Origin of the sequence: Pseudomonas sp. R28(2017), from assembly GCF_002112505.1 — a bacterium.
Lineage (GTDB): Bacteria > Pseudomonadota > Gammaproteobacteria > Pseudomonadales > Pseudomonadaceae > Aquipseudomonas.
Genome location: NZ_NEHW01000006.1, coordinates 1 through 55623, shown reverse-complemented (window position 1 = coordinate 55623; position 55623 = coordinate 1). Strand labels below are relative to the sequence as shown.

The following is a 55623-nucleotide window of genomic DNA, read 5'->3' as shown; positions in this document are numbered from 1 at the left end:
GCGGGCAGGCCGGGCAGCAGCTCGAAGCCGGCGGTACCGGGCACGCAGTGGCTGACCCAGGTCAGGTCGGCGTTGGCCAGGGTCAGCGGTTGCAGCATCTGACCGGGTTCGGCCACTACCCAGGCCGCGTTGGCCGGGTGGGCGTCCTTGCTGCCCAGGCGCAGGTCGGCGCGCAGGGCCATGGCGTTGAGGTCCGGGGCAATCTCGTTGCCTTCCGGCACCGGCAGCTCCTGAGGGCTATTGGCGGTGAAGCCGTTCTGCGCGTCGACATCGAAACTGGCGATCTTCATGGCGGGTCTCCTCGCTGGAATGGCTATATAATTCACCTGGTGTAATAAGTGTGTCAAGTGACAATTTATACGTGGTTGTGGGTTGCCATACTTAGAAGCCCTGGTGGATTATTGGCCCGATGAACAAGGAGCCCCCGGTGAGTACAGTCGAAGTCCTGGCCAGTGTCGATATCGTCGCCCTGCGCCTGGCCCCTGATGGCCAGCATCTGCAAGTGTTGTTGCACCGTCGTGAGCGCGAGCCCCATGCCGGCCAGTGGGCCTTGCCTGGTGTGATCGTCAATGGCCGCACCCCGGATACCAGCCTGGAAGGCGCCGCTGAACGCGCCCTGCGCGAGAAAGCCCTGGTGTTGCCGCGCCACCTCGAACAGGTGGGTACCGAAGGCAACGCCTTCCGCGATCCGCGGGGTTGGTCGTTGAGCACCTATTACCTGGCACTGCTTGATCCGCAGCAGGAGGTTGAGGGTGACCAACTGGCGTTTTTTGACCTGGACAGCGTGATTGACCGCAAGGTGCTGCTGCCGTTCGACCACAACTTGCTGGTCGAGCGTGCGCGCGAGCGGTTGGCTTCGAAGACGGTGTACAGCAGCTTGCCGCTGTACCTGCTGGCGCAGAAGTTCACCGTGTTCGACGCGCTGGGGGCGGTGCAGGCGTGCCTGGGGCAGGCGGTGAACAACACTTCGCTGCGCAAGCGCCTGGAGCGCCTGCGCGAGTTGGGCTGGGTGCGCGATACCGGGGAGAAGAACCAGCCCAGGCTGGGCCGGCCGCAGCAGTTGTATCAGTACACGCCGCAGGAGGAGCGGGTGTTCATGTTTGACCGTAGCCTGTTGCCTGAGGGCGCCTGAGCGACGTCGTATTTGTAGATCCCGTCTTCATCTTCACCTCGCCAGCGCGATTTAGGGAGCAAACGGTACGCCGCACTTCACCCCCCATACACCAGATGCAAGTACTTTCGCATTGCGGCCCATCGCGACACAAGATCGGTCAGGTGTCCGTATTGTTTGAATTCAATGCATGCCGCAGGTGAGTGAGCTGGTAAAAGTGCTAGTTGCCAAATGCGCAGGGTACGATTACTTTGAGCGGGAAAGGTGATGAGGCTGTTATAAATGAATAGGTCTGCTGATAATGCGCCTTCCACGCGTCTGTTTTACGCGGGAGGAAAAATGGTTTGCCGGCTTGGCGGAGGGAATACCCGGCTGATATATGCCGGCAGTTACCTCATCGCCCAATCACAAATAACGACTATGTTGTTGCAAGTGGAGACGGCAAATACAGTGATTGCAGGCAGGGCTGATGAGTATGCAGAGTCCCAGTCCTACTCACCCTATGGGTTTTCGCCTATCCGGGATCAGGCACCGATTGTTCAGTTCAATGGCGAGTGGCGTGATCCTAAAACGGGAAATTACCCACTGGGGCAGGGGTATCGTTTACTCAGCCCAATAGTCGGGCGTTTTTTTAGCCCTGATCAGTGGAGTCCATTTGGCAGAGGGGGACTGAATGCATATGCCTATTGCGCTGGAGATCCTGTCAATTTCCATGATCCGAGCGGGCACACAAAGAAGGGTTTTAATACCTGGCGCGATATTCCTCCGAAAAGAATTTCGTTGGCCAGTGCCGTTAAGTCGGCAGACCTCCCACCTACCCTGGAACCGTTAATTCAACATATGATCGAGCGTGATCCCGATGGTGGGCATGTATTTTGGCGACCTGCTGAGCGTGGGAGAGGGAGACAATACAGGATTGGGCGTTATAGTTCTGCGAGTCATCACGAGGAAGGTAGTGAGACTTATTTTAACTTTGATCAGAAAGTATATCAGATTGAGAGGCATGGAACTCCTTATGGGTCGAAGCCTTCATTTGATCCTCTGTTTAAGTTAGGAGATTTGTATGCGGCATGGAGTAAGGAGGTTGGGGCGAAGAGTTACCTTGATGCTGGTTTTCAATGGCTCGGTCCCGTCAGCAAACCACTCGAAATATTGCTAGATTCTCCGCGCTCGCGTGTGAACGCTCCGAACGTGAGAAATAGGCTCAGCCGACCTGAGCAACATAATGTTTCTGATATACGTAATCCTAGCGAGGGTAAACTTAAATATGAGTGAGTAGAGTATTCGTCGAATAGCGCTGGGGCGGTGCAGGCGTGCCTGGGACAGGCGGTGAACAACACCTCGCTGCGCAAGCGGCTGGAGTGCTTGCGCGAGCTGGGGTGGGTGCGTGATACCGGGGAGAAGAACCAGCCCAGCCTGGGCTGGCCGCAGCAATTGTATCAGTGCACACCGCAGGGTGAGCGGGTGCTCATGTTCCATCGTAGCCTGTTGCCCGAAGGCACATGAGCGCCTGACACGTGACTCACTGACTTAGCAGGGACCTGTGGGAGCGGGCTTGCCCGCGAACACCGGCGAAGCCGGTGCCATCCACCGCGTCGACTGCTTCGCGGGCTTGCCCGCTCCCACAGGTGTCGCCTTGCTCAGCCGGTGCCTTGCGCGCCGCCGCCAGAATGGTCGCCAGTACGACCAGCGCAGCACCAGCGGCCATGCGCAGCGTCGGCTGATCACCAAACAGCCACCACGCCCCGAGGATCGCGTACACCGGCTCCAGCGCGATGATCATGCCGGCAGTGCGCGCCTCCAGCCCTTCCAGGCTCTTGACGAACAGGTACTGCGACAGCCCGGTGCAGAACACCCCCAGCAGTGCCAGGTTGATCCAGTCGCTGCCGCCCAGGCTGGTGTTGCCCAGGTGGGTGAAGGCGAACGGCGCGACCAGCGCAGCCACCACCACGTTCTGCCAGAACGCCACCTGCATGGCATTCATGCTCGACCCGTTGCGGCGGTTGGCCACGGTCAGCAGGGCGAATGCCAGGCCCGAACCCAGGCCCCAGAGCAGGCCGACGGTGCCTTTGTCGAGCAAATCGAAGGTCGGCACCACCAGCACCAGACCCGCTGTCACCATCAGCAACAGCAAGCCCTGCGCGGCGCCGATGCGCTGGCCGAACACGCCGCGTTCGATCATCGCGATGAAGGCCGGAAAGCTGGCAAAGCCCAGGGTCGCAACCGCCACACCGCCAACCTTGACCGCGACGAAGAAGGTCACCCAGTGGGTCGTCAGCAGGGCGCCGGTCAGGCCCAGCACCGGCAGGTTGCGCAGGGTCAGCGCGTCGAGCAGGCGGGTGCCCTTGAGCCCGGCGACGAAGCCCAGGGCGATGAAGGCGAAGGTGGCGCGGCCGAAGGTGATGATGCTGGCGTCGGCCTCGATCAGGTGGCCGAGGATACCGGTCAGGCCGAACAGCACAGCGGCGATGTGGGCAATGCACAGGGCATTACGGTGGCCGGTGGCAGCACCGGCTACGGGGATTGAAGTCGCGATCATGGCAGTCAAGTCTTCACAATGTGGCGCGCGCAAACACTCCCGATCAGCGCGACGCGGGTCTTTGATTCTGGGAGTTTTATCGTTATGAGCCCGGACGAATTGCCCGGTGCAAAAAGGCGCCACAGCGTTGGAATTGTGAAGCGAGGCTGTTTTACTCGCGAATACCACACCAATCAGCCCACGGCGCGGGGCTGGTCGATGTGTGTATTATTTTTGTATACAGGGTTTTCAAGGCGATTGCGGGCGACGTGTGCTTGTCTGATCGCGACATCGGTTGTTGCCTTGCTGCGCCGCCTTACTCGTCGCCGTAGTTCATGATCGACAACAGGCGAATTGGCACCTGCACCAGCTGCTCGGGGCCGTGCGGGGTTTCGCCATCGAAGGTCAGGCTGTCGCCGGCCTGCATGCGATAGAGCTGGTTGCCGTGGCGATAGACCAGTTCACCTTCCAGCAGATGAAGGAATTCGGTGCCGGGGTGGGCGAAGGTCGGGAATTCTTCGCTGGCGTCGTCCATGGTCACCATGTACGCCTCGAAGTTTTTCTTCGGCCCCCTGGCGTGATTGAGCAAATGGTAGGTATGGCCCTTCTCGGTGCCGCGGCGCACCACCTCCAGCCCTTCACCGGCCTTGACCAGCAAGGCATTGCCATCGGGCTGGTCGTATTGGCTGAACAGCTTGGCCATCGGCATGCCCAGCACATCGCACAGGCGGCTCAGGGTATCGAGGCTGGTGGACACCTGGGCGTTCTCGATCTTGCTCAGCATGCCCTGGCTGATGCCGGCGATGCGCGCCACATCGGCGAGCTTGAGTGACTGGGCCTGGCGCTGGCGCTTGATCTGCAGGCCCAGGTACTGCTCCAGGCGAAGGCGCGGTTCGGTTTCGGTTGGCATCGAATGTCCTGCACGGTTTCAGTTCAAGAATAAAGTTTTCGCACTGGGAAAGTGCGAGGCGCGGCTGCATTGGCTGCTTCTTTCCTCAGGTGAAAACAAGTTTCACACAAACACAGCAAAGAAATCTGCCTCGATTGTGCGTGGCCTGTGCTGGCCTCTTCGCGGGCAAGCCCGCTCCCACAAAGCCCTGTGGGAGCGGGCTTGCCCGCGAAGAGGCCGGATCAACCCATGCAGGACCATCACCCTGGACAAAGTTGGCAAGCACATTGCATTCCTGAGAGGAAAGTAAGTTTCCCATGCGGAATTAGTGCCCCTCACCCAGGAGTGATCAACCCATGTTGCCAGCAGAAACCCAGCGCACCCTCGACCAGTACGGCATCAAGTATGTGTTGGCGCAGTTCGTCGATATCCACGGTTCGGCGAAGACCAAGTCGGTGCCGGTATCGGGCCTCAAGATGGTGGCTGAAGAGGGCGCCGGCTTTGCCGGGTTCGCCATCTGCGGCATGGGCATGGAGCCCCACGGCCCCGACTTCATGGCCCGTGGCGACCTGTCCACGCTGATCCCGGTGCCGTGGCAGCCGGGCTATGGCCGGGTGGTGTGCGTGGGCCATGTCAACGGCCAGCCCTGGCCCTACGACAGCCGCTACGTATTGCAGCAGCAGGTGCAGCGCCTGGCCGACAAGGGCTGGACCCTGAACACCGGCCTTGAGCCCGAGTTCAGCCTGTTCCGCCGCGACGAAGGCGGCAAGCTGCAGCTGGTGGACGCCTCCGACAACCTCGACAAACCCTGCTACGACTACAAGGGCCTGTCGCGCTCGCGGCTGTTCCTCGAACGCCTCACCGAGGCCCTGCAGCCGGTCGGCTTCGACATCTACCAGATCGACCACGAAGACGCCAACGGCCAGTTCGAGATCAACTACACCTACAGCGACGCCATGGAGTCGGCCGACCGTTTCACCTTCTTCCGCATGGCCGCCGGCGAGATCGCCAACGACCTGGGGATGATCTGCTCGTTCATGCCCAAGCCCGACCCCAAGCGCGCCGGCAATGGCATGCACTTCCACCTGTCGCTGGCCAGCAGCAGCAACAAGAACCTGTTCCACGACCCCGCCGACAGCAGCGGCATGGGCCTGTCGAAACTGGCCTACCACTTCGCCGCCGGCCTGTTGGCCCACGGCCCGGCGCTGTGTGCCTTCGCTGCCCCCACGGTCAACTCGTACAAGCGCCTGGTGGTCGGCCGCTCGCTGTCTGGCGCCACCTGGGCGCCGGCCTTCGTCGCCTATGGCGCCAACAACCGTTCGGCGATGGTGCGCATCCCCTATGGCCGCCTGGAGTTCCGCCTGCCGGACGCCGGCTGCAACCCGTACCTGGTCACCGCCGCCATCATCGCCGCCGGCCTCGACGGTATCGATCGCCAGCTGGAGCCGGGCGAGATGTGCAACGAGAACCTCTACAACCTGAGCCTGGAAGAGATCGCCGCACGCGGCATCAAGACCTTGCCGCAATCGCTCAAGGAAGCCGCCGACGCGCTGGAGGCCGACCCGCTGTTCCGCGAGGTGCTCGGCGCCGAGATCGTCGACGAGTTCATCAAGCTCAAGCGCATGGAATGGGTGGAGTACTGCCGCCACGTCTCCGACTGGGAAATCCAGCGTTACACCGAATTCTTCTGACCGCCAACCCTATCCCTGGGTAGCGGCAAACGCAGCGGCTACCCACTGCCTAGAAGGAGTATCACCATGTGTGGAATCGTAGGTCTGTACCTGAAAAAGCCAGAGCTGGAAGCCCAGCTTGGCAAGCTCTTCGAGCCCATGCTCGAAGCCATGACCGACCGTGGCCCGGACAGCGCCGGCTTCGCCATCTACGGTGACGAAGTGGCCGATGGCTGGGTCAAGCTGACCTTGCAGGCCACCGAGCTCGACTACCCCTGGACTGCCCTGATGGGGCAACTGGAAGGGCGCCTGGGCTGCTCGCTGGACTGGTTCCAGAATGCCAGCGCCGCCGTGCTCAAAGTGCACACAAGCGAAGCCGCCGCCCGTGAAGCGCTGGCCGAGCTGGCGCCGAGCGTGCGCATCATGAGCGCGGGGCAGAGCATCGAGATCCTCAAGGGCATGGGCCTGCCGGCGCAAATCTCCAGCCGCTTCGGCCTGGCCGGCATGAAGGGCAGCCACATCATCGGCCATACCCGCATGGCCACCGAAAGCGCGGTGACCCTGGAAGGCAGCCACCCGTTTTCTACCGGCGCCGACCTGTGCCTGGTGCATAACGGCTCGCTGTCGAACCACTTCCGCCTGCGCCAGGAACTCAAGCGCGAAGGCATCAGCTTCGAGACCGACAACGACACCGAGGTGGCCGCCGGCTACCTGACCTGGCGCCTGCAGCAGGGCGACACCCTGGCCCAGGCCCTGGATGGCGCGCTGGAAGACCTGGACGGCTTCTTCACTTTCGCCATCGGCACCCGCAACGGCTTTGCCGTGATCCGCGACCCGATCGCCTGCAAACCGGCGGTGCTGGCCGAGACCGAGGACTACGTGGCCATGGCCTCCGAGTACCAGGCCCTGGCCAGCCTGCCGGGTATCGACAAGGCCAAGGTCTGGGAACCGGCGCCGGCCACCCTCTACGTCTGGGAACGCGAAAGCGCCTGACCCCCACCGAATCACTGGAGACATTCATGAAGACGATCGACCTTTCCAGCGCCTCGGTGCGCGCACTCAACCAGTCCCTGCATGGCGACGTGCTAGACCGCGAATGGCGGGTGACCCACCCGGACGGCAAGCACAACCTGGCCGTGGGCATCAACGCCGCCGTGTCGGTGGATATCGAAGGCCACGCCGGCTACTACTGCGCCGGCATGAACCAGCAGGCGAGCGTCACCGTGCACGGCAACGTCGGCGTGGGCGTGGCCGAGAACATGATGTCCGGCTCGGTACGGGTCAAGGGCAGCGCCTCCCAGGCCGCCGGCGCCACCGCCCATGGTGGGTTGCTGGTGATCGAGGGCGATGCCGGCGCGCGTTGCGGCATTTCAATGAAGGGCGTGGACATCGTGGTCGGCGGCAGCATCGGCCACATGAGCTGCTTCATGGGCCAGGCCGGGCGCCTGGTGGTGTGTGGCGATGCCGGCGATGCACTGGGCGATTCGCTCTACGAGGTGCGCATCTACGTCAAGGGTTCGGTGCAGTCGCTAGGCTCGGATTGCATCGAGAAAGAGATGCGCGCCGAGCACCTGCAAGAGCTGCAGGAACTGCTGAACAAGGCCGGCCTTGCGCACAAGGCCGCCGATTTCAAACGCTACGGCTCGGCTCGCCAGCTGTACAACTTCAAAGTCGACAACGCCAGCGCGTACTGATCCAGGAGCATTCCCATGAGCGAGCAATTCCCCCCGGTACTGCGTGAGTCGGCCACCTTCGATCGCCTGACCATCCAGGAAATCCAGCGTGCCGCCGAGACCGGCATCTACGACATCCGCGGTGGCGGCACCAAGCGCCGTGTGCCGCACTTCGATGACCTGCTGCTGCTGGGCGCCAGCGTGTCGCGCTACCCGCTGGAAGGCTACCGTGAAAAGTGCGGCACCGACGTGGTGCTGGGCAACCGTTTCGCCAAGAAGCCGATCCACCTGAAGATCCCGGTGACCATCGCCGGCATGAGCTTCGGCGCGCTGTCGGCCAACGCCAAGGAAGCACTGGGCCGTGGCGCGACCATTGCCGGCACCAGCACCACCACCGGCGACGGCGGCATGACCCCGGAAGAACGCGGCCAGTCGCAGCACCTGGTGTACCAGTACCTGCCGTCGCGCTATGGCATGAACCCCGACGACCTGCGCAAGGCCGACGCCATCGAGATCGTCCTCGGCCAGGGCGCCAAGCCGGGCGGTGGCGGCATGCTGCTGGGCATGAAGGTCACCGAGCGGGTAGCCGGCATGCGTACCTTGCCGATCGGTGTCGACCAGCGCAGCGCCTGCCGCCACCCGGACTGGACCGGCCCGGACGACCTGGCGATCAAGATTGCCGAGATCCGCGAAATCACCGATTGGGAGAAACCGATCTACGTGAAGATCGGCGCCAGCCGCCCGTATTACGACGTCAAGCTGGCGGTGAAGGCCGGCGCCGATGTGATCGTGCTCGACGGCATGCAGGGCGGCACCGCGGCCACCCAGGAAGTGTTCATCGAACACGTCGGTATCCCGATCCTGCCAGCCATTCCACAGGCGGTTCAGGCGCTGCAAGAAATGGGCATGCACCGTAAGGTGCAGCTGATCGTCTCTGGTGGCATCCGCAACGGTGCCGACGTGGCCAAGGCCATGGCCCTGGGCGCCGACGCGGTGGCCATCGGCACGGCGGCGCTGATCGCCCTGGGCGACAATCACCCGCGGCTGGACAGCGAGCTGAAGAAGATCGGTTCGGCCGCCGGCTTCTACGACGACTGGCAGAACGGCCGCGACCCGGCCGGCATCACCACCCAGGACCCGGAACTGGCCAAGCGCCTGAACCCGGAAGAGGCCGGCCGGCGCCTGGCCAACTACCTGCGGGTGCTGGTGCTGGAAGCGCAGACCATGGCCCGTGCCTGCGGCAAGTCGCACCTGCATAACCTCGACCCCGAGGACCTGGTGGCGCTGACCGTCGAGGCCGCCGCCATGGCCCGCGTGCCGCTGGCCGGCACCGCCTGGGTGCCGGGCCAGGCGCAGTACTGATTCATCGGCTATTGGGGCCGCGTTGCGGCCCTTCGCGGGCAAGCCCGCTCCCACAGGAAGCTCACAGGCCTTGAGAACTGTGGCGGCCCTGTGGGAGCGGGCTTGCCCGTGAATGGGCTGCAAGGCAGCCCAAGGGCATCTCTTCATTCACACAGGAGTGACTCCATGAAGCACCTCACCCTCGCTGTAATGTTGTTAGCCTTGGCCACCCAGGCCCATGCCGCCGAGCCCACCCTGGACACCGGCAACACCGCCTGGATGATCTGCGCGGCGATGTTCGTGCTGATGATGTGCATCCCGGGCTTGGCGCTGTTCTATGGCGGCATGGTGCGGGCCAAGAACTTTCTCTCGGTGTTCACCCAGCTGTTCGCCGTGGCCGGGGTGATCGGCATCCTCTGGGTGCTGTTCGGCTACAGCCTGGTGGTCGATACCCGCGGCATGGTCGAAGGGCAGTTGACCTTGAACAGTTTCATCGGCGGCCTGGACAAGGCGCTGATGCTGAACATCGGCCACGACAGCCTGGTGGGCACCATCCCGGAAGGGGTGTTCGCGGTGTTTCAGCTGACCTTCGCCATCATCACCCCGGCACTGATCGCCGGCGGTTTTGCCGAGCGCATGAAGTTCAGTGCCTCGCTGCTGTTCATGGCGGCCTGGTTCGTCCTGGTGTACGCGCCGATCGCCCATATGGTGTGGGGCGGGCCGGGGGCGCTGATGGTCAACTGGGGGGTGCTGGACTTTGCCGGCGGCACCGCGGTGCATATCAACTCCGGTGTGGCTGCACTGGCGGCGGCGCTGATGCTGGGCAAGCGCAAAGGCTACCCGCAAGTGGCGATGCCGCCGCACAACCTCGGTTTCACCCTGGTGGGCGCGGGGCTGCTGTGGGTCGGCTGGTTCGGCTTCAACGTCGGTTCCGGGCTTGCGGCCAACGAAGGAGCAGGGGTGGTGATGCTGGCGACCATGGTGGCGGCGTGCGCCGGGATTGTCGGCTGGTTGCTGACCGAAAAAGTCATGCATGGCCGGCCTACTGCACTGGGGGCGGCTTCGGGGGCTTTGGCCGGGCTGGTAGGCATCACGCCGGCCTGTGCGTTTGTCGGGCCGTTGGGGGCGGTGGTCATCGGGTTGTTGACCGGGGCGATCTGCTTCTTCGCCGTGACCCGGATGAAGCAGGCGCTGGGGTATGACGACAGCCTCGATGTGTTCGGGCTGCATGGGGTTGGCGGGATGGTCGGGGCGGTGCTGACCGGGGTGTTTGCCGCGCCGTCGCTGGGGGGCTATGTGGAGGGCGCTTCGCCGATCGGGCAGGCCTTGGTGCAGCTCAAGGGCGTGGCGTTCACTTTTGTCTATTGCTTCGTGGTGAGCTGGGCGATTCTCGGGGCCATCAAGCTGACTGTGGGGCTGCGCGCCAGCCGGGAAGAGGAAGAGCAGGGCTTGGACCTGGCCGAGCACAATGAGCGGGCTTATAACCTCTGATTCATGTCCCGGCCTCTTCGCGGGCAAGCCCGCTCCCACAAGTACCGCACAAATACAAGCATCTGTGCGATTGCTGTGGGAGCGGGCTTGCCCGCGAAGAGGCCGGGACAGGTTGAATCAGTGCCCCATGGCCAACTTGGCACTGGTCTGCCGACGGCGGTAGGCGCTGTCACGCGAAGCCAGCCACCAGTACAGCGGCGAGGTCACTGCCAGGCCCACCAGCCAAGACAGGTCAGCGCCATTGATGTGCTCGGAGATCGGCCCGACATACAGCGGCGTGTTCATGAACGGAATCTGCACCACGATGCCCACCGCATAGGCGATCAGCGCCTGCGGGTTGTACCGCCCGTAGATGCCGCCATCGACCTTGAAGATCGACTGGATGTCGTAGTCGCCCTTGTGGATGGCATAGAAGTCGATCAGGTTGATCGCCGTCCACGGCACCAGCACCACCAGCAGCACCAGCACCATGTCGACGAAGTGGCCGATGAAGTCGGCCGAGGCGAACACCGCCACCACGCAGCAGGCCGCCAGCACGATCAGCGACAGCACCGCACGGCTCTTGGCGGTGGGGATCCAGCGGTAGGCGAAGGTCTGCACCAGGGTGATGATCGACAGCACCGCACCGTACAGGTTGAGGGCGTTGTGGCTGATCACGCTGAGCAGGAACAGCACCAGCATCACCGGGCCCAGGGTGCCGGTGGCGAGCTTGACCGCGTCCATGGTGTCCATGCCGGCCGGGATCGCCAGCACCGCCACGGCGCCGAAGATGAACGACAGGCTCGAACCCAGGGCCGACCCCAGGTAGGTGGTCCAGAAGGTCGAGCTGACCTTCACGTCGGCCGGCAGGTAGCGCGAGTAGTCCGACACGTACGGGGCAAAGGCGATCTGCCACAGCGCCGCCAGCGATACGGTGGCCAGCCAGCCGGCCAGGTTGAAGCCGCCGCGGGTGAGGAAGTCGTCACTTTGCACATGGCTGAAGATGTAGCCGAAGCCGACCACGATGCCGATGCCCAGCACCCAGGTGCCGATGCGGTTGAGCACGTGGATGAAGCGGTAGCCGATGATGCCGATGATGCCCGAACCCAGCGCACCGATGACGATGCCCACCGGCACTGGCACCGCTTCGACCACGCCATGCAGCGACTTGCCGGCCAGGACGATGTTGGAGGCGAAGAAGCCGATGTACATCACCCCGGCGATCACCACCACCAGCAAGGCGCCGAGGGTGCCGAACTGGGCGCGGCTCTGGATCATCTGCGGGATGCCCATCTGCGGGCCCTGGGCCGAGTGCAGCGCCATCAGCACGCCACCGACCAGGTGGCCGACCAGGATGGCGACGATGCCCCACACCAGGTTCAGGTGAAACAGCTGCACGCCCAGCGCGCCGGTGACGATGGGCAGCGGCGCGATATTGCCGCCGAACCACAGTGTGAACAGATCCCTTACCTTTCCATGGCGGTCTTCCGGCGGTACGTAGCCGATCGTGTGTTTTTCTATGAGGGGTGCCGAATTGGCTGCACTGGTCATGACTGACTCCAAGGCAAGGTGGGGCATCGGGTGCTGCCCGGATGCGTGCCGGCGAAGGGCGACGCGTTCTTGTTGGAGCGATGATGCGGGGCGCGGGGATAACGAGAAATTAGTAAATATGTGCCCATAAACCTTAAAAAACCTAAGGCTGACAAAAGGTTAAGCGGTGGACCGTAGCAAGGAGGATGCCAGCTGGCTGGAGGGCTTGAGGTAGAAGGGGTAGGCCTTCTGTGAGCGGCAGAGGTTGGGCTTTGGTGGTGCGTCGTGCGCGTTTGCGGGGCAGATGAAAAAGTTGCCTGCACTGGCCCTTTCGCGGGCAAGCCCGCTCCCACAGGTACAGCGCAGTTTTCAAAATCTGCGTTGAACCTGTGGGAGCGGGCTTGCCCGCGAAAGCGCCGGTACAGGCAATACAGCTACATCGGCAACAGCCGGTCCTGAATCACTTCCTTCATCACCAACGTCGAGCTCAAGCGCTTCACATTGGGAATGCTGGTCAACTGCTCGTCATACAGCTTCTGGAACGCCGGCAAGTCCCTGGCCACCACATGCAGCAGGTAATCCGGGTCGCCGAACAGCCGCTGGGCCTCGACGATCTGCGCAATCTCCGCCAGCGCCGCTTCGAAATCCGCCACCGGCTGGCGGGTCACCTCGCGCAGTGTCACGAACACCAGCGCGGCAAAGTTCAGCCCCAATGCACTGGGCGCCAGGCGCGCGTGGTAGCCCAGGATGGCGCCGGCCTCCTCCAGCGCCTTGAGCCGGCGGTGGCAGGGCGACAGGCTTAGCCCTACACGGTCGGCCAACTCGGTCACCGAGAGGCGACCATCTTTTTGCAGCTCGGCAAGGATCTTTCGGTCTGTTCTGTCCACTGAGGAGAATCTTCCAACAAGATTGGCAACAGGGGAAATATACGAAAGAAAATTCCCGGGCGGAATCCGTAGGCTTTCTTCACATCCAAACTGTGTGAAAGGAAGACTCAAGTGGCAATCAGTGTGCTGACGGCGTTCTGGGCCGTGTCGTTGCTGTTCGTGATCACCCCCGGGGCCGACTGGGCCTATGCCATTTCGGCGGGCATGCGCGGGCGCTGGGTGATGCCTGCGGTGGCGGGCATGTTGTCGGGGCATTTTCTGGCCACCCTGGTGGTGGCGGCAGGGGTGGGCAGCCTGCTGGCCGGCCACCCGCTGGCGATGACCCTGCTGACCCTGGCCGGTTGCGCCTACCTGTTGTGGTTGGGCGGCAACCTGCTGCTCAGCCCGGCGGCGCCGCAGGCGGGGCAGGCCAGCGTGGGCGAGTCGGGGTCGCGCTGGGCATTCAAGGGCTTTTGCGTGAGCGGGCTCAACCCGAAGGTGTTCCTGCTGTTCCTGGCGCTGCTGCCGCAGTTCACCGACCCGCAGTCGAGCTGGCCGGTGCCGCTGCAGATCCTGCTGCTGGGGCTGGTGCACCTGTGCAGTTCGCTGGTCATCTATTCGCTGGTCGGTTACGGCGCCAAGGCCGTGTTGAGTAGCCGGCCCGGTGCCGCCAGGTGGGTTGGACGGGTTTCTGGGGTGGCGATGGTGGCGGTGGCGTTGGGGCTGATCGTCGGCCAGTTGCGCTGAAGGGCCCACCGCTGATCGCTCGGCAAAATAAAGCGGAACGAACGGCTGCTCGCAGATCTCCTATCCAGAGATGGATGGCAATGTGCCCGGGACTTCCCAGACATGAGATCGCTTCAGCAACACCGCAAGGACACCCTGAAACCGCCGCCGAGCTTCCTGCTCAACGGTGGCAATGTTGGCAACCTGCTGCAGTCAATGGACTGGAGCAGCGCCCCGCTGGGCCCGCCAAACACCTGGTCGCCGCACCTGCAGGCAGTGATGGCCACGCTGTTGCCGGCCCAGGCGCAGTTCGTGCTGTTCTGGGGCGATGCCTATGTGGCGCTGTACAACGATGCCTACGTCCCGACCATCGGCACCAAGCACCCGCAGGCCCTGGGGCGGCCAGCGCAGGAGCACTGGAGCGAATTGTGGGATGACCTCGAACCCCTGCTGCGTGGCGTGCGCGAGACCGGCCAAACCTTCTGGGCCAAGGATCGCCCCTTCTATATGGAGCGCCGGGGGCTGGGCGAAACCGTCTACTTCGATGTGTCCTATTCCGCGGTCCGCGAGGCCGATGGCAGCGTCGGCGGTGTGTTGTGCCTGGTTGCCGATACCACCGAGCGGGTGCGCTTCCAGCAGCGCCAGGCGTTCTTGCTGGAGCTGGGTCGGACCTTGCCGGGGCTGGGCGGGGCCGAGCGCATCGAGGCCTATGCGGTGCAGCGCCTGGCCCAAGAGCTGGGGGCTGCACGGGTCTGCTTCGGTGAGGACCGAGGCGATGGCAGCGGCTTCCGGGTGGCCCACGACTGGGTCGACGGCGTGCCCTCCATGGTCGGGGAGCATGACTACGCAAGCTTCGGCACGTCGCTGCGTGAACAACTGGCGGCGGGCCAGGTGGTACAGCAGGCCTATGAAACACAGGCCAATGGCCTGTGCGCCACGCTGCATGCCCCGGTCCTGCGCGCCGGGCGCCTCGAGGCGATGCTGGGTGTGCATTTCCATAGCCCGCGCCAGTGTTTCGAAGACGAATGCCAGTTGATCGAGGAAACTGCCAAGCAAACCTGGGCTGCCATCACCCATGCCCGCGCCGAACGGGCATTGCACCTGCTCAACGAAAGCCTCGAGGACCGCGTCGCGACCGCGCTGGCCGAGCGCGAGGCGGCAATGCTGCAACTGCACGAGGCGCACAAGCTGGAGATGATCGGGCAGTTGACCGGCGGCATCGCCCACGACCTCAACAACATGTTGACGCCGATCATCGCCTCGTTCGAGCTGTTGCGCCGGCACCCGCAATCGGAGCGTGGCCCGCGATTGATCGAGGGGGGGCTGCAGGCGGCCGAGCGGGCGCGCAATCTGGTGGGGCGCCTGCTCAGTTTCGCCCGGCGCCAGACCCTCAAGCCGCAGCCAGTGTCGCTGGCGGCCCTGGTCGTGGACATGCGCGAGCTGATTGCCCGCTCGCTGGGGCCGACCATCGCCGTGCAGGTGCAGATAGACCCGGCCTTGCCTGCGGTGGTCGCTGACCCTCACCAACTGGAGCTGGCCTTGCTCAACCTGGTGGTCAATGCCCGTGATGCCATGCCCGATGGCGGCATGCTGGACATCACGGCCGGGCTCGACAGCGACGGCCCGCCCCGGCCGGACGGCGTGGCCGCGGCACGTCTGCTCTGGCTGCAGGTGCGTGACGGCGGCTGCGGCATGACCGACGAGCAACTGCGCCGCTGCATCGAGCCGTTCTACTCGACCAAGGGCGTGGGCAAGGGCACTGGCCTGGGCCTGCCGATGGTCCAGGGCCTGGCGCTGCAGTCGGGCGGTGGCTTCGCCATCGACTCGCAGCCGGGGCAGGGCACCACGGCCACCCTGTGGTTACCAGTCAGTGATGTGGCGGCACCCAGCCGGGACACTGACTGGCCCGAGGCGCCGCAGGCCGATCGGCCCTGCCGGGTGCTGCTGGTGGATGATGAGGAGATCGTGCGCCATGCCACGGCCGCGCAGTTGCGCGACCTGGGTTATGAGGTGACGGAGGCGGGCAATGCGGCGGCGGCATTGCATTTGCTGGACCAGGGCTGGCTGCCGGATGTGCTGGTCACCGACCATGTCATGGCCGAGATGACCGGGGTGCGTTTTGCCCAGCGGATGCGTGAGCGCCAGGCGGATCTGCCGGTGCTGATCATTACCGGCTATGCCAACCTCACGCCGCGCGAGCTCAAGGGCTTCGAGGTGCTGCGCAAGCCTTACCGGCAGGCGGAGCTGGCGCAAAGCGTGGCGCGTTTGCTGGCTAACCCACGCTGATCAGTTGCCCAGTACCTTGCCAAGCATCTGGCACACCTGCTCGGCAGAATATGGCTTGGCCAGGAAGGCGAAACCCTGATGGCCGCCTTCGGCGATCGCCTCACTGTAGCCCGAGGTCAGGATCACCGGTAGCCGAGGCCGCTGCTGGCGCAATAGCCTGGCCAGGGCCAGGCCACCCATACCCGGCATGACCACGTCGGAGAACACGGCGTCGAAATCGCCATTCGGCCCTTCCAGCAGGGTCAATGCCTCCTCGGCCGAGCTGGCCCAGCTGATGCGGTAGCCATGGTCCTGGAGAATCTGCGCGGTAAAGTTACCGACATCGGGGTTGTCTTCGACCACCAGCACGTGCCGCTGCTCGCCAATGGGCTGGGCCTTTGCGTGGTCATCGGCAGGGCCGGCCAGTTCCGCGGCCTGCGCAGGCACCTGCGGCAGGTACAGGGTAAAGCGGGTGCCCTGGCCCTGAATGCTGCTGACCTTGACGTCGCCACCCGACTGCTTGGCGAAACCGAACACCTGGGACAGGCCCAGGCCGGTCCCCTCGCCAGGTGCCTTGGTGGTGAAGAACGGGTCGAAGATGCGCTCGAGCAACTCGGGGGCGATGCCGACGCCGCTGTCGGTCACCGAGATCGCGGCAAATGCCCCGGTCTGCCCGGGCATGTGCTGGTCGGCCAGCAAGTGCAGGCGCAGGGTGCCTTGGCCGGCCATGGCATCGCGGCCATTGAGCATCAGGTTGATCACCGCCGTTTCCAGCTGGCTGAGGTCGGCGCGGATATGGCAGGGCGCTTGAGGCAGTTGCAACTCCACCTTGATTCGCGCACCGGTGGCGGTATCGAGCATGTCGGCCATGGCCTCCAGCCGTGGCCCGGCTTCGAACACCTGCGGGCTGAGGGCCTGGCGCCGGGCGAAGGCGAGCAACTGGCCGGTCAGCTTGGCGCCCCGGTCGACCGAGTCGGTCATGGTCTTGAAGTAGCGTTCGCGTCGCGTGCCATCGAGGTCGGGGCGCTGCAAAAAATGCAGCGAGGAACGGATGATGGTCAGCAGGTTGTTGAAGTCGTGGGCCACGCCGCCAGTCAGCTGGCCGATGGCTTCGAGCTTCTGGGTCTGGCGCAGCACGGCTTCGGTATGCAGCAGCTGGGTGGTGCGTTCTTCGACGCGCTGCTCCAGGGTGGCGTTGAGCGCTTCCAGTGCGGCCATGGTCTCACGCACTTCGGCATGGGACTGGACCCGCTGGATATGCGCCCAGCAACGGTCGGTCACTTCGCTGAGCAAGGCCTTTTCATAGCCGCTCCACACGCGTGCCACGTTGTCGTGGATCGCCATCAGCGCGGTGAGGCGCCCGTCCTTGATCAGCGGCATGCAGATGGTCGCGGTGATACCGATGGCCTGGAACGTGGCGGCCTCCTCGGGAGCCAGTTCGGCCAGGTTGTCGTTGATCACCAGGGGTTGGCCGCTGCGCAGGCGGCTGACCGCCAGGCGCCCGAAGTCGGCCAGGCGGTACTGGCCCACCAGCCGTGGCGAGCCGGGGGCCACCGAATCGCCGCAGATGGTGAAGCCGTCCTCGTCCGCTTCCATCACGGCGTAGGCGCAACTGGTCAGCTTGAGGTGCTCGACCAGCAAACCCGTGGTGATGGCCATGATCTCGTCAGGGGCGGTTGCATTGGTTACCGCGCGGCTGAGGTTGTCGAGAAAGTGCAGGCGCTGGTTGGTGACCACGCTGGTGGTGGTTTCGGTCACCGTGTCGAGCATGCCCAATATAGTGCCGTCATGGTCGCGGATCGGGCTGTAGCAGAAGGTGAAATACGCCCGCTCGGGTGCGCCGTTGCGGTCGATGACCAGCGGGAAATCCTGGATAAACACGGCCTCGCCGGCCAACGCCCGGTTGGCCATGGCGCTGATTTCGGGCCAGGCCTCTTGCCAGACCTCGCTGAACGGCCTGCCCAGCGCCTGGGGTTTTTGCCCCAGGATCTGGGCGAAGGCATCGTTGTGCAGGGTGATCAGCTCCTGGCCCCAGAGCACGGCCTGCGGGAAGCGCGAGGCCAGGCACAGGGCCACGGTGGTCTTGAGTGCATCTGGCCAGGCTTCCAGTGGGCCCAAGCGGGTGCTTGTCCAGTCATGCTTGCGGATGCGCTCGCCCATCAGGCCGCCGCCGTCTAGCCATTTCGCCATTTGCGCTGCCGGTCCTCTTGTACAAGGCCTTTAGGGTGCACCCAGAATAGACGCTTGGCGAGGGGATTGTGAGGCCAATGCATGTTCAGCGAATGAAGTGCACCTTGCCGGTGTCGTCGTTACCCATGTAGATGCCATAGACCCCCGCCTGGCGTTCGAGGATGTAGCGCTCCAGAATCTGCCGGATCGCCGGGTAGTAGATCTCATCCCAGGGTATTTCGTCGGGTTCGAAGAACTTGTACGCCAGTGTCTCCGGCCCATACTGCCCAGTTTCCTCGGTGGCGATGGCGCGGAAGATGATGTACACCTCGCTGATTTTCGGCACGCTGAAGATCGAATAGGGCGAGACGATGTCGGCGCGCACGCCGCTTTCTTCCCACACCTCGCGCAGGGCCGCCTGCTCGGTGGTCTCGCCGGCCTCCATGAAGCCGGCCGGCAAGGTCCAGGTACCGGGGCGCGGCGGGATGGCGCGCTGGCACAGCAGGTACTTGCCGTCGCGCTCGATGATGCAACCGGCGATGATCTTCGGGTTGATGTAATGGATGTAGCCGCAGCCGGGGCAGTGCAGGCGTTCGTGGGTGTCGCCTGTGGGAACGCCCCGGGCCAGTTCCGTGGTGCAGTGCGGGCAGTAGCGCGGGGCGTTGGGCATGTCAGCGGCCTATGCGGGGTTCGATACGTGGCTCCTTCAGCGCCAGAGGCTCGACCATGTCGCGCACCTTGGTGTTGTCGTCCTGCTTCTGGCGCAGGTAATCCAGGGCTACCTTGGCGGCCGCGCGCACGTGGTCGACCGAGGCCTGGTGGGCCACCAGCGGGTCGCCGCCCTTGATCGCCTCGACGATCTTCTCCATCTCGCGGTTGCTGGCGCCGCGGCGGTTTTCCTGCGACACCGAGGTGGCGCGCAGGTAGCTGATGCGTGCCTGCAGCTGGCGCAGCTGCTGGGCCGCGACCTGGTTGCCGGAGCCTTCCAGGAGCACGTCGTAGAAGCCTTGCACCGAGTCCAGCACCTGTTGCAGCTCGCCTTCTTCGAGGGCTTCGCGGTTGACCTCCAGCGCGCGTTCCAGGGCACGGATGTCCTTGGCCTTGGCGTTGAGGGTAAACAATTGCACGATCAGGCCTTCGAGCACGCAGCGCAACTCGTAGATGTCGCGGGCGTCTTCCAGCGTGATGATGGCCACGCGCGGGCCCTTGGCATCGGCGAACTCCACCAGGCCTTCGGATTCCAGGTGGCGCAGGGCCTCACGCACCGAGGTGCGGCTGACGCCGAGGCGGTCGCAGAGGTCGCGCTCGACCAGGCGGTCACCCGGCAGCAGGTGGAAGTTCATGATCGCGCCGCGCAGCTTGTCGAGCACGATTTCGCGCAGGGTAACGGGGTTGCGGTTGACCTTGAAGCTGTCGTCGAGGGGCTGGCGTTTCATCAAGTGCGCTCTGAATGAGGCTGCCCGGCCGCAACCGCAATAGCACCACGAACCTCGGGTGCTCCTTGCGTGGGTTCGAACAGCCCGCTGTTAACGGGTTGACTCCGCATCGGCTTCAGCGAACGCTTCGCGGGCCAGGCGGAAGCTGTCCACCGCCGCGGGCACGCCGCAATAAATGCCGACCTGGAGCAGGATCTCGCGAATCTGTTCACGGCTCAGGCCATTACGCAATGCGCCGCGAATGTGCAGCTTGAGCTCGTGGGGCCGGTTGAGCGCGGAAATCATGGCCAAGTTTATCATGCTGCGCTCTTTCAGCGAGAGGCCTTCGCGGCCCCAGACGTGGCCCCAGCAATACTCGGTGACCAGCTCCTGCAGCGGCTGGGTGAACGCGTCGGCGTTCTGGATCGAGCGGTTGACGTATTCCTCGCCCAGCACCTGGGTGCGGATCTGCAGGCCTTTCTCGTACTTTTCGTTGCTCATGCGCAGTACTCCGGAATAAAACAGGGACCGCAACCGAGGGTGAGACGATTAGCGCGGCCCCTGAAAACAGGGTCATCGGTGTTGCCCGCGAAGCAGTCAACACCGATTCATTGGGTGTATCAGCCCAGGGGCGGCAGGGCGCCCAGCTTGCCCTTGTGGTAGACCATCGGCGTCACCGGCTCGGCCGGCAGCACCAGGTTCTTCACCGCGCCGACGATGATCGCGTGGTCACCGCCGTCGTATTCGCGCCACAGTTCGCACTCGATGATCGCCGTGGCCTTGGCCAGCAGCGGGTTGCCCAGCTCGCTCAGGTGCCACTCCACACCCTTGGCCTTGTCCTTGCCCTTGCCGGCGAAGGCATAGGCCTCGGCGGTCTGGTCGGCGGACAGCAGGTGAATGGCGAACTGCTTGCTGTCCCGCAGGATCGGGTAGGTGTCCGACGCGTAGTTGGGGCAGAACAGCACCAGCGCCGGGTCGATCGACAGCGCGCTGAAGGCGCTGGCGGTGATGCCGACGATGCCGCCGTCGGCGTCCAGGGTGGTGACCACGGTGACGCCGGACGGGAACGAGCCCATCACGTCTTTGTAGATGCCAGGTTCGATCATCTCGTGCTACCTCTTAGCGCATCACAAACGGGTCGGGCATCGGCGCGGTGGACAGGTTGATCCACACGGTCTTCAGCTCGGTATAGGCCAGCACCGAATCGATGCCGCTCTCGCGGCCGTAGCCGCTGTTCTTGAAGCCGCCGATCGGCGCCATGGCCGACACGGCGCGGTAGGTGTTGACCCAGATGATCCCCGAGCGCACGTCGCGGGCCAGGCGGTGGGCGCGGCCCAGGTCGCGGGTCCAGATGCCGGCGGCGAGGCCGAACTGCGAGTCGTTGGCGATCGCCAGGGCCTCTTCCTCGGTCTTGAAGCGGATCACCGCAGCGACCGGGCCGAATACCTCTTCCTGCATGATGGTCATCGAGTTGCTGTCGCACTCGAACAGGGTCGGCTCGTAGAACCAGCCTTCACCGTCGACCTCGGCACGCTTGCCGCCCATGTGCAGCTTGGCGCCTTCGGCCTTGGCCGCCGCGACCAGGCCTTCGACCACGGCCAGTTGCTGGGCGGTGGCCATCGGGCCCATTTCGCTGGCATCGTCCTGCGGGTTGCCGATGCGGATGCGCTTGGCGCGGGCGATCAGGCGCTCGACGAATTCGTCGAAGATCTCGTCCTGTACCAGCAGGCGCGAGCCCGCCACGCAGCTTTGCCCGGAGGCGGCATAGATGCCGGCCACGGCGCCGTTGATGGCGCTGTCCAGGTCGGCGTCGGCGAAGATGATGTTCGGCGACTTGCCGCCCAGTTCCAGCGACAGCTTGGCGAAGTTCTCGGCACTGCTGCGCACCACGTGGCGGGCCGTGGCGGCGCCGCCGGTGAAGGCGATCTTGCGCACCAGCGGGTGGCGGGTCAGCGCCGCGCCGGTGCTGGGGCCGTAGCCGGTGACCACGTTGACCACGCCTGGCGGGAAGCCGGCTTCCAGGGCCAGGCGGGCCAGCTCGAGGATGGTCGCCGAGGCGTGCTCGGACGGCTTGAGCACGATGGTGTTGCCAGCGGCCAGGGCCGGGGCCAGCTTGATCGCGGTCAGGTACAGCGGGCTGTTCCACGGGATGATCCCGGCCACCACGCCGATCGGCTCGTGCACGGTGTAGGCGAACAGGTCCGGCTTGTCCAGCGGCAGGGTGCCGCCTTCGAGCTTGTCGGCCAGGCCTGCGGTGTAGTGGAAGAACTCTGGCAGGTAACCGACCTGGCCGCGGGTTTCGCGGATCAGCTTGCCGTTGTCACGGCTTTCCAGCTGGGCCAGGTGTTCCTTGTTTTCGGCGATCAGGTCACCCAGGCGACGCAGCAGCTTGCCACGTGCGGTGGCGGTGATGCTGCGCCAGGCCTTGCTGTCGAAGGCACGCTGGGCGGCCTGTACGGCCAGCTCGACATCGGCTTCGTCGGCGTCGGGCAGTTGCGCCCAGGCCTGGGCAGTGGCCGGGTTGAGGCTGTCGAAGGTCTTGCCGCTCTGGGCATCGAGCCATTGGCCGTCGATGCACATCTGGAAACGAACGAGGGTCATGCAACAATCCCCTTGGCGGATTCGGTGAGGGTGCGGGCTTGGGCGAGGAAGTCCAGAAGCATCTTGTTGACTTCACGCGGGGCTTCCACAGGCATCATATGCCGTTGTTCGGCCAGGACCACGCTTTGCGCGCCAGGAATGCTGGCGGCGAGCTGGCGGGTCATGGCCGGGGTGGAGCCTGCGTCGAGTTCGCCGGTGGCGATCAGCGTCGGCACCTGGATGCTGCCCAGGTCGCCTGCGCGGTACATGTCCTGGGTGGCGAACAGCGAATAAGTGGTGTGGTAACCCTGCGGGTCGTTGTTCGCCAGCACCTGGCGAATGGCGGCGACCTGCGCCGGGTTGGCAGCCTTGTATTCACGGCTGAACCAGCGGTCGAGCGCGGCGTCGACGTTGGCGTCGGGGCCCAGCTGCGCAGCCTGGGCGGCGCGGGCGATGACGCCGGCACTCTGCTCGGGGGTGCGGTTGAACACGCTGTTGAGCACGACCAGTGCAGCCAGGCGCTGCGGGTAATTGAGGGCAAAAGCCCGGGCGACCAGGCCACCCATGGAGAAGCCGATCACGGTGGCTTGTGGAATCTGCAGGTGGTCGAGCAGTTCGGCGAGCTGGGCGGCATAGCCTTCCAGCGGTGTGTCTGCAGCCGGTACGCGGCTCTGGCCGTGGCCGAGCATGTCGTAGGTGATGACGCGGTAGTCGTTGGCCAGGCCAACGATCTGACCGCCCCACATTTCCTTGTTCAGGCCCACGCCGTGGATCAGTACCACGGGTTGGCCCTGGCCGACGGACAGGTAGCTGGTGCCGGCAGGTGTGCGTTCAGCGACAGGCTGAATCATGGAGGGCGCTCCTTGAAGGTCGGGCGCGGCGGGTAAGCACGCCACGCCCCGGCCCGTCTTGGTTGTTGTTATTGAGCGTTGGCTTTTTCGGCAGCCAGTTCTTCCAGGTCGATGTAGCGGTTGCCGATGCGCGGGTGCAGGCGGCCGCCGTCGGCTGCGCCCAGGACCACGACGATTTCATCGGCGCGCGGGGCGTCTTCGATCTGCATTTCCAGGGTGATGTAGTGCGAACGCAGGCCTTCGTCGTCCTTCTGCATCATCGGGATCTGGATCGAGGTGCCTGGGCCGCCGCGCTTGTTGGTGAAGCTCAGGTAGCTCTTGGCCTGTACCGCTTCGCGGTAGTGGTTGCCGAAGCGCAGGGTGTGGATCACCGCCGAGGCGTGCTCGATCTCGCCGTCGGCGCCGACCACGGCGGCCTTGCCGTAGGCTTCGATCTTGTCGGCACCGCCGATGGCAGCGGTCAGGCGCTCGACCATCAGGGCACCCAGCTCCGAGCAGTTGGCGCGGATTTCCGGCTTCAGATCTTCAACAAAACCGCGACCGGCCCATGGGTTCTTGATCACGACGGCCAGGCCGACCATGGTCACCGGCTTGTCGGTGGCCTTGCCGCCTTCGATGCGGGTCTCTTCGGAGTAGGTGACGATCTTGCGGATTTCGAAACTCATGGGTGGCTCCTGGTGAGGGTTATCAGCTCTTGTTGTCTGATGGTATACCATAATATTTGTTGTGCAAGAGGTGGCTGGAAATTTCTCTTGCGAGGGGACGAAAGGTGGCCTGATGCCTTGATTTATGGGGTGTCTGTACTGGCCTCTTCGCGGGCAAGCCCGCTCCCACAAGTAATGCGAAGCCTTCAGGGCCCGCGCTGTCCCTGTGGGAGCGGGCTCGCCCGCGAAGAGGCCGGCCCAGGCTTAAAAAAAAGCCCGCTCACGCGGGCCACTGGGGCCCACGTGAGCGGGCGCGTCCCGCAATGTCTCAGGCAATGGGAATTCAGGCGAACGCCGGCACCACTTCCTTGATGAACAGCTCGAGCGACTTCTTCTTCTCGGCGTGGGGCAGGCTGTTGTCACACCAGAAGCTGAACTCGTCGACACCGAGCTCCTGGTAGTACTTGATACGGGCGATGATCTCTTGCGGCGTGCCGATCATGGTGTTCTTGCGGATGTTCTCCAGCTGGAATGCCGGCACTTCGGCGAACTTGGACTCCGGGCTCGGCTCGAGGAAGCCGTTGACCGGGGTGCTCTTGTTGCCGAACCAGGCATCGAAGGTGCGGTAGAAGCGCGAGATGGCCTGGGCGCCGATCTTCCAGCCATCAGGCTCCGACGGGCTGTGCACGTGGGTGTGGCGCAGCACCATCAGTTGCGGGCGCGGCACGTCCGGGTTGTTGTCGAGGGCGGCCTGGAACTTGTTCTTCAGGTCCAGCACTTCTTCGTCGCCCTTCATCAGCGGGGTGACCATGACGTTGCAGCCGTTGGCCACGGCGAAGTTGTGCGAATCCGGGTCGCGGGCGGCGATCCACATCGGCGGGGTGGCGTTGAACGGCTTCGGCACGCTGGTGGACGTCGGGAACTTGTAGACTTCGCCGTCATGGGCGTAGTCGCCTTCCCACAGCTTGCGCACCACCGGGACCATTTCGCGCAGGGCCTTGCCGCCGTCGGTGGCCGGCATGCCACCTGCCATGCGGTCGAACTCGAACTGGTAGGCACCACGGGCCAGGCCCACTTCCATGCGGCCGTTGCTGATCACGTCGAGCAGGGCGCATTCACCGGCGACGCGGATCGGGTTCCAGAACGGCGCGATGATGGTGCCGGCACCCAGGCGGATCTTCTCGGTGCGCGCGGCCAGGTAGGCCAGCAGCGGCATCGGGCTTGGCGAGATGGTGTATTCCATGGCGTGGTGTTCGCCGATCCACACGGTGCTGAAACCGCCGTGCTCGGCCATCAGGGTCAGTTCGGTCAGGTCTTCGAACAGCTGGCGGTGGCTGACCTGTTCATCCCAACGTTCCATGTGCACGAACAACGAAAATTTCATGGGGCTTTCCTCAACGCTTGAAAGTGTCTGTCGCCAGGCTGCGCAGGCGCCAGGTGTCTCGATTCAGAATAGGCTTCAGGCAAAGGCCGGCAGGCTGGCCATCTTGCCGCGGCAGTAGACCATCGGTCGTGGGGCTTCTTCAGGGACGATCAGGTTGTGTACCTTGCCGACCATGATGGCGTGGTCGCCCCCTTCATACTCGCGCCACAGTTCGCACTCGATGACGGCGGTGGCGCCGGCCAGGATCGGGTTGCCCAGTTCGCTCAGGCTCCACTCGATGCCGCTGGCCTTGTCCTTGCCTTTCTTGGCGAATGCGTAGGCTTCGGCCTGCTGTTCACCGGAGAGCAGATGAATGGCGAAGCGCTTCTGCTTGATCAGCACAGGGTAGGAGTCGGAGGTGTAGTTGGGGCAGAACAGCACCAGCGGCGGATCCATCGACAGGGAGGAGAAGGCGCTGGCGGTCAGGCCGACGACCGAGCCGTCGTCGTCCAGGGTGGTGATGACGGTAACGCCGGACGGGAAGGAGCCCATGACGTTCTTGTAGAGGGTTGCGTCGATCATCTGGTGTACCTCTGAAGGGCTGCGGTGGTCCGCGGTTTTTATCGTTGATGTGTCTGATGGTATACCGTAATACCTATTTTGCAAGCGGAATTTTCAACCCGGGTTTTTCACGATGAACGGCTCCAGGCCACATAAACCGTGGGCTTGAGCGGTGAGGCGGTTTGTCGCAGGGGTTGCGCGAGCAGATCAGCGGGCGTTTTTTACTGCGGATCAGTGTTGTCAAAAGTTTGGAATACCATAATATGGTCCGCAGCTGAGAGGCCGCCTAGATGCGGTTTCCTTACAAAGATAAAAACGACCTTTCGAGCTGAATCCTATGTCCCAACCGTCATCGCAACACCAGTTTGTCGAGAATCACACGGTCGATTACGTTCCACCTGCCGAGCGCCATGGGAAGGCGCGCGACCTGTTCACCCTCTGGTTCAGTACCAACATCGCGCCACTGCCTATCGTCACCGGCGCCATGGTGGTCCAGGTGTTCCACCTGAACCTGCTGTGGGGGCTGATCGCCATCGTGCTGGGCCATCTCATCGGGGGCGTGTTCATCGCCCTGGCCTCTGCGCAGGGACCGCAGCTGGGCATTCCGCAGATGGTTCAGAGCCGGGGCCAGTTCGGCCGCTATGGCGCCTTGCTGATCGTGTTCTTCACCGCGCTGATCTATGTCGGCTTCTTCATTTCCAACATCGTCCTGGCGGGCAAGACCATCCACGGCATCGCCCCGAGCGTGCCGATGCCAGGCGCGATCGTGATCGGTGCCCTGAGTGCGACGGCCATCGGCGTGATCGGCTACCGCTTCATCCACATCCTCAACCGCATCGGTACCTGGGTGATGGGCTCGGCGCTGCTGGCCGGTTTCATCATGATGTTCGTCCAGGAGCTGCCCGCCGACTTCCTGAGCCGCGGCGCATTCAACCTGTCCGGTTTCATTGCCACCGTGTCGCTGGGCGTCATCTGGCAGATCAGCTTCTCGCCGTACACCTCCGACTACTCGCGCTACCTGCCGCGTGAAGTGGGCATCGCCAAGCCATTCTGGGCCACCTACTTCGGCGCTACCCTGGGCACTATCCTGTGCTTCAGCTTTGGTACGATCGCGGTGCTGTGCGTGCCGGAAGGCACCGACGCGATGGATGCGGTCAAGCAGGCCACCGGCTGGCTGGGCCCGATCCTGATGGTGCTGTTCCTGCTCAACATCATCAGCCACAACGCCCTCAACCTGTATGGCGCGGTGCTGTCGATCGTCACCGCGATCCAGACCTTCATCGCCGAGTGGACGCCGAGCATCAAGGTGCGGGTGATCCTGGCGTCGGTGATCCTGGTGGGCTGCGCGATGGTGGCGTTGAACGCCTCGGCGGGCTTCATCGGCCAGTTCATCGGCCTGATCCTGGCGCTGCTGCTGGTGCTGGTGCCGTGGGCGTCGATCAACCTGATCGACTTCTACCTGATCAAGAAGGGCCAGTACGACATCGCTTCGATCTTCCGGGCCGACGGCGGCATCTATGGCCGCTTCAACCACCACGCGATCATTGCCTATGCCTGCGGGATCCTGGTGCAGTTGCCGTTTGCCAACACGTCGCTGTATGTGGGGCCGTACTCGAACATCGTCGAAGGGGCTGACCTGTCGTGGTTGTTCGGTTTGATCGTGACCGTGCCGCTCTATTACTGCCTGGCGACGCGCGGCCAGGCTGCCGAGAAGGCAGGGCGGGTGGTGAGCGTCAACGACTGACAGATTGTTGTTGCTGTAACAGGGGCTGCTTTGCAGCCCTTCGCGGGCAAGCCCGCTCCCACAGGTGATGAGTTGTCCACGAGGGCTGCGCAATTCCTGTGGGAGCGGGCTTGCCCGCGAAGGGCCGCAATGCGGCCCCGGTTGTTTTGAATCAGACCTTGAACTGCGCGACCATGCCGTTCAAGTCTACCGCCAGGCGTGAAAGGTCCTGCGCCGCCGCACTGGTCTGATTCGCCCCCGCCGATGTCTGCATCGCCAGATCACGAATGTTCACCAGATTGCGATCCACCTCCCGCGCCACCTGCGCCTGTTCTTCGGAGGCGCTGGCGATCACCAGGTTGCGCTGGTTGATCGAAGCGATGGCCTCGGCAATCACCTCCAGCGCCTCACCGGCACCTTGCGCCACTTCCAGCGTGCCGTTGGCCCGGCCCCGGCTGCTGTGCATCGCCGACACTGCCCGCTCGGTACCGTTCTGGATCCCGGCGATCATCTGCTCGATCTCGGCCGTCGATTGCTGGGTACGGTGGGCGAGGGCGCGCACCTCATCGGCCACCACGGCAAAGCCGCGGCCTGCTTCACCCGCGCGGGCGGCTTCGATTGCCGCGTTGAGCGCCAGCAGGTTGGTCTGCCCGGCAATCGCGCCGATCACATCCAGCACGCGGCTGATCTCGTTGGCGTTGCTGGCCAGCTGCTCGATCTCGGTGGAGGTGCCCGTCACGTCATTGACCAGATGCTGGAGCGAGGCCAACGCCTGGTTGACCTGGTCACGGCCATCGCGGGTGGTCTGGTCGGCACCTTTGGAGGCGTCGGCCGTGCTCACGGCGTTGTTCGCCACTTCTTCCACGGCGGCGGTCATCTGGTTGACGGCAGTGGCGGCCTGGTCGATTTCCGCACTCTGCTGGTGCAGGCCGCGGCTGGTGTCTTCGGTGACGGTGTGCAGCTCTTCCGAGGCCGAGGCCAGCTGGTCGGAAGAGGCGGCGATCTGGCGGATGGTGTCGCGCAGGCTGGTCTGCATGCGGCTCAGGGCGCGCAGCAGCAGGGCCGGTTCGTCGCGGCCGACAACATCGATTTCCCGTGTCAGGTCGCCGGTGGCCACGCGCTCGGCCACGGCGACCGCATCGGCCAGTGGCACCACGATGCTGCGGGTGAGCACGACGGCGATGGCGGCCAGGGCGAGCATGATGATCACCAGCGACGCGATGATCGCGGTAAAGGCCTCGTCGGCCACATCGCTGCTGCGCTGCGAGGCGTCCTCGGCGCCTTTGCCGTTGTAGGCCACCAGCGCGGTCATGGCTTTCATCATGGTGTCGGCGTACTGGGTGAGGGGGCCGCTGATCTGCTGCTTGGCCTCGTCCATGCGGCCGGCGGCGATGGCCTGCAGCACGCGGGTCTGCAGGTCGAGGTATTGCTGGTGGGCTGAGTTGAAGGTGTTGAACAAGGCGCGGTCATCGGCGGCGATGATGGTGTCCTCGTAATCCTTGAGGCTGCCTTTGAGCTGCTGGTTGATGCCGTTCGCCAGTTCGATGTTGCGGGCACGTTCGGCAGGGTTTTCATCCAGCGCGGCGCGCAGGGTGATGGCGCGGGCGCGACCGAGGTCGGTGCTGATGTCGCCGAGGGCGATCACGGCGGGCATCCAGGTGACGCGGATTTCGTCGGTGGCAGTGTCCATCTGCCGGGTTTCATAGAGTGCGATAAAGCCCATGGCCAGGACCAGTGCGCCCAACAGGGCGAACACGCTGCTAGCGCGGGTGCCGATCTTCATATTCCGTAACTGCATGGAATGCTCCTTGACGTTGGCGTGCAGGCGTCAAGAGCATGGACGTATGGCCGGGTCACCGGGGATGGCGCCAGGCTCTCGATGCGCTGCGGATTTAAGTGTGTGCCTCACCCTCTTGAATCTGTTTTTTATTCGAATGATGCCATATGGCCATTATTATTGACCAGTCATTCAATGTAACGACAAGTTCCGACAAATCCGTCATTTGCTGACGGATCTGTCAGGATTTTGCGCTTAAACGATGGCGATCATCGGGTCGGCAGCGGCGAGCGCCTGGGCGCGGTCGGCCGCGGGCGGGTAGATCCACACCGAGTTGATCTGGCGCTTGAGGGCCTTGCCTTCCTCGCCCTGCAGCTTCAGTTCGCGCTCCCAGCCTTCGCTGTACGCTGCACCCCATTCGCCCAGGTCCAGGCAGGTGACGTACTTGGGCTGGCGATAGACCACCGGCGCCACGCCAAGCAGGTCGGCCATGGCATTGTTGCCCGAGTGGCGGCCCATCGGGATCGCGTGCTGGCAGGTCATCAGGGCGTGGTTGCCCACTTCGTCGACGGCAGCCCAGGCGGTGTCGCCGGTGGCGTAGATGTGGTCCTGGCCGATTACCTTGAGGTGGTCGTCAACCTTGAGCCGGCCGAAGTTGTCGCGTTCGCCGGCCACCTGGGCCGTCAGCGGGCTGGCCTTGACCCCGGCGGTCCAGATCACGGTCTTGCTGGCGATGTACTCGCCGTTGTCCAGGGTCACGCCACCGGCATCCACTGCCACCACCGAGGTGCCGGTCAGCCACTCGGCGCCGGCCTGTTCGCTGGCTGCAACGATCGATGGGGTGATACCCGCGCCCAGTGCCGCGCCGACGTGGGTGCCACGATCGATCACCAGCACCCGTACCGCAGCGTCGCTGCCGAGGATGGCACGCAGGCGGACCGGGATTTCAGTGGCGGTTTCGATACCGGTGAAGCCACCCCCACAGACCACCACGGTATTGCGTGCCGGCGAGGCTGGCTGGGCAGCCAGGCCGACCAGGTGCTGCTCGAGCTGCACGGCCGACTCCATCTGGTCGACATCGAAGGCGTGTTCAGCCAGCCCCGGGATTGCCGGGCGCGCCACCTGGCTGCCGGCGGCGAGGATCAGCCGGTCGTAGCCGATCTGCCGGGTTTCACCGTTGGCATCGGCGTAGCTGACGCTGCGGCGCTCGGCATCGATGGCTTCGGCATTACCGGCAATGAAGCGCACGCCGACCGCTTCGAACAGTTCACCCACCGGTGCCTTCAGGCTGTGCACGTCAGCTTCGTAGAAGCGCGGGCGGATGCGCAGCTCCGGTTGCGGGGCGAGCACGCTGATGCTCAGGTCGTCGCGCTGGGCCTGGTCGAGCAGGCGAGCGGCGCTCAGGGCGCTCCACACACCGGCAAAGCCGGCACCGATGATCAGGATGTTCGATTTCATGGAAGTGCTCCGCAAGGTTGAAGAGGGCTTCGAGGGCGTTGAGTGTGCTGCTCGAATAACTACGACTGTATTGATCGTAGTTTAAATCGGCAAGCTTTTTTTGCGAGTGGGCGCCCCGTCTCACCCGGCAAAAACCTCGAGAATGCCTGTGCGTAAGGGCTCTTGCGTGCAAGGTTGGGGCGGTAAATGGCGACGAGCGGCGCCAGTCAGCTTTGCGAAGCCTCAGCGAAAGGCGTACTATTTGCGACAATGTTGGTCGGAGATATGTGTATGTCGCTTTACAGCGCTGGCGTCGAATACGGCATCCATTGCCTGCTGTACCTCGTGGATGAGCGAGGGGATACCCGTGAGTCCAGTGTGCGCGACCTGGCGGAGCTGCAGGGCGTGCCCCAGGAGTACCTGGCCAAGGTCTTCACCAAGCTCGCCCGGGCCAGGCTGGTGGTAGCCACCGAAGGCGTGCGCGGTGGTTTTCGCCTGGCGCGGCCGTCGGACGAAATCACCGTGCTGGATATCGTCAACGCCATCGACGGGCCGAAGAAGATCTTCGATTGCCGCGAGATCCGCGAGCGCTGCACCTTGTTCGACGGTGCCGCGCCGGGCTGGGCGACCGAGGGCACCTGCGCGATTCACGCGGTGATGCTGGGGGCGCAGAAGCGCATGGAAGAGGCGTTGGCGCAGCAGACCATCCTTGACCTGGCGCGGCGCTTCGGGCGCAAGGCACCGGCCGAGTTCGGGCAGCAGGTCAATGACTGGATGTGTGAGCGGCGTGAGGGCAAAGGGGCAGGGGACATTCCGCTCAGCCAGGTCTGAATCCAGCGCCTGTACCGGCCTCTTCGCGGGCAAGCCCGCTCCCACAGTGTTCCTGCTAATTCAATGAGTTATGTGCAGTTCTGTGGGAGCGGGCTTGCCCGCGAAAGGGCCGCTACAGGTCAACGCCCTTCATGTTGACGACGATAGGCCCCGGGCTGCACCCCCATCGCCTTGGCAAACGCCCGAGTAAACGCCGCCACCGACTGGTACCCCGCCTGCACCCCCACCTGCTCCACGGTATTGCCCGCCTGCAGCAACCGGCAGGCATGGCGCATGCGCAGCGCCAGCAGCACCTGCCCCGGCGACTGCCCGGCCAGTTCGTTGAAGCGCTTGAAGAACGCCGAGCGCGACAACCCGGTGCAGGCTGCCATGCTTTCCAGCGTCCAGGCCTGCCCAGGTTGCTCGATCAGCTGCTCCAGCAGCCCGGCAAAGGCTGGCTGGCGGGCGAGCGCGACCAGGCCACCAAGCGACTGCCCGGCATGCACCTGCTGGCGCAGCACATACAGGAACAACAGGTGGGTCAGGCGCTCCAGCAGGGTTTGCGAGGGCGAGCCCTGGCACTCCTCCAGAATCAGCCCGAACAACGCCCGCGCCGCATGCCCGGCCGGTTCATCGGCACGCAGCACGATCCAGTCGGCCAGCCCCTCGACGATCAGCGCCGACAACCCCGCACGGAAGTCGAAAAACCCGCACACCAGGCCCACCCCATCGCCCGCCGTCGCATCCAGTGCCTGCATCTGCTGGCGTGGCTGGGCGCAGGCGGCAATCGGGTCCTGGTCGCTGGACAGCCGGTAGCCCAGGTCACGCAGCAGGAACACGGCGTCGCCGGCCGCCAGCCGCACGGCCTCGGCCTGGCCATCGATGTGCAACCAGCAATGCCCCTGCACCACCAGGTGAAAGCTGGCGCGGCCCATGCCCTGGGTGCTGGCATGCCAGCCGCCGCAGTAGCGGCCGACATGGAACAGGCTGGCGTCGAGTTCGAGGCTCTCTAATAACCAATCGACAAGATGGCTGGATGAAATCATCTAATGCAAAGACTCAGGAGCAAGGAAAGGCGACTGATGAATATGGAGGGTAATTCTTATAACCAACAGACTGTAGTGACACACAGCAAAAGGAGACCCCTCCATGACCTCGCGCATTACTCTACACACTCTGCAGAGCGCCCCGGAAGCGGCCCGCCCATTCCTCGAAAACGCCCAGAAGAACTCAGGCTTCATTCCCAACCTGCTGGGCGTGCTGGCCAATGCCCCGGCGGCGCTGGAAACCTACGTCACCGTCTCGGCCCTGAACGGCAAGGCCGAGCTGACCCTGGCCGAGCGTGAAGTGGTGCAACTGATTGCCGCCACCAACCACGGTTGCGACTTCTGCGTTGCCGGCCATACCGCCGTGGCCCTGAACAAGGCCAGACTGCCCGCCGAGGTGGTCGAAGCCCTGCGTGCCCGTGGCGAACTGCCGGATGCCCGCTACGAGACCCTGGCCGAATTCGCCCGCGAAGTGATTGCAACCCGTGGCAATGTCAGCGACGCCACCTACCAGGCTTTCCGTGCAGCCGGTTTCACCGAGGGCAACGCCCTGGAAGTGATTCTCGGCGTGAGCCTCGCAACCCTGTGCAACTTTGCTAATGTGTTCGCCCAGACGCCGCTCAACGACGAGCTGAGCAAGTACCGCTGGCAGCCAACCGCGTAACGTTACGCCTGGCGCTGGTGGCGCCTGCGATTTCAAAAGGAGTAGGGACATGCTTGATGCTGCATTTCGTCAATGGCTGGATGCCAATGCCGAGGCAATCGACCAGGGCCAGTGCGACCCGCAACAGGTGCTGGCGCACATCGCCGAATCGCAGCTGCTGCGCATCGGTGTCGACCCGGCGCTGGGCGGCAACGGTGGCGCGGTCACCCATGCGGTCGAAGCCATCGCCGCCATCGCCAGCCGCTCACTGGCCGCCGCCTTTGTCTGCTGGGGCCAGCGCGCGTTCATCGAATACCTGCTGCAAAGCCCCAACCAGGCCCTGCGCGAACGCCTGCTGCCGGGCCTGCTGACCGGCGAACTGGCCGGTGCCACCGGTTTGTCCAATGCCATGAAGTTCCTCTCCGGGATCGAGGCGTTGCAGGTACGTGGCCGCCCCGACGCGGCGGGCTGGACCCTGGAAGGCCGCCTGCACTGGGTGACCAACCTGCGCAAGAGCGGGTTCGTGGTGGCGGCGGCCATCGAGGACGACGCCGGTGGCTCGCCCTTCGTGCTGGCCATCCCTTCCGGCAGCCACGGCCTGGAGCGCTCTGACGACCTGCAGTTGATGGGCCTGCAATCGAGCAATACCGCAGCGCTGGCGTTCCACCAGGTCGAGCTGAGCCGCGACTGGCTGCTGCACGAAAATGCCCGCGAGTTCCTGCCCAAGGTGCGCCCGGCGTTTCTGGCCTTGCAGTGTGGCATGGCCATCGGCCTGGCACGGCGTTCGCTGCACGAAGTGCATGAGCACCTGCACGGGCGCCTGTCGTTCCTCGAGGAGCACCGCCAGGTCCTCAAGGAGCGCCTTGAGAACACGGTGGCCGAACTCAAGCAGGGCCTGCTCGAAGGGCGCTTCCTGGGCCAGCCGGCAACACTGTTCAAGCTGCGCATCACCCTCGCCGAGTGCGCAGCCGACGCGGTGCAACTGGAGTTGCAGGCCAGCGGCGGCAAGGCGTACCTGGACGAGTTCGGTGCCGGCTTCGCCCGCCGCTGGCGCGAGTCGGCGTTCGTGCCGATCGTCACCCCAAGCCTGGTGCAGCTGCGCGCCGAGCTGCATCGCCAGGCCGCCAGCGCATGAGCCAAGCGTTGCTCGAAGCCCGCGATATCAGCCTGGGCTACCCGCGCGAGGGCGGCTGGCAGGAAGTGCTGGCGCGCTTCGACCTGCAACTGGCGCCAGGGGAGGTGGTGACCATCCTTGGCCCCAGTGGCGTCGGCAAGTCCAGCCTGCTGCGGGTGCTGGCCGGCCTGCAGCAGCCGCGCGGCGGCAGCGTGGCCCTGCACGGCGAGCCGCTGCAAGGCCCGCACCCGCGGCTGGCGGTGGCCTTCCAGGACCCGAGCCTGCTGCCCTGGCTGAGCCTGGAAAAGAACGTCGCCTTCGGCCTGGATTTCGCCCGCCAGCCCAAGCTGGCGGCGGCCGAGCGCCGCGCACGCATCGACCACGCCATCAGCGCGGTGGGCCTGGCCCATGCGCGCAACCAGTACCCGGCGCAGCTGTCGGGCGGCATGGCCCAGCGCACCGCGCTGGCCCGCTGCCTGGCGCGCCAGCCTGAAGTGCTGTTGCTCGACGAACCCTTCGGTGCGCTCGACGAAGTGACCCGTGCCGACATGCAGCAACTGCTGCTGCAGCTGATCGCCACCCACAACACCGCAGCCGTGCTGATTACCCACGATATCGACGAAGCCTTGTTGCTGTCCGACCGGGTGCTGCTACTGGGCGACCACCCGGCGCACATCCTCGGCCAATGGCCCATCGACTTGCCGCAACCGCGCGCGCAGCGGGTCGAAGAGCTGGGCGCGCTGCGTATCGACATCCTCAAGACCCTTCGGCGGGCCAGCCGCACCGCTGCACCTTCCCCTACCTCGTTGCCTTCGGAGCCTGCACATGTGCATGGATGACTGCTGTTCCTCCACCTCGCGTCGTGATTTCCTCAAGCTCAGCGCCATGCTCACCGCCGCCGGCGCCGTGCCGCTGCTGTCCAGCCTGCAGGCCCGTGCCGCCGCCGAACCCGACGCGCCGGTACGTATCGGCTACCTGCCGATCACCGACGCCACGCCGCTGCTGGTGGCGCACAACAACGGCCTGTTCGAGGCCGAAGGCATCAAGGCCGAGCGCCCGGTGCTGCTGCGCAGCTGGGCGCAGGTGATCGAGGCGTTCATCTCTGGCCAGGTCAACGTCATCCACCTGCTGTCGCCAATGACCGTGTGGGCGCGGTATGGCAGCAAGGTGCCGGCCAAGGTGGTGGCCTGGAACCATGTGGGCGGCTCGGGCCTGACCGTGGCGCCGGACATCACCGACATGAAGCAGCTGGGTGGCAAGACCGTGGCCATCCCGTTCTGGTACTCGATCCACAACGTGGTGCTGCAGCAGATGCTCAACGACAACGGCCTGACCCCGGTGTCGAAACCCGCCAATGCCCAGCTGGCGGCCAACGAAGTCAACCTGCTGGTGCTGCCGCCGTCGGACATGCCACCGGCCCTGGCCAGCAAGCGCATCGCCGGCTACATCGTCGCCGAACCGTTCAACGCCCTGGCCGAGAACCTCAAGGTTGGCCGCGTGCAGCGCTTCACCGGCGATGTCTGGCGCAACCACGCCTGCTGCGTGGTGTTCATGCACGAACACGACCTGAACAACCGCCCGGAATGGTCACAGAAGGTGGTCAACGCCATCGTCAAGGCCCAGCAATGGACCCGCGACCACCGCGCCGAAGCGGCGGCGCTGCTGTCCAAGGCCGGCCCGAACAAGTACACCCCCCATGAGCCTGCGGTGCTGACCAAGGTGCTGGCACCGGCCGCCGAAGACCGTGCCGGCTACATTGCCAGTGGCGCGATTCAGCATCAGCAGTGGGACGAAAAGCGCATCGACTTCCAGCCATACCCGTACCCGAGCTACACCGAGGAGCTGGTCAAGCGCCTGAAAAGCACCCTGATCGAAGGCGAAAGTGGCTTCCTCGCCGGCCTGGACCCGGCGCAGACCGCGCGCGACCTGGTCGACGACCGCTTCGTGCGCAACGCCATCGCCGCAGTCGGCGGCCCGTCGGTGTTCGGCATTGCCGAGAACTTCCAGCGTAGCGAGGAGTTCGCAGTCTGATGCGCAAGCATGTCGTACATGCCGGCCTGGGCCTGGCCGGCCTGCTGGGGTTGTTGTTGCTGTGGTGGGCGGGGGTGCGGCTGTTCGGCGAGGCCGATGGCCTGTCGGCGCGCTTCTCGCCCCAGGCGACCCTGGCCAGCCTGGTCGAGCTGCTTGGCCAGGGCGAGGTCTACGGGCATGTCTGGGTCAGCCTCAAGCGCATCCTGGTCGGCTTGCTGCTGGCGCTGCTGATCGGCGTGCCGCTGGGGCTGCTGGTCGGCAGCTACCGGCATCTGGAGGCGGCAACCACACCGGCGTTCCAGTTCCTGCGGATGATCTCGCCGCTGTCGTGGATGCCGGTGGTGGTGATGCTGATGGGCGTGGGTGACCAGCCGATCTACTTCCTGCTGGCCTTCGCTGCCTTGTGGCCGATCCTGCTCAACACTGCAGCCGGCGTGCGCCAGCTTGACCCGCGCTGGCTGCAGCTGAGCCGCAGCCTCAGTGCCACGCGCTGGGAGACCCTGTGCAAGGTGATCATCCCCGGGGTGATCGGCCATGTGCTGACCGGGGTGCGCCTGGCCATCGGCATCCTGTGGATCGTGCTGGTGCCGTGCGAGATGCTGGGGGTGAGTGCGGGGCTGGGCTATTTCATTCTCGATACCCGTGATCGCCTGGCTTATTCGGAACTGATGGCGATGGTGCTGCTGATCGGCGTGCTGGGCTTCATGCTTGACGCCTTGGCACGCGGGCTGCACCGGCGCTGGGTGCATGCCTGACTGGCCAGTCTGGCCTCTTCGCGGGCATGTCGGGGCGCCGAACCGCCGCTCCCACAGGTACTGCACAGGCCTGGAAATTTGTGCCGTCCCTGTGGGAGCGGGCTTGCCCGCGAATAGGCCCTCGAATCAGTGCACTGACTTGCGCTCCCGCACACAGGCCTTCGCCTGGGCGGTCAACTCATCCAGCCACTCATCCCGCTGCTGCTCGGCATCGACCATCGCATCTTCCCCCTGCTGATTGAGCAGGTAGGTGTGAATCTGCAGCACCTCGGCGGTCTGGTAGATCGGCGCAATGTCCAGCCGGCCGATCAGCGCGCCACTGGCCTGGCCGGTACTGCTCATCAGCACCTGCGGCCCGCTGGCGGCGACCACCTGCATGCCCATGTTTTCGAACCAGGGCACCTGGTTGGCAAAGGCATTCAGCTCGACGCTGGCATAGCGCGCCTGCGCGTCAGCCAGCAGCGCGCGGGCAATGCCCTGGCGGCGGTGGCTGGGCACCACCGCAAGAAACGCCAGGGCGCATGCCTGGGGGTTGTCCTGGGCGGGCAAGGTCAGGGCGAAGCCGAGCAACTGGTCCGGCGCGTCGGCATCCAGGGCCAGGGTCAGCTGCACGGCCAGGCCACGGGTGCCGTCCATGGCTTGCAGGTACTGGTGCACCTCCATGCCGACACCGTACTGGTACAGCGGGTACAGCGGGTTTTCGGCACGGATGGCGACGCTGCTCAGTGCGCCGACGTTATGGATCACCAGCTCGCGGATCTGGTTCTGGAAGGACTCGGGCGGCACGCTGTCGAGGCGGCTCAGGATGAACATCGGTGGACGGGCTCCGGCTGCGGTTGGCTCACCCCGCGCCGGGTTGGCGCGGGGTGCACAGTCTAAACCCTTTTTAGCCACGCATCGCGGCGAGCATCAGGTCGAGGTTCTGCACCGCCGCGCCCGAGGCACCCTTGCCGAGGTTGTCGAACACCGCCGTCAGCACCACCTGACCGTGCTCGGGGTTGGCGTACAGCGCCAGGCGCAGGTCGTTGCTGTCGTTCAGCGCCTCAGGGTCCAGTGGCGTGGCCGGGCCTTGCTGGTGCAGGGGCATCACCTGCACATGGCGGGCGCCCTGGTAGTGCTGTTCCAGGCAAGCTTGCAATTGTTCGGCATTGGGTTGGCCGGGCAGCAGGCGCAGTTGCAGCGGGATGCTCAGGACGATGCCCTGGCGATAGGCCGCGTAACCCGGCAGAAACATCGGCCGGGCCGACAACCCGGCGTGCAGCTGGATTTCCGGCACGTGCTTGTGCGCCAGTTCCAGGCCATACAGCTGCAAGGTCGGGGTGTGTTCAGCGCCTGGCGTCTCGTGCCGCTCGACGGCCGCGCGACCACCACCGGAGTAGCCGGAGATGGCGTAGATGCTCAGCGGGTAGTCGGCCGGCAGCAGGCCGGCCTTGACCAGCGGGCGCAGCAGGGCGATGGCGCCGGTGGGGTAGCAGCCAGGGTTGCTGACCCGCTTGGCCTGGGCGATATGCTCGGCTTGCTGCCCGTCCAGTTCCGGCAGGCCATAGACCCAGCCCGGCGTGGTGCGGTGCGCGGAACTGGCGTCGATCACCCGCACGGCCGGGTTTTCGATGGCCGCCACGGCTTCGCGGGCAGCGTCGTCGGGCAGGCACAGCAGGGCGATGTCGGCGCTGTTGATGGCATCGCTGCGCCGCTGCGGGTCCTTGCGCTCGGTTTCTGGCAGGGTCAGCAGGTGCAGGTCGTTGCGCCCGTGCAGGCGGGCATGGATCTGCAAGCCGGTGGTGCCTTGGTCGCCGTCGATGAAGACAACTGGGGTGTGCATGGTCGGGGTCCGGTCAGGGGAGGGGATGGCCTATGCTCGCCTGTGGCCTTGCGAAAGAAAATTTGAATATCATGATGCTGACATTCAGTTTTGATGAATCAAGGATCGCTCCCCATGCGCGAAATCAGCCTCGATCGCCTGCGCACCCTGGTGGTGATCGCCGACCTGGGTTCCTTTGCCGAAGCCGCCCGCCAGCTCAACCTCGCGCCGCCCACCATCAGCCTGCACGTGGCCGAGCTGGAGGCACGGGTCGGTGCGCCGCTGCTGACCCGCAACCGCAACCAGGTGCGCCCCACGGCCATCGGCGAGACCTTGCTGGCCCGCGCTCGGCGGCTGCTGGCCGACGCCGACCTGGCCCTGGACGAAGTGCGCCGCCAGGTCGAAGGCCTGACCGGGCGGGTGCGCCTGGGCGCCTCCACCGGTGCCATTGCCCATCTGCTGCCCAAGGCCCTGGAGCATCTGCGGGTGGCGCACCCGGGTATCGACGTGCAGGTTCAGGTGCTGACCTCCCAGGCTTCCCTGGCGCGTTTGCGCGAAGGCAGCCTGGACATCGGCCTGGTGGCGCTGCCGCAGGTGGCCGGCAAGGGCGTCAGGCTCACGCCCTGGCGGCGCGACCCGATCCTGGCGTATGTGCCGGCCGAGTGGCAGCCGCCAGCCAAGGTCACCCCGGCCTGGCTGGGGCAGCGGGCGTTGATCCTCAATGACAGCAGTACCCAGCTGTCGCGGGTGACGGGTGAATGGTTCGCGGCGGCAGGCCTGTATCCCGAACCGCGGATCGAGCTGAACTACAACGATGCGATCAAGAGCCTGGTAGGCGCCGGCTATGGCGCGACCTTGCTGCCGCAGGAAGGCGAGGCCGCCGAGCTGGACCGGCGGATTGCGCGCCGGCCGCTGCGGCCGGGGTTGTGGCGGCAGCTGGGGATTGCCTGTCGGGAAGGGGAAGTGGAGCGGGCCACGGGGTTTGTACTGGAGGCGCTGGAGCGGTTGCGGCAGTAGGGGCTGCGCAGCAACCGCAGGGGTCAGCCCCGCTCGCGCAGGCGAACCGCCGTCACGGTTTCGCCGCCCACCCCCCAGTTATCCGTGGGTATTTCCTCGATCACCACGAAGGTACTGGCCGGCGGCTTGCCCAGCACCTGTTCCAGCAGTTGCGTGGTGCCCTCGATCAGCTGGCGCTTGTGTGCCTGGGTCACCCCTTCATCGGTTACCCGGATATGGACGTAAGGCATGGCGGTTTGCTCCTCTGCTCAGTGCCAGGTGCCGGCGGTGCTACCACCGTCCACGGGCAGAATGACGCCGCTGACGTAGCGCGCACCGGTCAGGTACAGCACGGCATCCACCGCATCCTGCGGCTTGCCGGTACGACCGCTCGGTGAAAGCTCGCCAAGGCTCTGGGCATGGCCATTGTGCAGCGGGGTATCGATGATCCCGGGCGCCACCGCATTGACTTGCACGCCGCTGGCGGCGAGCTCCAGGGCCAGGCCCTTGACTGCCTGATTCAGCCCGCCCTTGACCAGCACCGGCAACAGCGCCGGCACGCGGGTATCGGGCTGCAGGGCGATGGAGGCGGTGATGGCGATGATGTGTCCGTGGCCTTGTTCAGCCATGATCTTTGCCGCTGCCTGCGACGGATAGAAAAAGCCCTTGAGGTTGGTGCCGACCAGTGCGTCGACGTCTGCTTCGCTGTACTCGGTGAAGGGCTTGGGGATGAAGATTCCGGCATTGTTGACCAGGATGTCGACGCCGCCGAAGGTCCCCTGGGCCGTGGCGATCAGGCGCTGGGCAGTCTTGGCTTCAGCGATGTCACCGGCCACGCCGACGAAGCGTGGTGAATGGCCGAGGCGGGCGGCAGCCTGGTCCAGGCGTGCCTGGCTGCGGGCATTGCCGACCACATTGTCGCCGCGTTCGAGGAAGGCCTCGGCGAGGGCAAAGCCCAGGCCGCTGGAGGCCCCGGTGATGATGACGGTTCTTGGCTTGCTCATGTTTGCGTTCTCCGGAAGTGAGCCTTTGGCTCGTGGTGGAAGCCACTGTATGGCGCAACGCCTGCTTGAAAAATGAGCTGAATGGCATTTCAATCGATACACCGTGTAATCAATCGAGCCGCCATGACCCGCCATTTCGACGACTTGCAACTGGGCAGCCTGGAGCTGTTCTGCCTGGCAGCCGATACCGGCAGCTTCACCGCTGCGGCAACCGAAGCCGGTGTTACCCCGGCAGCGGTGAGCCGCAGCGTGGCCCGCCTGGAAGAGCGCCTGGGCGTGCGCCTGTTCGTGCGGACCACGCGGCAGATGCGCCTGTCCGACGCTGGCCAGGCCTACTACCAGCAATGTCGCCAGGCGCTCGGGCAACTGATCGAGGCGGAGCGCCAGGTCACGGGTGGCCAGGCCGCGCCAAGTGGCCGCCTGCGTATCAGTGCGCCCACACCCTATGCGCATCACCGCTTGCTGCCGTTGCTGCCGGCATTCCGTCAGCGCTACCCCCAGGTGCAGGTAGATGTGCACGTCAGCAATCGCAACGTCGACTTCGCCGAGGAGCACTTCGACCTCGCCATCCGTGGCCGAGAACCCGGCGATTCACGACTGGTGGCTCGACGCCTGGAAAATGCCGAGTTGGTGGTGGTGGCGGCACCGGGCTACCTGGCGCGCAGGGGCACGCCGCAGGTGCCGCAGGATCTGGCCGGGCATGAGTGCATCCAGTTCGAGCTGGCCAGCACTGGCCGCCGTCCACCCTGGCGTTTCCGCGTCGAAGGCCAAGAAGTTGAAATGGAGACTCAAGGAGGCTTCACCTGCCTGGGAGACTTCCTGGCGACCGCGACGCTGGTGCGCCATGGGGGTGGCCTGATGCAGGCCTATCGCTTCACCGTGCAGGACGCACTGGCGCGCGGCGAACTGGTCGAGGTACTGGGCGAATACGGCGGCACCTCGCGCCCCTTCATGCTGATTTACCCCCAGGCTCGGCACATGCCACTGCGGGTGCGGGCGTTCATCGACTTCCTGTTTGCCGAGGGCGCTCGACCGCTAAGCTGAACCGACACAGCCGCCGCATCGCCGACTATGCTTCTCCCTGCGTCGAGCCAAATGTCTCTCGATGACCATTCCGATTACCCAGGAGAACGCGACATGAAATACGTGACACTGCTGGTGGCTGCTTGCCTGGTGAGTTTTGGTGTTCAGGCTGCTGATGAGGCCAAGACCAATTGCGATGCGAAGATCAAGGAGCTGGAAACCGACCACAAAGCCAGTGGCCAGGCCATGCACGGCGGTATGGCGCATGATTTCAAAGTGAAATGGGAACAAGCCAAGAAGGCTCGGGATGCGGGAGATTGGGCCGGGTGTCAATCTGCTGCCGATCAGGCCAAAACTATCTATAACAAGGCGCGCAGCCGATAGCGCCCTTTTCATGCGGGCCTCTGCGCTGTTGAATCTGCGAAGAGGCCCGCATGTCCGTCATCAGAACCAGCGGTCGTTCTTCTTCCGTCCGCGGGTAAGCGCCGGCAGGATCAGTCCCATCAGCAGCCCCGCACCGGCGATGCTGCCGCCGTACACCATGTAGCGCATCATCACCTGCTTGTTCTCGTCGCCCAGGCGTGCCTGGGTGTCGCGCAGGCTCGACTGGCTCTGGTCGAGCTGTTCGTTGAGCGCCTGGTTGCGTGCCTGCAGTTCATCGATGAGTTTCTTGCGCGCGTCGAGGGTTTCCTGCATGCCCTGCACGCGGTTCTTCCAGCTGTCATCGATGGTCTTGAGCTGCCCGGACAGCTCCGCCACCTGTGCGTCGAGTTGCGGCAGGCGCTCGTTCTGGCCCGGCACCGACTGCAGGTCGCTGGTGAGGATCCACACCAGGTCGCCGTTCTGGCCACGCACCTGGCTGTAGTTGCCCTGGCTGCCGATCAGGGTGAGTTTCTGCCCGGACTTGAGCGTGCCGACGATGCGGTGGCCATCGGTCGGGCCACTGCGCACGTAGGTGCTCAGGCTGTCGCTGACCCAGCGCGCATCGCTGGCCGGCTCTTCGGCATGCGCGGGGACGGCTAGAGCCACCAGGGCGGCGAGCAGGCTGCCGCGCAGGGCAGGGAGGGCAAGGGAGGCTGGGCGGGATTCAGGCATGTTGGGTCTTCGCTGCAACAGGGAAAATAGGCCCGGTAACTGTAGATCAGCGACGGGGCCGGCGAACCGGTCGGTGAATTGACCGTCAGGGACAGACCGCATTTTTGTAAGCAGGTTCACTGCTGAATGTAGGAATTGCCGACAGAATGTTGCAAAAGCCAAGCTAGAGCCGCTGCGCGTGCATGACACGATTGTAATACGCCGATCACCTTGGCGTTATCCACCAGGCCCCACTCTCCGACTCCGCCGACACAACAATAATCGTCACCCCAAGGAGCCTCGGATGACCCGAACCGCCCCCCTGTCCCTGGCGGCATGCCTGGCGCTGTCTGGCGGCAGCGCACTGGCCAGCGCCGCCGAACAAACCGCCGAAGGTTTTGTCGAGGGCAGCACGCTCAACATGCTCAACCGCAATTTCTACTTCAACCGCGACAACCGGGACGGGCCCGCCCCGGTGCAGAGCAGTACCCGCCCCGCGAGCAATGGCTATTCCGAGGCCTGGGCGCACGCCATCATCACCCGCTTCGAGTCCGGCTTCACCCAGGGCACGGTGGGTTTCGGCCTGGACGCCTTCGCCATGCTCGGCCTCAAGCTGGACACCGGCGCTGGGCGCAACGGCGGGCGCAGCTCGTTCGACGTGCTGCCGGTGGACCACGACGGCCAGGCGCGTGATGAATACACCAAGCTGGGCGGGGCCGCCAAGGTGCGACTGTTCGATACCGTGCTCAAGGTGGGCGATGTGTTCCCGGCCAACCCGGTGGTGGCTGCGGGCGATTCGCGCCTGTTGCCGGAGAGCTTTCGCGGCGTGACCGTGGAGAACACCAGCCTCAAGGACCTGACCCTGCAGGCCGGTCGCCTGCACGCGATGAGCCAGCCGGTTTCCAGCGACATGCGCGAGAATTTCGTGACCTTCTACGGCGGCCCGGTGGATTCGCCGTGGATCGCCTACGGCGGTGGCGACTATGACCTCAACGAGCACGTGCGTGTCAGCCTGTTCAGCAGCCGGCTCAAGGATGTATGGAACCAGTACTACGCCGGTACCAGTGCCAGCTGGCCGCTGAGCGATGACCTCGCCCTGATCGGTGGCTTCAACTACTACAAGGCCGTCGATGAAGGCCAGCAGCGCCTGGGCGCGTTCGACAACGACATCTGGAGTGCGAAAGTCGGTGTGCGCTTGGGCGCACATACCGTAGCGCTGAGCCACCAGCGCAACAACGGCGACGACGATTTCGACTACCTGCGCCAGTCCGACTCGATCTTCCTCGACAACTCCATCCAGTACAGCGACTTCAACTCGCCCAAGGAGCGCTCGTGGATGCTGCGCTATGACCTGGACATGGCAGCCTACGGGGTGCCGGGGCTGTCGTTCATGACCCGTTACGGCAAAGGCGCCGACGCTGACTACGCCAACGCCAACGCCTTCTACATGCGCCGGGACGCAGACGGCAACCCGTTGACTGACCAGCAGCGCTGGGAGCGCGACATCGAGGTCAGGTATGTGGTGCAAAGTGGCGTGGCCAAGGACCTGTCATTGCGCGTGCGCCAGGCAACCACGCGGGCCACGGCGTTCGAGTCGGACCTGGACGAAGTGCGGCTGATCGTCGAATACCCGCTGTCGGTGCTGTGAATTCACCTTTGCAAGCGTTCACGCTCCTTTGGTAAGCGGTGGATGGTTTGGCGCCCCGCTCGGGGCGCGTATTTTGTCGTTTCCAGTCCTTTACACTGCACTGCATGCACATGCTCAGTGGGTGTGACTTGCATGGGTGGTTAGCGCTTGGCTTCATCTGTACCGAGCTGAGAAGCGCTTTTTTGCAGGCTAAGTAACTCATATGAGTCAATTTAACTGATTCAGGCGCTCAAGCCTGGCTTCCAGATTGCTGCGTATTTCAGAGACCTTGGAATCGTACGATTGCTGTGACCTTCTTTCTTTTTTCAACGTGCGTTCGTTGGTTTTAGCGAGGCGGGCCTGAACACTTCTTGCCAATCTAGTCGTCCTGCTTTTCAGAATGTTCAGTTGACGGTAGTCGGCGACAAGAAGCCCGGCCTCAGGTACTGGCTGTGAGCGGTGGTGTTGGAGATGCTCCAGTGCATTGCTAGTTGCTAAGCGAAAAATCTCAGTCTGGAATTCGGGGTGCTGTTTGATCTGCTCGTTGAATAAGGGTGTCGGGGTGTTGCGAACAGCAACTCTCAATTGCTCTTTCGAGATGCGTGGCGGTATCTTAAGTATGGCTCCTCGGAATGATCCGCTGGGGTCGTTGTAATTAATGGGGTCGCCACTACAGTAGGCGTAAGTGTTAATGCCACCTTTTTCAAATGGGCTTAATGAGTCTGGTGAGTTGAATCTCATGTGCGCGGAGTTGTAGAATCTGCGACCTGAGCCTAAAATATAAAATTTGCTGACAGGGTCCATGTGTTCAGCATTGAGGCCTATAAGATAGACGTTTATTGAATAGCCCCAGGCAGTATATGTTAGTTGCGTACACTGCTGTGTGTGGCGGTAGCCTAAGATAGTGTCGGTAGAATCCGAGAATATAAGTTTGCTGCTTCGCTTATTGTCTATATTGCTCATGATTATCTGCTTTGTTTTTAATGGCATAACCATTGTGATGCTCATAGTGCCTGTTTTTATGTTGGCTGGGCGCTAGGCTCCTGTCTGCCTCAGGCTTTCGTACGCATAGCAAGTTTGACAGTGTATTAAATGCCTGAATTTGTCACCTAACAAAAATGCTAGGTAAAACCGATCCACTCGCGTGGAGTTTTCCTTGTTGGTAAATAGCTAATCTGAGCAAGCGCCTAGCCAAACTCCAAAGCAGGATTTACCCCACACGAGATCAGGTGCAAGCGCAGGCTAGGTCGACACCAAGGTCCTGGCCAGGCAGTCCTTGCAATTGACGATGGTTTCCCGAGGCCCGGCCTTTACGTGTACCAGGCCCGACCCGCACTTGGCGCAGAACAGCGTGCAACCCTTGCTGTCCGCATGCCCTGGCAGTTCTGCGATGTAGTCGCTGACCTTGCGGCACAGGCCGTGATCATGCTGTTGCAACAGCACGTCGAACAGCGCGTGGCTGAAGCCTGAGCGCGGGGCATGGATGTCGTAGCTCGATACCGTGAACTGCCACTGCTCGCGGACGGCGCGTTCGCTCAGCGACAGCATGCTCCCGGGAATGGTGTTGGCGGCATGGAGTTTGTTGACTTGGGCGCGAGCGACGAATGACAGCGCCCCACGGACGGCAGTGTTGGCCAGTGACCAGATATGCCGCACGGGGTGCGCGTCGAGCAGTTGCGCTGCAACTTCCGTGGCTTTCTTCCTGGCCTCGAAGGGCAGGCCGTGTTCCGCGCTCCGGCTGGCAATGTAGGCGCAGACTTCTTCGTTGCACAGCTGCGTGATGGCCGCGACCAGTTCGTCATGCCACTGCGGCTGCGGGCCATTGGACAGCGCCGTGTGCAGCACGCGATACAAGGGGCCGACGCTGGCCCGCTGCGGCTCTTCCAGGCTGACATTGGCGACCCAGCGGACCTTGTTCTGCCAGGCCTTCGGCGTAGGGTCGTCGCTGAAGGCATCCAGCGGCGAATCGGGGTCGACCAGCAGAATCTGATCGTCGTGCAGTGCCAGCAAGATGGCCGAATCCATACTCGGCGAAGGGCTGAGGCGGGCGTCTGCGATGGTTTTCTCCGCCGCCTGGATGCAATCCCCTTGCGCATCCATGCGCGTTTCGAGCATGGCCAGCAACTGCAACTGGCGGGTGATCGACAGCGTGTGCAACGGCACAGGCTGGCGCTTTGCCAATGACCAGTGCTCGTTGATGCGTTGGCGCTGTTCGATGGCCTTTGCCTGCCTGGCCCGTTCACGCACGGCCACGCAGGGCAGGCAGGTGCAATTGCGTTGCCATCGGTTGCGCCCCGGGAAGTAATGGCGATGGGCGCAGTTCGGGCAGTAGGCCAGGTTGTCGTTCCAGCTGTTGGCCGAGCGGCTTTTGCGCCGCTCGTACAGGCTGACTTCGCAATACGGGCACTCGAGTTCGGCGCAAGGTACCGGTGGGAACGCCTTGATCAGGCTGCTGGGGGCGATGTCGATGGCGTAGCGTTCGAGCAGCAAGGCAATTTTCTCACCGCCGATGTATTCGCTGTATAACGCCTCGATCTGCTCGGCGCTGAGGTGCTGCAACTTTGATTTGAAATCCGACAAACCTGTATCTCCCTGCGAAAAGTCGCTTGTGAGGTTTGTCAAGCATGATGCAGTGCCTGGGAATAGGTGGGTTGTAGGATATTTCTCCTAGGCTAGTAGGGCGCTTCTGAACGTTGCCTTGGTCCGTGACGGTCATCCCGGGTGACGGTGTGTCCGCCGCCCGGGGGCCTCGCCGAGATCGTCGGGCACGCCGGTGCTCAGTTCGTCGGGCAACGGCAGCATGGGTGCTGCCTCCCGGGCCCAGAGCACATTGCGCTTGAATTCGAGCCTGAACCTGAAACGTTGGCCCATGACCGGCGTGCAAGCATGATCCAGCAGGTCCTTGCCCAGCAGCAGCGCGCAGCAGTGGTTTTCGCAGAGAATGCAGCCAAAGTCCTTGTCGGCGCTGAACCAGGCAACCCGGCCGTGGGTGATGCTTTCCATGGGGCAGATCCAATGTCGCGCGCCCTTGCGCGTCATGCGCATGGTCGTCGAACGGGCTGCTGTGCAAAACTGGCATTTTTATCAGGTAGGCCTGCCACGTGAAGCGAACCGGTTTATCGAGCACCCTGGTCCTGCTGTGTTGCAGTCAGGCGTGGGCCATGGATGGCAAGGGCAGTGTGACCGACCATTTCACGATCGGCAGCAGCCTGGGCACGGCGGCGCTCAGCGCGTCCACCAGCCACCCGCGCAGCAGCCATGAAGCCGCTCGGGACGATGCCCTGGCGTACGTCGCGACCAACGGTCGCTTGTGTGGGCCGCGCCTGCAGCAGGCGCTGCGCGACTACCGCCAGGCGCATCCACACTCGGCGGCAAGCGACGCTGCGTTGGCCGCAGCCATCGCCAGCCAGGGCTGAGGGGCTAGACTCAAGGCTTTCCGTTCTCCCAGGGAGCCCAGCCATGACTGCCAAGAACACGATCTGCCTGTGGTTCGACAAGGATGCCGAAGAAGCGGCGAATTTCTATGCCCGGACCTTCCCCGACAGCCACGTAGTGGCGGTGCACCTGGCCCCCGGCGACTACCCCTCGGGCAAGGCCGGGGACGTGATCACCGTCGAGTTCACTGTCATGGGCATCCCCTGCGTGGGGCTCAATGGCGGCACCGCGTTCAAGCATAGCGAGGCGTTTTCGTTCCAGGTCTGTACCGAGGACCAGGCCGAGACCGACCGCCTGTGGCAGGCCATCGTGGGTAATGGCGGTGCCGAAAGTGTCTGCGGCTGGTGCAAGGACAAATGGGGCATCTCGTGGCAGATCACCCCGCGCGTTCTGCTCGACGCCATCGCCAGCCCCGACAAGGCCGCGGCCCAGCGAGCCTTCGCGGCGATGATGGGGATGGGCAAGATCGACGTGGCGGCAATCGAGGCGGCATTGCGAGGGTAGCGCCGGTCAGCCCGGTGGCAACGCGTCGGCCTCTTCATGCAGTGACCAGTCGAACTGCTCGACCAGCCAGTCGCGCAACTTGCAGCAGCTGGCATCCCGGCTCTTGGCTTCGCTGAGGCTGAGGTAGTGGCGGGTATCGCGGTGCACCAGGGTGTCGCTCACCGGCCGTACCAGCAGGCCCTGTTCCACCAGCGGCGCGACCAGGTAATGCCAGCCCAGGGCCACGCCCTGATGGTTCTGCGCCAGCTGCATCAGCAGGCTGTAGTCGTTGGCGTTGAACAGTTGCGGTGCATCCGCGTCACGCCGGTCCAGGTCGATGTCCTGATAGGCGAACCAGACTTTCCAGTCCACGTGTTCGGCCACCTGCGAGCGGCCGAACGGGCTGAGGTTGAGCAGGGCGGTATTGCGCAGGCCATCCAGGGTCTGGATCGCCGGGTGCTGCGCCAGGTATTGCGGTGTGCACACCGGGTAGATCACGTCACAGACCAGGGGCTGGCTGAAGTAGCCCTGGCCGCTCTTGGCCATCTTGCAGATGATGATGTCCGGGTTGACCCCGTTCTCGAGGGTCAGGAAGTTCTGCGTCGTGACGATGTTCAGGTCGATCTCGGGGTAGGCGGCGAACAACGCCGGTAGCTTCGGCCCCAGCCAGAAGTTGGCGAACGCCGGTGTGCAACACAGGGTGACGCGCTGCTTGGGTGAGTCACTGTGGCGGATGCGTTCGGCCGCCTGGGCGATGTTGGTGAACGACAGTTGCACCGCGTCGTAGAAGATCGAACCGGCCGGCGTCAATTCGACCGCACGCCCGGCGCGGTTGAACAGTTCGGCCCCCAGGTGCTCCTCGAGGTCGCGAATCTGCCGGCTGATGGCCGCCTGGGTCACGCACAGCGCTTCGGCCGCACGGGTGAAGTTCTGGTAGCGGGCGGCGGCGACGAATGCCTTGACTGCGCGCAGCGAGGGCATCTTGATCAAGGTCTGATCGGGTTCGGTGTGCTTGACCATACGTTTTGGTAATCAATTGGCCCCAGAAAATGTCGATTCTTTGCCGCAAAACACTGGCAATAGACTGTGATCAGGCAGCAGCGATGACGCTTTGTTATTCGTTTCAGAGACTAACCGAACCCATCCCTGCATTGAAGTCCCTCGCCGGAGAACAACAAGAATGCAGCACACCGATGTATTGGACCTGATCAGGCAACGTAAACCTCAACATGGCTTGCCGGGTGCAGCCTACAGCGATGCGCAGGTGTACCGGCAGGACCTGGAGCAGATCTGGCACCGCGAATGGATCTTTGCCGGGCATACCTTCGAACTGGAAAAGCCCGGCCAGTACATCACCTTGCAGGTTGGCGATTATCCGGTGGCCGTGGTACGCGGTGGCGATGGCCAGGTCCGCGCGTTCCACAATGCCTGCCGGCACCGCGGCTCCAAGGTGTGCACCGAGGCCAAGGGCAAGGTTGCCAAGCTGGTCTGCCCCTACCACAAGTGGACCTTCGAGCTCGATGGGCGCCTGCTGTTCGCCGGCAACATGGGCCCCGACTTCAACACCGCCGAGCACGGCCTGATGCCGGCCCACTGCGAAGTGGTGCACAGCTACATCTACGTGTGCGTGGCCGAGGTCGCGCCAGACTTCGAGGCGTTTCGCAGCGCCGTGTCGCCCTTCATCGGCCCGCACTACCTGGAAGACTGCAAGGTCGCCTTCGAAGCCAACCTGGTGGAGCAGGGCAACTGGAAGCTGGTGTTCGAGAACAACCGCGAGTGCTACCACTGTGACGGTACCCACCCCGAGCTGCTCAACTCGTTCGTCGAGAACGTGTCGGTGCAGGGCATTGGCGGCGAGGAAGACCCGGAGCTGGCTACCCACTGGAACGTCTGCGAGGCCAACGGCATGGCCAGCCGCCTGGTCATGGACCCTGGCGGGCAGTACCGCATGACCCGCATCCCGCTCAACAATGGCGCCAGCAGCTACACCATGGACGGCAAGCCAGCCGTGGCCCGCCGCCTGGACCGCAGCGGCGTGGACAATATCGGCGCGTTGCTCTACTTCAACTACCCCTCGACCTGGAACCATTTTCTTGGCGACCACGCCCTGAGCTTCCGCGTGTTGCCGCAAGGGCCGGGGCAGACTCTGGTGACCACCAAATGGCTGGTGCCCAAGGATGCCCAGGAAGGCGTGGACTACGACCTTGAGCGCCTGACCAAGGTGTGGATGGCGACCAATGACCAGGATCGCCGCCTGGTGGAAGGCACCCAGGTGGGTGTGACTTCGCCGGCCTATCAGCCGGGCCCCTATTCAGGCTTGGTGGAGAACGGCGTCTGCCAGTTCGTGGACTGGTACTGCGAGCTGATGACCCGGCGCTTGAGCGACGTTTCAACCCGCATCGCATGACCCCACGGGCCAGCGCCGCTTTCGGGCATTGTCCTGTCGACTTTGTAGGCGCTGGCTGGCCAGCAATCGCAGATCATCAATACCGCAGTTTCCACATAACAAGACCAGGGAAAACCGCAAGCCATGATGACATCGCCGTTCTCGATCCCCGCCCAAGCCCGTCGCATCGACCCGTCCCGCCAGCGCGCCGCTGCGCTCAAGGCCGATGGTTCGGTCGACGACAACGACCGCACCGAAATCGGCCCGACGCCGCTGGCCTTCGCCGAATGGGCCAGCCTCGGCCTGCAGGCACCGCACCTGCCGAGCATGCGCGCGTACCGCCTGCAACGCATCCGTGAACAGCTGATCGCCCGTGACCTGGGCGGCATCCTGCTGTTCGACCCGCTGAATATCCGCTACGCCACCGACACCACCAACATGCAGCTGTGGACCACCCACAACCCGGCCCGCGCCTGTTTCGTCGCCGCCAGCGGCCATGTGGTGTTGTGGGACTTCCACGGCTGCGACCACCTTTCTGCGCACTTGCCGCTGGTCAGCGAGCTGCGCAGCGGTGCGTCGTTCTTCTATTTCGAGACCGGTGAGCGCACCGAGGAACATGCCAGGCGGTTCTGCGCCCAGGTCGACGAACTGCTGCGCACCCATGCCGGCAACAACCGCCGCCTGGCCGTGGACCGCATCGAGGTCGCCGGCCTGCGCGCCCTCGATGCGCTGGGCGTGCAGGTGCACAACGGCCAGGAAGTCAGCGAGTTCGCCCGCCTGATCAAGGGGCCGGACGAAATCCTTGCCATGCGCTGCGCGGTCGCGTCCTGCGAAGCCTCGATCGCCGAGATGCGCCAGGCGATGCGCGCCGGTGCCACCGAGAACGATGTCTGGGCCGCGCTGCATGCGGGCAACATTCGCCGGGGTGGCGAGTGGATCGAGACCCGCATCCTCAGCTCCGGCCCGCGCACCAACCCGTGGTACCAGGAGTCTGGCCCGCGGGTGCTCAGCGATGGCGACCTGCTGTCGTTCGACACCGACCTGATCGGCGTGTACGGCTTCTGCGTGGACATGTCGCGCAGCTGGATCTGCGGTGATGTGGCGCCCACTGCCGAGCAGAAGCGCCTGTACCGCATTGCCCACGAGCACATCCATTTCAACGCGGAAATGGTCAAGCCTGGCGTGCGCTTCACCGAGCTCACCCGCAATGGCCACCGCCTGCCGGAAAGCTGCCGTGCGCAGCGTTATGGGGTGATGTTCCATGGGGTGGGCTTGTGTGATGAGTACCCCAGCATTCGCTATCCGGAAGACCTCAAGTCTTATGGCTATGAAGGTGAGCTGCAGCCGGGCATGGCGCTGTGTGTCGAGGCCTATGTCGGTGAGGTGGGAGGGCGTGACGGGATCAAGCTGGAGAACCAGTTGCTGGTGACCGAGAACGGGTACGAACTGCTGACCCATTACCCGTTCGAAGACAGCTTCCTGCGTGACTGAAAGCCGCTGCCTCTTTGCAGGCTTGCCCGCGAAGAGGCTCGCAATCAGGCCTGGGTCAGGCGGATGATCTGCCGCGCACAGAAGGCCCCGGTCAGAATCACCCCGAACAACCGCAACGTCTGCATCGCCAGCACCAACCCGACATCGGCATGGGTTTCCACCGCGATGATCGCCATGGCATCCAGCCCCCCCGGGCTGGTGGCCAGGTACATCGACAGAAAGTCCGTGCCCATCGCCAGCGCCAGCACATAGGCGCAAGCAGCGCACAGCACGATCAACGCCACCGCCCCGGCAATCATGGTCGGCAGGCGTTTCCACACATAACCCACGGTCTGCCGGTCGAAGCGCAGGCCGATGTAGCAGCCGATGGCGCCGTAGGCAACGGCCAGCAACGGCTCGGGCAAGCGGATGGTCAGCAGCCCGCTCAGTTGCAGGGCACCGCCGAGCAGCAGCGGTGTCAGCAAGGCACCGGCAGGCAGGCGGCTGCCGAGGGTGATCCCCACCAGCACCACGCCAAGGCTGAGCAGGCTGTCGAGCAGGTGCGGGCCGTCCAGCACCGCTGGCGCATTGGCCACCGCACCAGCACCCGGCGTGGCGCCGAGCAGGTGGCTGACCAGCGAGCCGATCATCACCACGCACACCACCCGCACATATTGCATGGTCGCCACCACGCGGCCGTCGGCGCCATTTTCCTCGGCCATCGACACCATCGCCGAAGCCGCCCCTGGCGCCGTGCCCCAGGCCGCGGTGCTGCCGGGTATGCCACCGAAGCGTACGGTGCCGAGGCCGACCAGGGCGCTGAGCAGCACCGTGATGAAGGTGGCGACCAGCATCAGGTGCCAGGACTGGGCCATCGACACCAGCACCGCCCAGGTCACCGAGTGGGCCACCAGTAGCCCGACGCAGCCTTGACCGAAGCGAAATACCTGGCGGTGCAGGTGCAGTTGTGCGCCTGCGACGCCAAAGGCGATGGCCACCAGCATGGGGCCGAGGAACAACCCGGCCGGTACGGCCAGGGCATGCAGCAGCTGGCCGAAGGCACCGGCGCAGATCAGCAGGGCGAGCCATTGGAAGAGGGTTCTGGAAAAGCCGGGTAGGGCGGTCTGCAACGTGGATACTCCTTGCGCAGCGGTAACGCGGGGCTGGCAGCGCCAGCGGAGAAAATTATCGACGGCGCAATCGATCAAGTCTATTTTCTACTTTTGATGAATCCATAACTGAAATTCATGAATCATGGACCTGCGTGACCTCACTTATTTCGAAACCATCGCCGAACTGGGCCACCTGGGCCGGGCGGCAGAAAAGCTCAACCGCAGCCAGCCGGCGCTGAGCAAGAGCATCCAGCGCCTGGAAGAATCACTGGGTACCCGGTTGTTCCAGCGCGATGGCCGGCGGATCAAGCTCACCGATGTCGGCAAGCTGCTGCTGGCGCGGGGCAAGCAACTGCAGCTGAACATCGCCGAGACCGAGCGCGAGGTGCGCGACTTCGCCAGCGGGCTGGTCGGCAACATCCGCCTGGGCTGCGCGGCGAGCATGGCCGATCACCTGCTGCCGCACCTGACCGCAGCCTTGCTGGAGCGGGCACCGGAAGTGACCTTGAAACTGTCCATTGCCCAGGACGATGTGCTCAAGGAATCCCTGCGCGGCGGGCGGCTGGATGTGATCATTTCACCGCAGATCGCCATGGACCCTGAGTTCACCACCTATCCCATCCTTGAAGACGAAGCGATCGTGGTGGCCAGCGCCGAGCACCCGATCTTCGCCGGCCCCATCAGCCTGCAGAGCCTGTGCCAGTACCGCTGGGTGCTGGCCGGGCCGACGGTGACCGCCCGGCGCTGGATCGACAATGTGTTCATCGCCCACCAGTTGCCGGCGCCGCAGGTGCAGATCGAGACCAATGCCATCTCGTTGCTGCCCCGTCTGATTGCGCGTACCCAGCTGCTCAGCTTCGCCGCCCGGGAAACCCTCGAACATGGGTTGGGCATGTCCTGGCTGCGCGAAGTACCGCTCAAGCAGACCACCATGCGCCGCACCGTGGCCGTGTCGGTGCGCACCGACGGCTACCTGTCGCCGGCGGCAGGGGCGCTGGTGGCGCTGCTCAAGGAAAAGGGCAGCAGCTTTTTCGAACGTGACTAGGCCACAGGCTCACTCACGGCCTGCTGGGCGATCAGCGCCAGGCAACGCTGCACGATCGGGCTGCTGTCGCCCTTGCGCCGGCTGAGAATGATCGGGCTGACCGCGCTGCGGTCGAGCAGGCTGGCGTACTCGATATCGGTGCGGTGCTGCTGTTGCACCGACTCTGGCACCAGGGTCACGCCCAGCCCCACGGCGACCAGGCCGATGGCGGTCTGCAGTTCGTTGGCCCACTGGCTGACCTTGAGGCTCATGCCGTGGTGGGCGAACAGCGCGAGGATGTGGTCGGCGTAGCTCGGCCTGGGGTTGGCGGGGTAGAGGATGAACGCTTCCCTGGCCAGCTGCTCGAGGGCCAGCGGGGCACCGGCCAAGGCGTGGCCCTTGGGCAGCACGGCCACCAGCGGGTCTTCGCGCAGCACCTGTTGCTGGATCGCCGGGTCGTCGATGCGGATGCGGCCGAAGGCGATGTCGATGCGCCCGCTTTTCAGCGCCTCCACCTGCTGCAGGGTGGTCATCTCGCTCAGGCCCAGTTCCAGTTCGCTGTCCTTGCGCAGCTCACGGATCAGCTCCGGCAGCACCGTGTACAAGGTCGACGGGGCGAAGCCGATGCCCAGCCACTGGCGCTGGCCCTGGCCGATGCGCCGGGTGTTGTCGCTGATGTTCTCCAGCTGCTGCAGCAGGGTGCAGGTCTGCTCGTAGAAGAAGCGCCCGGCCTCGGTCAGGCGTAGCGGGCGTTCGCGCAGCACCAGCATGGTCCCGAGCTGTTCTTCGAGCTGGCTGATCTGCCGGCTCAGCGGCGGCTGGGCGATGTGCAGCAGCTCGGCGGCGCGGGTGAAGTTCAGGGTTTCGGCCAGGACCTTGAAGTAGCGAAGGTGGCGCAGCTCCATCAGACCTCCTGGGTATGGTGGGAGATTCATTTGATATTGGACGGCCCTCAGGGTCTCGCGCAATGCTTGAATAATCAAGTAAATGTAGTGTCGGGTTCGCAGCCTGCAGCCTGATTTGACGAGACCTTGGAACCATGACAAACGCCCTGATCGAGCGCATCGACGCAATCATCGTCGACCTGCCGACCATCCGCCCGCACAAGCTTGCGATGCACACGATGCAGCAGCAAACCCTGGTGGTGCTGCGCCTGCGCTGCAGCGACGGCGTCGAAGGCATCGGCGAGGCCACCACCATTGGCGGCCTG

At 64.2% G+C, this 55623-nt stretch carries 54 protein-coding genes and 2 pseudogenes (1 of these 56 only partly in view); 27 read left to right on the top strand and 29 right to left on the bottom strand.

Going from position 1 to position 55623, the window contains the following annotated elements:
- On the bottom strand, positions 1-290 hold the start of the coding sequence (locus CAF78_RS12300) for a nicotinamidase (RefSeq protein ID WP_085675970.1). The gene continues 361 nt to the left of window position 1, outside the view; the window shows 290 of its 651 coding nt (coding positions 1-290); the start codon lies at positions 288-290; its stop codon lies off the left edge, out of view.
- Positions 291-427: 137 nt separating this feature from the next.
- On the opposite strand from CAF78_RS12300, the gene CAF78_RS12295 reads away from it, so the two are divergent.
- The 3 genes and pseudogenes from CAF78_RS12295 to CAF78_RS27925 form a co-directional block, all read left to right on the top strand.
- Positions 428-1132, top strand: a complete 705-nt coding sequence (locus CAF78_RS12295) for an NUDIX domain-containing protein (protein ID WP_085675969.1) — start codon at positions 428-430, stop codon at positions 1130-1132.
- 261 nt (positions 1133-1393) lie between these two features.
- The gene (locus tag CAF78_RS12290) at positions 1394-2386 is read left to right on the top strand and encodes an RHS repeat-associated core domain-containing protein (RefSeq protein ID WP_085675968.1); all 993 of its coding nucleotides are present in this window, start codon (positions 1394-1396) and stop codon (positions 2384-2386) included.
- A 15-nt stretch (positions 2387-2401) separates the two neighbouring features.
- Positions 2402-2617, top strand: a pseudogene (locus tag CAF78_RS27925) (NUDIX hydrolase); the annotation flags it as partial.
- A 16-nt stretch (positions 2618-2633) separates the two neighbouring features.
- On the opposite strand, the gene CAF78_RS12285 reads toward CAF78_RS27925, so the two are convergent.
- Positions 2634-3650: a DMT family transporter gene (locus CAF78_RS12285; protein ID WP_256573890.1), complete on the bottom strand. Its 1017-nt coding sequence runs from the start codon at positions 3648-3650 to the stop codon at positions 2634-2636.
- Positions 3651-3945: 295 nt separating this feature from the next.
- Complete coding sequence (locus tag CAF78_RS12280) at positions 3946-4539, bottom strand: cupin domain-containing protein (RefSeq protein WP_085675966.1); 594 nt, start codon at positions 4537-4539, stop codon at positions 3946-3948.
- A 335-nt stretch (positions 4540-4874) separates the two neighbouring features.
- Between CAF78_RS12280 and glnT the strand changes: the two genes are divergently transcribed.
- The 5 genes from glnT (at position 4875) to CAF78_RS12255 (ending at position 10693) form a co-directional block, all read left to right on the top strand.
- Positions 4875-6209: a type III glutamate--ammonia ligase gene (glnT, locus tag CAF78_RS12275; protein ID WP_085675965.1), complete on the top strand. Its 1335-nt coding sequence runs from the start codon at positions 4875-4877 to the stop codon at positions 6207-6209.
- Between the two features lie 66 nt (positions 6210-6275).
- Positions 6276-7181, top strand: a complete 906-nt coding sequence (locus CAF78_RS12270; protein WP_085675964.1) for a glutamine amidotransferase family protein — start codon at positions 6276-6278, stop codon at positions 7179-7181.
- A gap of 26 nt (positions 7182-7207) precedes the next feature.
- Entirely contained in the window at positions 7208-7882 is a 675-nt protein-coding gene (locus CAF78_RS12265; RefSeq protein ID WP_085675963.1) for a protein glxC, read from the top strand.
- 15 nt (positions 7883-7897) lie between these two features.
- Positions 7898-9223: an FMN-binding glutamate synthase family protein gene (locus tag CAF78_RS12260; RefSeq protein ID WP_016715698.1), complete on the top strand. Its 1326-nt coding sequence runs from the start codon at positions 7898-7900 to the stop codon at positions 9221-9223.
- A 165-nt stretch (positions 9224-9388) separates the two neighbouring features.
- Positions 9389-10693 (top strand): ammonium transporter, encoded by a 1305-nt coding sequence (locus CAF78_RS12255; protein ID WP_085675962.1) that lies wholly within the window; start codon positions 9389-9391, stop codon positions 10691-10693.
- A 117-nt stretch (positions 10694-10810) separates the two neighbouring features.
- On the opposite strand, the gene CAF78_RS12250 is transcribed toward CAF78_RS12255, so the two are convergent.
- Complete coding sequence (locus CAF78_RS12250) at positions 10811-12223, bottom strand: cytosine permease (protein ID WP_085675961.1); 1413 nt, start codon at positions 12221-12223, stop codon at positions 10811-10813.
- Positions 12224-12636: 413 nt separating this feature from the next.
- Positions 12637-13089, bottom strand: coding sequence for an Lrp/AsnC family transcriptional regulator (locus CAF78_RS12245; protein WP_085675960.1), 453 nt, complete (start codon positions 13087-13089; stop codon positions 12637-12639).
- Positions 13090-13200: 111 nt separating this feature from the next.
- Between CAF78_RS12245 and CAF78_RS12240 the strand changes: the two genes are divergently transcribed.
- Together CAF78_RS12240 and CAF78_RS12235 are read left to right on the top strand one after the other, a co-directional pair.
- The gene (locus tag CAF78_RS12240) at positions 13201-13815 is read left to right on the top strand and encodes a LysE family translocator (RefSeq protein WP_085675959.1); all 615 of its coding nucleotides are present in this window, start codon (positions 13201-13203) and stop codon (positions 13813-13815) included.
- A 102-nt stretch (positions 13816-13917) separates the two neighbouring features.
- Entirely contained in the window at positions 13918-16080 is a 2163-nt protein-coding gene (locus CAF78_RS12235) for a response regulator (RefSeq protein WP_085675958.1), read from the top strand.
- Here the strand turns inward: CAF78_RS12235 and CAF78_RS12230 are convergent, their stop codons facing one another.
- The 10 genes from CAF78_RS12230 to CAF78_RS12185 all read right to left on the bottom strand — a co-directional run bounded on the left by CAF78_RS12230 (position 16081) and on the right by CAF78_RS12185 (position 25663).
- Positions 16081-18249 (bottom strand): ATP-binding protein, encoded by a 2169-nt coding sequence (locus CAF78_RS12230; protein ID WP_085675957.1) that lies wholly within the window; start codon positions 18247-18249, stop codon positions 16081-16083.
- Positions 18250-18334: 85 nt separating this feature from the next.
- Entirely contained in the window at positions 18335-18898 is a 564-nt protein-coding gene (locus CAF78_RS12225) for an NUDIX hydrolase (protein WP_085675956.1), read from the bottom strand.
- Between the two features lies 1 nt (position 18899).
- On the bottom strand, positions 18900-19664 hold the full coding sequence (locus CAF78_RS12220) for a GntR family transcriptional regulator (protein ID WP_085675955.1): 765 nt from the start codon (positions 19662-19664) through the stop codon (positions 18900-18902).
- Positions 19665-19754: 90 nt separating this feature from the next.
- Positions 19755-20144 carry a carboxymuconolactone decarboxylase family protein gene (locus CAF78_RS12215; protein WP_060478414.1) on the bottom strand — a complete coding sequence of 130 codons (390 nt, stop codon included), beginning with the start codon at positions 20142-20144 and terminating at the stop codon, positions 19755-19757.
- Between the two features lie 119 nt (positions 20145-20263).
- The gene (locus CAF78_RS12210; protein ID WP_003256072.1) at positions 20264-20749 is read right to left on the bottom strand and encodes a flavin reductase family protein; all 486 of its coding nucleotides are present in this window, start codon (positions 20747-20749) and stop codon (positions 20264-20266) included.
- Positions 20750-20762: 13 nt separating this feature from the next.
- Positions 20763-22244, bottom strand: a complete 1482-nt coding sequence (locus tag CAF78_RS12205) for an aldehyde dehydrogenase (protein ID WP_085675954.1) — start codon at positions 22242-22244, stop codon at positions 20763-20765.
- On the bottom strand, positions 22241-23074 hold the full coding sequence (locus CAF78_RS12200; protein ID WP_085675953.1) for an alpha/beta fold hydrolase: 834 nt from the start codon (positions 23072-23074) through the stop codon (positions 22241-22243). Before CAF78_RS12200 ends, CAF78_RS12205 begins: the two co-directional genes overlap by 4 nt.
- A gap of 68 nt (positions 23075-23142) precedes the next feature.
- Complete coding sequence (locus CAF78_RS12195) at positions 23143-23739, bottom strand: amino acid synthesis family protein (protein WP_003256068.1); 597 nt, start codon at positions 23737-23739, stop codon at positions 23143-23145.
- A 322-nt stretch (positions 23740-24061) separates the two neighbouring features.
- Entirely contained in the window at positions 24062-25102 is a 1041-nt protein-coding gene (locus tag CAF78_RS12190) for an LLM class flavin-dependent oxidoreductase (RefSeq protein ID WP_085675952.1), read from the bottom strand.
- A 75-nt stretch (positions 25103-25177) separates the two neighbouring features.
- Positions 25178-25663: a flavin reductase family protein gene (locus CAF78_RS12185; RefSeq protein ID WP_027918588.1), complete on the bottom strand. Its 486-nt coding sequence runs from the start codon at positions 25661-25663 to the stop codon at positions 25178-25180.
- 316 nt (positions 25664-25979) lie between these two features.
- Between CAF78_RS12185 and CAF78_RS12180 the strand changes: the two genes are divergently transcribed.
- Positions 25980-27386 (top strand): cytosine permease, encoded by a 1407-nt coding sequence (locus CAF78_RS12180; protein WP_085675951.1) that lies wholly within the window; start codon positions 25980-25982, stop codon positions 27384-27386.
- A 151-nt stretch (positions 27387-27537) separates the two neighbouring features.
- On the opposite strand, the gene CAF78_RS12175 is transcribed toward CAF78_RS12180, so the two are convergent.
- Both CAF78_RS12175 and CAF78_RS12170 read right to left on the bottom strand, forming a co-directional pair.
- Positions 27538-29163 carry a methyl-accepting chemotaxis protein gene (locus tag CAF78_RS12175; RefSeq protein WP_085675950.1) on the bottom strand — a complete coding sequence of 542 codons (1626 nt, stop codon included), beginning with the start codon at positions 29161-29163 and terminating at the stop codon, positions 27538-27540.
- 234 nt (positions 29164-29397) lie between these two features.
- Positions 29398-30600: an NAD(P)/FAD-dependent oxidoreductase gene (locus CAF78_RS12170; protein WP_085675949.1), complete on the bottom strand. Its 1203-nt coding sequence runs from the start codon at positions 30598-30600 to the stop codon at positions 29398-29400.
- A gap of 270 nt (positions 30601-30870) precedes the next feature.
- Here CAF78_RS12170 and CAF78_RS12165 point away from each other — a divergent pair, with 270 nt between their 5' ends.
- Positions 30871-31410 carry an Rrf2 family transcriptional regulator gene (locus tag CAF78_RS12165; RefSeq protein ID WP_085675948.1) on the top strand — a complete coding sequence of 180 codons (540 nt, stop codon included), beginning with the start codon at positions 30871-30873 and terminating at the stop codon, positions 31408-31410.
- A gap of 119 nt (positions 31411-31529) precedes the next feature.
- Here the strand turns inward: CAF78_RS12165 and CAF78_RS12160 are convergent, their stop codons facing one another.
- Entirely contained in the window at positions 31530-32435 is a 906-nt protein-coding gene (locus CAF78_RS12160; protein ID WP_085675947.1) for an AraC family transcriptional regulator, read from the bottom strand.
- Positions 32436-32538: 103 nt separating this feature from the next.
- Between CAF78_RS12160 and CAF78_RS12155 the strand changes: the two genes are divergently transcribed.
- The 5 genes from CAF78_RS12155 to CAF78_RS12135 are packed head-to-tail and all read left to right on the top strand — an operon-like array spanning position 32539 to position 36978.
- Complete coding sequence (locus tag CAF78_RS12155) at positions 32539-33099, top strand: carboxymuconolactone decarboxylase family protein (protein WP_085675946.1); 561 nt, start codon at positions 32539-32541, stop codon at positions 33097-33099.
- A gap of 49 nt (positions 33100-33148) precedes the next feature.
- Positions 33149-34213, top strand: a complete 1065-nt coding sequence (locus CAF78_RS12150) for an acyl-CoA dehydrogenase family protein (RefSeq protein WP_085675945.1) — start codon at positions 33149-33151, stop codon at positions 34211-34213.
- On the top strand, positions 34210-35031 hold the full coding sequence (locus CAF78_RS12145; RefSeq protein ID WP_085675944.1) for an ABC transporter ATP-binding protein: 822 nt from the start codon (positions 34210-34212) through the stop codon (positions 35029-35031). Before CAF78_RS12150 ends, CAF78_RS12145 begins: the two co-directional genes overlap by 4 nt.
- Positions 35018-36223 (top strand): ABC transporter substrate-binding protein, encoded by a 1206-nt coding sequence (locus CAF78_RS12140; RefSeq protein WP_085675943.1) that lies wholly within the window; start codon positions 35018-35020, stop codon positions 36221-36223. The genes CAF78_RS12145 and CAF78_RS12140 overlap by 14 nt, the downstream gene beginning before the upstream one ends.
- A complete protein-coding gene (locus tag CAF78_RS12135) occupies positions 36223-36978 on the top strand; it encodes an ABC transporter permease (RefSeq protein WP_085675942.1) in 756 nt (251 codons plus the stop codon). The genes CAF78_RS12140 and CAF78_RS12135 overlap by 1 nt, the downstream gene beginning before the upstream one ends.
- Positions 36979-37104: 126 nt before the next feature.
- Here CAF78_RS12135 and CAF78_RS12130 read toward each other — a convergent pair whose 3' ends face one another.
- Both CAF78_RS12130 and argC read right to left on the bottom strand, forming a co-directional pair.
- Positions 37105-37791: a GNAT family N-acetyltransferase gene (locus tag CAF78_RS12130; protein ID WP_085675941.1), complete on the bottom strand. Its 687-nt coding sequence runs from the start codon at positions 37789-37791 to the stop codon at positions 37105-37107.
- Positions 37792-37864: 73 nt separating this feature from the next.
- Positions 37865-38800, bottom strand: coding sequence for an N-acetyl-gamma-glutamyl-phosphate reductase (argC, locus tag CAF78_RS12125; protein WP_085675940.1), 936 nt, complete (start codon positions 38798-38800; stop codon positions 37865-37867).
- 114 nt (positions 38801-38914) lie between these two features.
- Here argC and CAF78_RS12120 point away from each other — a divergent pair, with 114 nt between their 5' ends.
- Positions 38915-39796 (top strand): LysR family transcriptional regulator, encoded by an 882-nt coding sequence (locus CAF78_RS12120; protein WP_085675939.1) that lies wholly within the window; start codon positions 38915-38917, stop codon positions 39794-39796.
- Between the two features lie 23 nt (positions 39797-39819).
- Here the strand turns inward: CAF78_RS12120 and CAF78_RS12115 are convergent, their stop codons facing one another.
- Positions 39820-40026, bottom strand: a complete 207-nt coding sequence (locus tag CAF78_RS12115; RefSeq protein ID WP_085675938.1) for a 4-oxalocrotonate tautomerase family protein — start codon at positions 40024-40026, stop codon at positions 39820-39822.
- An 18-nt stretch (positions 40027-40044) separates the two neighbouring features.
- Positions 40045-40779, bottom strand: a complete 735-nt coding sequence (locus tag CAF78_RS12110) for an SDR family NAD(P)-dependent oxidoreductase (RefSeq protein WP_085675937.1) — start codon at positions 40777-40779, stop codon at positions 40045-40047.
- 123 nt (positions 40780-40902) lie between these two features.
- Here CAF78_RS12110 and CAF78_RS12105 point away from each other — a divergent pair, with 123 nt between their 5' ends.
- Together CAF78_RS12105 and CAF78_RS12100 are read left to right on the top strand one after the other, a co-directional pair.
- Positions 40903-41823: a LysR family transcriptional regulator gene (locus tag CAF78_RS12105; protein ID WP_085675936.1), complete on the top strand. Its 921-nt coding sequence runs from the start codon at positions 40903-40905 to the stop codon at positions 41821-41823.
- Between the two features lie 93 nt (positions 41824-41916).
- Positions 41917-42186 (top strand): hypothetical protein, encoded by a 270-nt coding sequence (locus CAF78_RS12100; RefSeq protein WP_085675935.1) that lies wholly within the window; start codon positions 41917-41919, stop codon positions 42184-42186.
- 60 nt (positions 42187-42246) lie between these two features.
- On the opposite strand, the gene CAF78_RS12095 is transcribed toward CAF78_RS12100, so the two are convergent.
- Entirely contained in the window at positions 42247-42897 is a 651-nt protein-coding gene (locus CAF78_RS12095) for a TIGR04211 family SH3 domain-containing protein (protein ID WP_085675934.1), read from the bottom strand.
- A gap of 283 nt (positions 42898-43180) precedes the next feature.
- Between CAF78_RS12095 and CAF78_RS12090 the strand changes: the two genes are divergently transcribed.
- Positions 43181-44524 carry an OprD family porin gene (locus tag CAF78_RS12090; RefSeq protein WP_085675933.1) on the top strand — a complete coding sequence of 448 codons (1344 nt, stop codon included), beginning with the start codon at positions 43181-43183 and terminating at the stop codon, positions 44522-44524.
- A gap of 207 nt (positions 44525-44731) precedes the next feature.
- Here CAF78_RS12090 and CAF78_RS12085 read toward each other — a convergent pair whose 3' ends face one another.
- From CAF78_RS12085 to CAF78_RS12075, 3 genes are all read right to left on the bottom strand, one after another.
- On the bottom strand, positions 44732-45466 hold the full coding sequence (locus CAF78_RS12085) for an RHS repeat-associated core domain-containing protein (protein ID WP_256573887.1): 735 nt from the start codon (positions 45464-45466) through the stop codon (positions 44732-44734).
- Between the two features lie 279 nt (positions 45467-45745).
- Positions 45746-47083, bottom strand: coding sequence for a hypothetical protein (locus CAF78_RS12080; protein ID WP_256573886.1), 1338 nt, complete (start codon positions 47081-47083; stop codon positions 45746-45748).
- Between the two features lie 132 nt (positions 47084-47215).
- Positions 47216-47506, bottom strand: coding sequence for a hypothetical protein (locus CAF78_RS12075; RefSeq protein ID WP_085675931.1), 291 nt, complete (start codon positions 47504-47506; stop codon positions 47216-47218).
- A gap of 98 nt (positions 47507-47604) precedes the next feature.
- Here CAF78_RS12075 and CAF78_RS12070 point away from each other — a divergent pair, with 98 nt between their 5' ends.
- A complete protein-coding gene (locus CAF78_RS12070; RefSeq protein ID WP_256573885.1) occupies positions 47605-47919 on the top strand; it encodes a DUF2388 domain-containing protein in 315 nt (104 codons plus the stop codon).
- A gap of 43 nt (positions 47920-47962) precedes the next feature.
- Entirely contained in the window at positions 47963-48442 is a 480-nt protein-coding gene (locus CAF78_RS12065; RefSeq protein ID WP_085675929.1) for a VOC family protein, read from the top strand.
- 6 nt (positions 48443-48448) lie between these two features.
- Here CAF78_RS12065 and CAF78_RS12060 read toward each other — a convergent pair whose 3' ends face one another.
- Positions 48449-49441 (bottom strand): LysR family transcriptional regulator, encoded by a 993-nt coding sequence (locus tag CAF78_RS12060; protein WP_085675928.1) that lies wholly within the window; start codon positions 49439-49441, stop codon positions 48449-48451.
- A 160-nt stretch (positions 49442-49601) separates the two neighbouring features.
- On the opposite strand from CAF78_RS12060, the gene CAF78_RS12055 reads away from it, so the two are divergent.
- Both CAF78_RS12055 and dddP read left to right on the top strand, forming a co-directional pair.
- The gene (locus tag CAF78_RS12055; RefSeq protein ID WP_085675927.1) at positions 49602-50828 is read left to right on the top strand and encodes an aromatic ring-hydroxylating dioxygenase subunit alpha; all 1227 of its coding nucleotides are present in this window, start codon (positions 49602-49604) and stop codon (positions 50826-50828) included.
- 123 nt (positions 50829-50951) lie between these two features.
- On the top strand, positions 50952-52298 hold the full coding sequence (gene dddP / locus CAF78_RS12050; RefSeq protein ID WP_085675926.1) for a dimethylsulfonioproprionate lyase DddP: 1347 nt from the start codon (positions 50952-50954) through the stop codon (positions 52296-52298).
- 44 nt (positions 52299-52342) lie between these two features.
- Here dddP and CAF78_RS12045 read toward each other — a convergent pair whose 3' ends face one another.
- Positions 52343-53407: an AbrB family transcriptional regulator gene (locus tag CAF78_RS12045; RefSeq protein ID WP_085675925.1), complete on the bottom strand. Its 1065-nt coding sequence runs from the start codon at positions 53405-53407 to the stop codon at positions 52343-52345.
- Between the two features lie 124 nt (positions 53408-53531).
- Between CAF78_RS12045 and CAF78_RS12040 the strand changes: the two genes are divergently transcribed.
- Positions 53532-54434 carry a LysR family transcriptional regulator gene (locus CAF78_RS12040; RefSeq protein ID WP_085675924.1) on the top strand — a complete coding sequence of 301 codons (903 nt, stop codon included), beginning with the start codon at positions 53532-53534 and terminating at the stop codon, positions 54432-54434.
- On the opposite strand, the gene CAF78_RS12035 is transcribed toward CAF78_RS12040, so the two are convergent.
- Positions 54431-55318: a LysR family transcriptional regulator gene (locus CAF78_RS12035; RefSeq protein WP_085675923.1), complete on the bottom strand. Its 888-nt coding sequence runs from the start codon at positions 55316-55318 to the stop codon at positions 54431-54433. The two genes, CAF78_RS12040 and CAF78_RS12035, sit on opposite strands and share 4 nt — an antisense overlap.
- Before the next feature lie 134 nt (positions 55319-55452).
- Here CAF78_RS12035 and CAF78_RS12030 point away from each other — a divergent pair.
- Positions 55453-55623, top strand: a pseudogene (locus CAF78_RS12030) (muconate cycloisomerase); the annotation flags it as partial.

Bases quoted from the DNA above. Each gene is read 5' to 3' on its own strand.
- CAF78_RS12290 (WP_085675968.1), top strand. From the start codon at position 1,394: ATGAATAGGTCTGCTGATAATGCGCCTTCCACGCGTCTGTTTTACGCG.
- CAF78_RS12285 (WP_256573890.1), bottom strand. From the start codon at position 3,650: ATGATCGCGACTTCAATCCCCGTAGCCGGTGCTGCCACCGGCCACCGT.
- CAF78_RS12280 (WP_085675966.1), bottom strand. From the start codon at position 4,539: ATGCCAACCGAAACCGAACCGCGCCTTCGCCTGGAGCAGTACCTGGGC.
- glnT (WP_085675965.1), top strand. From the start codon at position 4,875: ATGTTGCCAGCAGAAACCCAGCGCACCCTCGACCAGTACGGCATCAAG.
- CAF78_RS12270 (WP_085675964.1), top strand. From the start codon at position 6,276: ATGTGTGGAATCGTAGGTCTGTACCTGAAAAAGCCAGAGCTGGAAGCC.
- CAF78_RS12265 (WP_085675963.1), top strand. From the start codon at position 7,208: ATGAAGACGATCGACCTTTCCAGCGCCTCGGTGCGCGCACTCAACCAG.
- CAF78_RS12260 (WP_016715698.1), top strand. From the start codon at position 7,898: ATGAGCGAGCAATTCCCCCCGGTACTGCGTGAGTCGGCCACCTTCGAT.
- CAF78_RS12255 (WP_085675962.1), top strand. From the start codon at position 9,389: ATGAAGCACCTCACCCTCGCTGTAATGTTGTTAGCCTTGGCCACCCAG.
- CAF78_RS12250 (WP_085675961.1), bottom strand. From the start codon at position 12,223: ATGACCAGTGCAGCCAATTCGGCACCCCTCATAGAAAAACACACGATC.
- CAF78_RS12235 (WP_085675958.1), top strand. From the start codon at position 13,918: ATGAGATCGCTTCAGCAACACCGCAAGGACACCCTGAAACCGCCGCCG.
- CAF78_RS12230 (WP_085675957.1), bottom strand. From the start codon at position 18,249: ATGGCGAAATGGCTAGACGGCGGCGGCCTGATGGGCGAGCGCATCCGC.
- CAF78_RS12225 (WP_085675956.1), bottom strand. From the start codon at position 18,898: ATGCCCAACGCCCCGCGCTACTGCCCGCACTGCACCACGGAACTGGCC.
- CAF78_RS12220 (WP_085675955.1), bottom strand. From the start codon at position 19,664: ATGAAACGCCAGCCCCTCGACGACAGCTTCAAGGTCAACCGCAACCCC.
- CAF78_RS12215 (WP_060478414.1), bottom strand. From the start codon at position 20,144: ATGAGCAACGAAAAGTACGAGAAAGGCCTGCAGATCCGCACCCAGGTG.
- CAF78_RS12210 (WP_003256072.1), bottom strand. From the start codon at position 20,749: ATGATCGAACCTGGCATCTACAAAGACGTGATGGGCTCGTTCCCGTCC.
- CAF78_RS12205 (WP_085675954.1), bottom strand. From the start codon at position 22,244: ATGACCCTCGTTCGTTTCCAGATGTGCATCGACGGCCAATGGCTCGAT.
- CAF78_RS12200 (WP_085675953.1), bottom strand. From the start codon at position 23,074: ATGATTCAGCCTGTCGCTGAACGCACACCTGCCGGCACCAGCTACCTG.
- CAF78_RS12195 (WP_003256068.1), bottom strand. From the start codon at position 23,739: ATGAGTTTCGAAATCCGCAAGATCGTCACCTACTCCGAAGAGACCCGC.
- CAF78_RS12190 (WP_085675952.1), bottom strand. From the start codon at position 25,102: ATGAAATTTTCGTTGTTCGTGCACATGGAACGTTGGGATGAACAGGTC.
- CAF78_RS12185 (WP_027918588.1), bottom strand. From the start codon at position 25,663: ATGATCGACGCAACCCTCTACAAGAACGTCATGGGCTCCTTCCCGTCC.
- CAF78_RS12180 (WP_085675951.1), top strand. From the start codon at position 25,980: ATGTCCCAACCGTCATCGCAACACCAGTTTGTCGAGAATCACACGGTC.
- CAF78_RS12175 (WP_085675950.1), bottom strand. From the start codon at position 29,163: ATGCAGTTACGGAATATGAAGATCGGCACCCGCGCTAGCAGCGTGTTC.
- CAF78_RS12170 (WP_085675949.1), bottom strand. From the start codon at position 30,600: ATGAAATCGAACATCCTGATCATCGGTGCCGGCTTTGCCGGTGTGTGG.
- CAF78_RS12165 (WP_085675948.1), top strand. From the start codon at position 30,871: ATGTCGCTTTACAGCGCTGGCGTCGAATACGGCATCCATTGCCTGCTG.
- CAF78_RS12160 (WP_085675947.1), bottom strand. From the start codon at position 32,435: ATGATTTCATCCAGCCATCTTGTCGATTGGTTATTAGAGAGCCTCGAA.
- CAF78_RS12155 (WP_085675946.1), top strand. From the start codon at position 32,539: ATGACCTCGCGCATTACTCTACACACTCTGCAGAGCGCCCCGGAAGCG.
- CAF78_RS12150 (WP_085675945.1), top strand. From the start codon at position 33,149: ATGCTTGATGCTGCATTTCGTCAATGGCTGGATGCCAATGCCGAGGCA.
- CAF78_RS12145 (WP_085675944.1), top strand. From the start codon at position 34,210: ATGAGCCAAGCGTTGCTCGAAGCCCGCGATATCAGCCTGGGCTACCCG.
- CAF78_RS12140 (WP_085675943.1), top strand. From the start codon at position 35,018: ATGTGCATGGATGACTGCTGTTCCTCCACCTCGCGTCGTGATTTCCTC.
- CAF78_RS12135 (WP_085675942.1), top strand. From the start codon at position 36,223: ATGCGCAAGCATGTCGTACATGCCGGCCTGGGCCTGGCCGGCCTGCTG.
- CAF78_RS12130 (WP_085675941.1), bottom strand. From the start codon at position 37,791: ATGTTCATCCTGAGCCGCCTCGACAGCGTGCCGCCCGAGTCCTTCCAG.
- argC (WP_085675940.1), bottom strand. From the start codon at position 38,800: ATGCACACCCCAGTTGTCTTCATCGACGGCGACCAAGGCACCACCGGC.
- CAF78_RS12120 (WP_085675939.1), top strand. From the start codon at position 38,915: ATGCGCGAAATCAGCCTCGATCGCCTGCGCACCCTGGTGGTGATCGCC.
- CAF78_RS12115 (WP_085675938.1), bottom strand. From the start codon at position 40,026: ATGCCTTACGTCCATATCCGGGTAACCGATGAAGGGGTGACCCAGGCA.
- CAF78_RS12110 (WP_085675937.1), bottom strand. From the start codon at position 40,779: ATGAGCAAGCCAAGAACCGTCATCATCACCGGGGCCTCCAGCGGCCTG.
- CAF78_RS12105 (WP_085675936.1), top strand. From the start codon at position 40,903: ATGACCCGCCATTTCGACGACTTGCAACTGGGCAGCCTGGAGCTGTTC.
- CAF78_RS12100 (WP_085675935.1), top strand. From the start codon at position 41,917: ATGAAATACGTGACACTGCTGGTGGCTGCTTGCCTGGTGAGTTTTGGT.
- CAF78_RS12095 (WP_085675934.1), bottom strand. From the start codon at position 42,897: ATGCCTGAATCCCGCCCAGCCTCCCTTGCCCTCCCTGCCCTGCGCGGC.
- CAF78_RS12090 (WP_085675933.1), top strand. From the start codon at position 43,181: ATGACCCGAACCGCCCCCCTGTCCCTGGCGGCATGCCTGGCGCTGTCT.
- CAF78_RS12085 (WP_256573887.1), bottom strand. From the start codon at position 45,466: ATGAGCAATATAGACAATAAGCGAAGCAGCAAACTTATATTCTCGGAT.
- CAF78_RS12075 (WP_085675931.1), bottom strand. From the start codon at position 47,506: ATGGAAAGCATCACCCACGGCCGGGTTGCCTGGTTCAGCGCCGACAAG.
- CAF78_RS12065 (WP_085675929.1), top strand. From the start codon at position 47,963: ATGACTGCCAAGAACACGATCTGCCTGTGGTTCGACAAGGATGCCGAA.
- CAF78_RS12060 (WP_085675928.1), bottom strand. From the start codon at position 49,441: ATGGTCAAGCACACCGAACCCGATCAGACCTTGATCAAGATGCCCTCG.
- CAF78_RS12055 (WP_085675927.1), top strand. From the start codon at position 49,602: ATGCAGCACACCGATGTATTGGACCTGATCAGGCAACGTAAACCTCAA.
- dddP (WP_085675926.1), top strand. From the start codon at position 50,952: ATGATGACATCGCCGTTCTCGATCCCCGCCCAAGCCCGTCGCATCGAC.
- CAF78_RS12040 (WP_085675924.1), top strand. From the start codon at position 53,532: ATGGACCTGCGTGACCTCACTTATTTCGAAACCATCGCCGAACTGGGC.
- CAF78_RS12035 (WP_085675923.1), bottom strand. From the start codon at position 55,318: ATGGAGCTGCGCCACCTTCGCTACTTCAAGGTCCTGGCCGAAACCCTG.